This is a genomic window from Bifidobacterium margollesii, assembly GCF_002860355.1.
GTDB lineage: Bacteria > Actinomycetota > Actinomycetes > Actinomycetales > Bifidobacteriaceae > Galliscardovia > Galliscardovia margollesii.
Genome location: NZ_NMWU01000001.1, coordinates 1 through 42,771, shown reverse-complemented (window position 1 = coordinate 42,771; position 42,771 = coordinate 1). Strand labels below are relative to the sequence as shown.

The 42,771-nt window shown below is 60.3% G+C and carries 34 protein-coding genes and 1 pseudogene; 9 read left to right on the top strand and 26 right to left on the bottom strand.

The features are described from left to right. Window positions 1–518 (top strand): IS30 family transposase (locus tag Uis1B_RS00180; protein ID WP_133124772.1); only part of this gene is annotated, 518 nt, incomplete at its 5' end. A gap of 85 nt (window positions 519–603) precedes the next feature. Here the strand turns inward: Uis1B_RS00180 and Uis1B_RS00175 are convergent. The 7 genes from Uis1B_RS00175 to dnaB all read right to left on the bottom strand — a co-directional run bounded on the left by Uis1B_RS00175 (window position 604) and on the right by dnaB (window position 9,141). Continuing rightward, the gene (locus Uis1B_RS00175) at window positions 604–1,635 is read right to left on the bottom strand and encodes a LacI family DNA-binding transcriptional regulator (protein WP_101614400.1); all 1,032 of its coding nucleotides are present in this window, start codon (window positions 1,633–1,635) and stop codon (window positions 604–606) included. A gap of 260 nt (window positions 1,636–1,895) precedes the next feature. Continuing rightward, entirely contained in the window at window positions 1,896–2,618 is a 723-nt protein-coding gene (locus tag Uis1B_RS00170; protein ID WP_101614398.1) for an HAD family hydrolase, read from the bottom strand. A gap of 18 nt (window positions 2,619–2,636) precedes the next feature. After that, window positions 2,637–4,436, bottom strand: coding sequence for an ABC1 kinase family protein (locus Uis1B_RS00165; protein WP_101614411.1), 1,800 nt, complete (start codon window positions 4,434–4,436; stop codon window positions 2,637–2,639). A gap of 129 nt (window positions 4,437–4,565) precedes the next feature. Further along, a complete protein-coding gene (locus Uis1B_RS00160) occupies window positions 4,566–5,063 on the bottom strand; it encodes a phasin family protein (protein WP_101614396.1) in 498 nt (165 codons plus the stop codon). A 185-nt stretch (window positions 5,064–5,248) separates the two neighbouring features. Next, the gene (locus tag Uis1B_RS00155; RefSeq protein ID WP_243390179.1) at window positions 5,249–5,977 is read right to left on the bottom strand and encodes a type 1 glutamine amidotransferase; all 729 of its coding nucleotides are present in this window, start codon (window positions 5,975–5,977) and stop codon (window positions 5,249–5,251) included. A gap of 310 nt (window positions 5,978–6,287) precedes the next feature. Further along, window positions 6,288–7,748 (bottom strand): Mur ligase family protein, encoded by a 1,461-nt coding sequence (locus tag Uis1B_RS00150; protein ID WP_101614394.1) that lies wholly within the window; start codon window positions 7,746–7,748, stop codon window positions 6,288–6,290. Window position 7,749: 1 nt separating this feature from the next. Further along, entirely contained in the window at window positions 7,750–9,141 is a 1,392-nt protein-coding gene (gene dnaB, locus Uis1B_RS00145) for a replicative DNA helicase (RefSeq protein WP_101614392.1), read from the bottom strand. Window positions 9,142–9,411: 270 nt separating this feature from the next. Between dnaB and Uis1B_RS00140 the strand changes: the two genes are divergently transcribed. The 3 genes from Uis1B_RS00140 to Uis1B_RS00125 all read left to right on the top strand — a co-directional run bounded on the left by Uis1B_RS00140 (window position 9,412) and on the right by Uis1B_RS00125 (window position 13,637). Continuing rightward, the gene (locus tag Uis1B_RS00140) at window positions 9,412–10,710 is read left to right on the top strand and encodes an ATP-binding protein (protein ID WP_101614390.1); all 1,299 of its coding nucleotides are present in this window, start codon (window positions 9,412–9,414) and stop codon (window positions 10,708–10,710) included. Window positions 10,711–11,898: 1,188 nt separating this feature from the next. Beyond that, window positions 11,899–12,201 (top strand): hypothetical protein, encoded by a 303-nt coding sequence (locus Uis1B_RS00130; protein ID WP_101614388.1) that lies wholly within the window; start codon window positions 11,899–11,901, stop codon window positions 12,199–12,201. Beyond that, on the top strand, window positions 12,198–13,637 hold the full coding sequence (locus Uis1B_RS00125) for an MATE family efflux transporter (protein ID WP_101614386.1): 1,440 nt from the start codon (window positions 12,198–12,200) through the stop codon (window positions 13,635–13,637). Before Uis1B_RS00130 ends, Uis1B_RS00125 begins: the two co-directional genes overlap by 4 nt. Before the next feature lie 280 nt (window positions 13,638–13,917). On the opposite strand, the gene Uis1B_RS00120 is transcribed toward Uis1B_RS00125, so the two are convergent. From Uis1B_RS00120 to Uis1B_RS00100, 5 genes are all read right to left on the bottom strand, one after another. Next, window positions 13,918–15,765: a nucleotidyltransferase domain-containing protein gene (locus Uis1B_RS00120; protein WP_101614384.1), complete on the bottom strand. Its 1,848-nt coding sequence runs from the start codon at window positions 15,763–15,765 to the stop codon at window positions 13,918–13,920. A gap of 186 nt (window positions 15,766–15,951) precedes the next feature. After that, window positions 15,952–16,290 carry a P-II family nitrogen regulator gene (locus tag Uis1B_RS00115; RefSeq protein WP_101614382.1) on the bottom strand — a complete coding sequence of 113 codons (339 nt, stop codon included), beginning with the start codon at window positions 16,288–16,290 and terminating at the stop codon, window positions 15,952–15,954. A gap of 1 nt (window position 16,291) precedes the next feature. Further along, on the bottom strand, window positions 16,292–17,578 hold the full coding sequence (locus Uis1B_RS00110; protein WP_101614380.1) for an ammonium transporter: 1,287 nt from the start codon (window positions 17,576–17,578) through the stop codon (window positions 16,292–16,294). Window positions 17,579–17,968: 390 nt separating this feature from the next. Beyond that, window positions 17,969–19,252, bottom strand: coding sequence for a signal recognition particle-docking protein FtsY (ftsY, locus tag Uis1B_RS00105; RefSeq protein ID WP_101614378.1), 1,284 nt, complete (start codon window positions 19,250–19,252; stop codon window positions 17,969–17,971). A 76-nt stretch (window positions 19,253–19,328) separates the two neighbouring features. Then, window positions 19,329–19,772, bottom strand: a complete 444-nt coding sequence (locus tag Uis1B_RS00100; protein ID WP_133124771.1) for a hypothetical protein — start codon at window positions 19,770–19,772, stop codon at window positions 19,329–19,331. A gap of 117 nt (window positions 19,773–19,889) precedes the next feature. Here Uis1B_RS00100 and Uis1B_RS00095 point away from each other — a divergent pair. Then, window positions 19,890–20,501 (top strand): annotated as a pseudogene (locus Uis1B_RS00095) (TetR/AcrR family transcriptional regulator); the annotation flags it as partial. A gap of 65 nt (window positions 20,502–20,566) precedes the next feature. Here Uis1B_RS00095 and Uis1B_RS00090 read toward each other — a convergent pair. From Uis1B_RS00090 to alsE, 9 genes are all read right to left on the bottom strand, one after another. Then, a complete protein-coding gene (locus tag Uis1B_RS00090) occupies window positions 20,567–21,346 on the bottom strand; it encodes an alpha/beta hydrolase (protein WP_101614371.1) in 780 nt (259 codons plus the stop codon). A 259-nt stretch (window positions 21,347–21,605) separates the two neighbouring features. Then, window positions 21,606–22,658 (bottom strand): alpha/beta fold hydrolase, encoded by a 1,053-nt coding sequence (locus Uis1B_RS00085; RefSeq protein WP_101614369.1) that lies wholly within the window; start codon window positions 22,656–22,658, stop codon window positions 21,606–21,608. A 111-nt stretch (window positions 22,659–22,769) separates the two neighbouring features. Further along, on the bottom strand, window positions 22,770–24,983 hold the full coding sequence (locus Uis1B_RS00080) for a YhgE/Pip domain-containing protein (protein WP_101614367.1): 2,214 nt from the start codon (window positions 24,981–24,983) through the stop codon (window positions 22,770–22,772). Further along, on the bottom strand, window positions 24,980–27,694 hold the full coding sequence (locus Uis1B_RS00075; protein WP_101614365.1) for a YhgE/Pip domain-containing protein: 2,715 nt from the start codon (window positions 27,692–27,694) through the stop codon (window positions 24,980–24,982). Before Uis1B_RS00075 ends, Uis1B_RS00080 begins: the two co-directional genes overlap by 4 nt. Before the next feature lie 506 nt (window positions 27,695–28,200). Further along, window positions 28,201–29,526, bottom strand: coding sequence for an ATP-binding protein (locus tag Uis1B_RS00070; RefSeq protein WP_101614363.1), 1,326 nt, complete (start codon window positions 29,524–29,526; stop codon window positions 28,201–28,203). 161 nt (window positions 29,527–29,687) lie between these two features. Further along, entirely contained in the window at window positions 29,688–31,073 is a 1,386-nt protein-coding gene (locus Uis1B_RS00065; protein ID WP_101614361.1) for a sugar porter family MFS transporter, read from the bottom strand. A gap of 69 nt (window positions 31,074–31,142) precedes the next feature. Continuing rightward, entirely contained in the window at window positions 31,143–32,120 is a 978-nt protein-coding gene (locus tag Uis1B_RS00060; RefSeq protein ID WP_207763344.1) for a nucleoside hydrolase, read from the bottom strand. Window positions 32,121–32,211: 91 nt separating this feature from the next. Then, window positions 32,212–33,162 (bottom strand): allose kinase, encoded by a 951-nt coding sequence (gene alsK / locus Uis1B_RS00055; RefSeq protein WP_243390177.1) that lies wholly within the window; start codon window positions 33,160–33,162, stop codon window positions 32,212–32,214. Next, complete coding sequence (gene alsE, locus Uis1B_RS00050; RefSeq protein ID WP_165782642.1) at window positions 33,155–33,859, bottom strand: D-allulose 6-phosphate 3-epimerase; 705 nt, start codon at window positions 33,857–33,859, stop codon at window positions 33,155–33,157. Before alsE ends, alsK begins: the two co-directional genes overlap by 8 nt. Before the next feature lie 183 nt (window positions 33,860–34,042). Here alsE and Uis1B_RS00045 point away from each other — a divergent pair, with 183 nt between their 5' ends. Further along, on the top strand, window positions 34,043–35,266 hold the full coding sequence (locus Uis1B_RS00045) for an ROK family protein (RefSeq protein WP_101614355.1): 1,224 nt from the start codon (window positions 34,043–34,045) through the stop codon (window positions 35,264–35,266). Here Uis1B_RS00045 and Uis1B_RS00040 read toward each other — a convergent pair. Beyond that, window positions 35,263–36,258 carry a LacI family DNA-binding transcriptional regulator gene (locus Uis1B_RS00040; RefSeq protein ID WP_101614353.1) on the bottom strand — a complete coding sequence of 332 codons (996 nt, stop codon included), beginning with the start codon at window positions 36,256–36,258 and terminating at the stop codon, window positions 35,263–35,265. The genes Uis1B_RS00045 and Uis1B_RS00040 overlap by 4 nt on opposite strands. A gap of 174 nt (window positions 36,259–36,432) precedes the next feature. Between Uis1B_RS00040 and Uis1B_RS00035 the strand changes: the two genes are divergently transcribed. Beyond that, window positions 36,433–37,698: an MFS transporter gene (locus Uis1B_RS00035; RefSeq protein WP_101614352.1), complete on the top strand. Its 1,266-nt coding sequence runs from the start codon at window positions 36,433–36,435 to the stop codon at window positions 37,696–37,698. A 63-nt stretch (window positions 37,699–37,761) separates the two neighbouring features. Beyond that, entirely contained in the window at window positions 37,762–38,613 is an 852-nt protein-coding gene (locus Uis1B_RS00030) for an alpha/beta fold hydrolase (protein WP_101614350.1), read from the top strand. A 103-nt stretch (window positions 38,614–38,716) separates the two neighbouring features. On the opposite strand, the gene Uis1B_RS00025 is transcribed toward Uis1B_RS00030, so the two are convergent. The 4 genes from Uis1B_RS00025 to Uis1B_RS00010 form a co-directional block, all read right to left on the bottom strand. Next, a complete protein-coding gene (locus Uis1B_RS00025) occupies window positions 38,717–39,580 on the bottom strand; it encodes an L-ribulose-5-phosphate 3-epimerase (RefSeq protein ID WP_207763343.1) in 864 nt (287 codons plus the stop codon). Window positions 39,581–39,701: 121 nt separating this feature from the next. Further along, window positions 39,702–40,661 (bottom strand): sugar kinase, encoded by a 960-nt coding sequence (locus tag Uis1B_RS00020; RefSeq protein WP_101614348.1) that lies wholly within the window; start codon window positions 40,659–40,661, stop codon window positions 39,702–39,704. A gap of 30 nt (window positions 40,662–40,691) precedes the next feature. Beyond that, window positions 40,692–41,339, bottom strand: a complete 648-nt coding sequence (locus Uis1B_RS00015) for an orotidine 5'-phosphate decarboxylase / HUMPS family protein (RefSeq protein ID WP_101614346.1) — start codon at window positions 41,337–41,339, stop codon at window positions 40,692–40,694. Beyond that, window positions 41,336–42,268 carry a phosphotriesterase family protein gene (locus Uis1B_RS00010; protein WP_101614343.1) on the bottom strand — a complete coding sequence of 311 codons (933 nt, stop codon included), beginning with the start codon at window positions 42,266–42,268 and terminating at the stop codon, window positions 41,336–41,338. Before Uis1B_RS00010 ends, Uis1B_RS00015 begins: the two co-directional genes overlap by 4 nt. Before the next feature lie 223 nt (window positions 42,269–42,491). On the opposite strand from Uis1B_RS00010, the gene Uis1B_RS11785 reads away from it, so the two are divergent. After that, a partial coding sequence (locus Uis1B_RS11785; RefSeq protein WP_133124770.1) for a MarR family transcriptional regulator occupies window positions 42,492–42,771 on the top strand: 280 nt, incomplete at its 3' end.

Genomic DNA, 42,771 nt, shown 5'->3' with positions numbered 1-42,771 from the left:
GCCGCGGGTTCGGTCACTTCGAGTCCGACACCGTCGTCGGCGCGTCCCCGTCGAAACGGTGCATCGACACGCAGGCCGAACGCAAGAGCCGCAAGCTGTTCGCCCGGTTCATCCCCGACAAGAGCGCGCTGGCGACCGCGCGCGCCGAATACGACATCTACAGCCGGATCCCCGCGCCCGCGCGCATCGACCGCACGTGGGACAACGGCACGGAGTCCTCCTGCCACCTGCTCGTGGACGAGGCGCTGGGCATGCTCACCTACTATGCGGACCCGTACTCCTCGTGGCAGCGGGGCACGAACGAGAACCGCAACGGCAGGATCCGGCGCTACCTGCCCAAGGGGACCAGCTTCGACGACCTGTCGGATGCGGACCTGCAGGCCATCGTCGACGAGATCAACGACACCCCGTTGAAGGTCCTGGGCTGGGAAACGCCCAACGAGGTTTGGTACCGCGAGCTCGGCAAGGTAATGTCAAAGACAAGCCACCCAGAGACGAGTGTTGCACTTACAAATTGAATCCGGGTTGTTACCAGTGGTTTCCATAAACAACCGGCGTTTCCCGATGATTACCGTTGGTTTCCGCACGATCATGATCGTCCGGCTATTGCTGTTCCGGCACCGCCGTGGTGGATCGCATGATCAGATTCGTGCGCAGCATGGAATGCGGCTCCCCCAGCGGCTCGCCGCGCATCAACAGCAGCACCTTGTCCGCGGCCATGCGGGCCATCGCCACCGGATCCTGATGCAGCGTGGTCAGCTCGGCCATCGAAGACCGATCATTATCGTCGAAGCCGATCAGCGAGATATCCTCAGGAACCCGCAGTCCGATCCGGCGGAACTCGTACATCAGAGCGATGGCGAAATCGTCGGTTTCCACGCACAGCGCGGTCGGCCGTTCGACCTCGGAGATGATGCGCGTGGCCGTTTCGGAGACCGCGTCCTGAAAACTGCGGAACCGGCTGACGTCGCGCCCCTCGAACACGTTCAAGGCATCGTCGTCGTACCCCAGATCCCGGGCCGCGTCGCGGAACGCTCCGGAACGGAGTTTGGCGCTGAACAGGAAGTCGGGATTGTCGGGCATTTCCACGAATCCGATACGCCGATGCCCCAGTGAGTGCAGCAGGCGTACGGCCTGACGCATGGAATCCGCGTCGTCGATGCGCACGGTGCCGCTGTATCCGCCGATCGCACGGGCGTCGAGTCCCACCGATGGCATGGTGAGTTCCTCCAGCACGCCGACCTGATCGTCGTTGAGCATGATCGACACCACGATCACGCCGTCGGAGTTGCGGTTTCCGGGCAGACGGTCGAAGAACCGGGTGAGATCGTCACGGTTGCGCACCACCAGCGGAACCAGATCGTATCCGGCGTCGGACAGCACCTCGTAGGCCCCCTCCATCGCCGCCGCGTTGAACCAGGTGTTCAGGGAGTCGGTCACCACCATGGTGACGCGCATGGTTTTGCCGCTGGCCAGCGAAGAGGCGCTGCGGGATAGTGTGAAGTGCAGACGATTGGCCACTTCCTGCACCCGGGCACGGGTTTTCTCGCTCACCCGGCCGGTGCCTCGAAGCGCTCGTGACACCGTGGATTCGGAAACGCCGGCCGCAGCGGCCACATCCTTCAGACTCGCCACACCGCACCCCTTCCTCGATTCGCCGCGCCTGATTCGGCGGCTGTGGGCATCCTTGGTTGCGCAAGTTTGCGCAACCAGTCATCTTTTTACCTCAAATACCGGCCAGTATGCAAATAGCGCGAACAACTCAAGCGTTTGCACTGTCACCCATTCAGAGTGATCACCCATTCAGCAATGGCGAAAGGACGAAAGACGGTAGCCATGCGGCAGGCAGACAGCAGACAGACAGCAGACAGACAGCAGACAGACGGCGGACTGGCTCAGACGCCAAGACGACGACGCACGAAATCACCCAGCGTTTCGGGGGTCATGCCTTCGTAGTACTTGATGGACGCGAACTGCGGTCCGTTCTTCGGTTGCGAGCGCATGTATCCGGTGATCGCGATCGTGGTGGCGCCGGAAGCGACGGCGGACTGCAATCCGGTTTCGGAATCCTCCACGGCCACGCACTCCTTCATCGGTTCGGAATGCGGATCGATGCCCACCACCTTCGCCGCGGCCAGATACGGTGCCGGATGCGGTTTCTTCTCCTTCACGTCATCGCCGCACACAAAGCCGACGAATGCGCCTTCCGGTGCCTGCGCGAGCAGCGCTTCGGCCATTTTGCGCGGGGACGCGGTGACCAGCACGTTGGGGATGCCGGCGTCGGCGCACGCCTTGACCAGTTCCACGCCGCCCGGGATCCACGGCATCCGCTCGATCTCACGGGCCGCCACGAAGTCGATCAGCCCCTGGGTGAGCTCCTCCACGTTCATCTTCGTGCCGCGGTTGATCATCATCTGCGCCACCTTGGGAACCGGGGTGCCGGTGATCTTCCACCCCATTTCGTCGGACCATTCGCCTCCGTGCCGTTCGGCATACCAGATCTCGGCCTCATGCCAGATCGGTTCGGAATCGATCAGCGTCCCGTCCATATCCCAGAACACGGCCCGCGGAAGTTTCGGTTCCGCGCCGTTCACAGCATGATTGCGATCCTGAATCATGTATTTTCGCCTCCTACGTTATTTCCGTTTCGTTCGGCCTTTGCGAATGATGTCGATCACGATCCACACACCGAGGGCAAAGGCGGTGACGAATCCCATGAAGCCAATCACCGGCACGCCGAAGATCACCGGTTTCATGCCCGCGTAGTAGATGATCGACGATCCGACGAACAGTCCGGCGATGATCAGCGCCATGGTCAGCCGGTCGACCATGTAGCCGAGCTGGCGGATCGGCTCGTCCGCGCCCAGCATTTCCATGTTGACCTTGAGCTGACCGCGGGTGAGCATACGGGCGGCCGTACGCGCCTCGGCCAGCGCGCCCAGCGTGCCGTGCAGCGCCTTGTTGCCTTCGATGCCGAGCGTTTTGACTTCGGATTTCACGGTGGATCGCACGCCGCGGGAGGCGACGATGTGGTTCGTGATGATCTGGATCATGTCGGTGTCGGGCAGGAACTTGTCGATCACGCCTTCGAGGGTGACGAGTCCACGGCCGACGGTGGTTACGATGCCCGGCAGCTCCACGTTGTGCTTTTGGGCGAGCTGGATCAGCGCGTTGAGGAATTCGCCCATGTTGAGGTCGGAAAGGTTGATCGTGCCGAAGTCCTGTACGATCGCATCGAGATCGGCGAGCAGACCGGGATGGTCGACTGCGCTGACGTCCACCGGACCGGCGAACCGCAGGAACGCCTCGGCCAGCGCCGGGGAGTCCTGACGTCCCACGGCGAAGATGATGTCCTGCAGGATCGCCCGGTTGCGGGCCGAGAGCCGGCCGGTCATGCCGAGATCGAGCATCACGATCTTGCCTTCATGCACCATGATGTTGCCCGGATGCAGATCGGCGTGGAAGAAACCTTCGTCGAGGATCTGGCAGGCGTAGTTGTCCACCAGTTTGGTGCCGATCTCCTCCAGATCGTATCCGGCGGAGACCAGCTGCTCCGGATGGGAGATCGAAATGCCGTCCACGTAGTCCATCACCACCACATGCTGCGTGCACAGCCTGATGTAGGGCTTGGGACAGTCCATGTACTTGTAGTTTTTGGCGAATTCCCTGAAATCCTGTAGGTTGCGTGCTTCGACCATGAAGTCGGTTTCGGATTGGAAGGTTTCCCACAGCTCTTCGATCACGCCGTTGAGATCCACGATCTGCGCGGTTTTCACGAATCTGGTGGCGTATCCGCACACCGAGCGCATGATGTCGATGTCCTGGGCCATGACCTCGCGCACGCCGGGCCGCTGCACCTTCACGGCCACGTCCTCGCCGGTGACGAGTCGCGCGCGATGCACCTGCGCGAGCGAAGCGGAACCGAGGGGGGTACGATCGATCGAGGAGAAGATTTCGTCCACCGGACGCCCGTATTCATGGGCCAGCGTGTCAAGCACGGCCTCATATGGCAACGGATCGGCGTCGGCGCGGAGTTTGGCCAGCTCGTCGCAGAACTCCTGCGGCAGGATTTCGGATCGGAGGCTGAGGTTCTGCCCGACCTTCACGAACGTGGGACCCAACGCCTCGAACATCAATCGCATTTTGACGGGGGTCAGGCCCTTGAAGATGTCGAATTGCCGGGCGATGCCGAAGATTTCGCGCAGACGGTGGAACCGGCCCTTGCGGGTCAGATGGTACTTCTGGGCGAACGTGGGTTCGTTACTGCCGAACAGGCCGATGGTGCGTTCCACCGTGTCTCCGGAGAACGCTCCCGAAGCGGCGGACGCGGACGTGGCGAAATCCGCCGCGGAGGTGGCGCTGCCATGCAGATGGGATGGCTTGGCGCCGGGCTCATGCCGTCGACCGGCGTCCTCGGCCACGATCCGGTCAAGCATCTGCTCGTCGGTCAGGCCGTCCACGGCATCGGCATCCGTTTCCACGTCGGATTTCGTGGGGTTATCGGTCCTGTTCTGCACTATCGATCACTCGTATTCGGTCATGGTGTTCCGCTCGGCAGCGGAACGTTACTCGGCGTCCTTGGTTTCGGCCGCCGGAGCTTCGGAGGCCGGAGTCTCGGCTGCCGGGGCGCCGGTCGGGGCGTCGTCCGCCACTTCGGCGTCCACGGTCTCCTTGTCGGAGTCGGCCGCGGCGGCGCCGGCGTTCGCCTCATTGACGAATTCCTGCACCTTGGCCGCGTAGGCCGCACGCTCCTCGCTGCTCATGCCGGCGAGACGGGCCTTCAGCGCCGCCTCCTGCACGCCGGTGAACGCCTCGCGAGCCTTGTCGGCCGCGTCGGAGGCCACACCGGATGCCGTGGAGAACGCGCCCTTGGCCGCGCCCTGCGCCTTGCGGCTCAGCTCGGAGTTCAGCACCTTCCCCTGTTCCACGCTGATCTCGCCCTTCTTGACCAGCTCATCGACGATCTGCTGCCCCTTCTCCGCACCGGTGGCCACCGCACCCACGCCGGCGAGGAAAATCGTGCGCAGTCCATCTCCCAGATTGTTGAAGTTGAACTCAGCCATGATGACACCTTTCTTTCCCCCGGCGACTTCGATTGGCACCGGGATTCGTTCCGGAACACCGTTCCGCCATCGTCTTCAACTGTACCGCAGGGGAACGCAACGCCGATTGAACATCGCAGCCCATTGTGATGAACACCAGCGCAATCGACCAGGCAGCAACCTATCGCAATCGCTCCGGCAGCGAACTACCGCGGTCGGGCGGCGGCCACCCTTCGCGCTTCAACGGCGAACCGTTCCAGCCGGTCGAGCTCGCCCCTTGCCGAATCCGTCACCTGCGGCTCGAATGCGCCGTATCGGCGCTCGCACGCCTTGCGGATCAGGAAATCCGCGATCTTCGGGTTCTTCGGCAGCAGCGAACCGTGCATGTACGTGCCGATCACGTTGTTCACCCGCGCGCCTTCGGTATGGTCCTCGCCGTTGTTGCCGCGGCCGTCGTGTTCCACCCGTCCGAGTGGCGAAACGCCCTCGCGCAGGAAGGTCTGGCCGGAATGGTTCTCGTAGCCGATCACGTCGCCGAACTCGTCGGACCGCTCCACGAGATTGCCGATCATCCGCACGTCCTGCCCGACCGTGTACGCGCCGATCACGCCGATGCCGTCGAGTCGCGTGCCGTCAACGGTTTCGAAGTATTCGCCGAACAGCTGGTACATGCCGCAGATCATCAGCATCGGCACGCCTTCGTCGGCCAGCGAACGGATCAGATCGGCGCGCATGAAGAAGTCGTCGATGATCTTCTTCTGACCGGTGTCCTGCCCGCCGCCGCCGAGGATCAGATCGACCCGTTCCGGCCATTCGTCGCCCTGATTGTAGTAGTGCATCACCGACTCGTAGCCGTACAGGGCGAGCCGGCGGCGCACGGTGAGCACGTTGCCGGAATCGCCGTAGATGTTCATGTCCTTCGGGTACAGGCTCATCACGTCGATCGGCCGGGATCCGCCCGAAGCCGCCGTGCCAGCCGTAGCGCCGGTCGCCGTGCCGGCCGTCATGCCGGCCTCGGTCACCGTCTCTGCCGTGCCGGCCTCGGTCATCGTCTCCGCAGTGGTCATCGTGCCGGCCGTAGCGCCGACCGTGGCATTCGTTGCGTTCGTCATCGTGGACTCCTTATATTCCTCCACTGGTATTCCTGTTTTCCTTACGGTTCCCGGCCCTCTACGGTTCCCGGTCCTCTACTGTCCCGGCCCCTCTACGGTTCCGGTTTCCTTACGGTTCCGGCTCCCCTATCGGCTATTCCCTGCCGACGCCGGCATCCAACACCTTGGCGATGCGCCCGAGATGCGCCCGCACCTTGAGCATGGAGGTGTACGTGCAGTAGATGCGTTTCGGCCGGCCTGGATTCGCGCCGAGGAAGGCGTCGACGGCCGCGTCGATGTCGGTGTTCACCTTGCCGACCGGCACTTCGTCGTATCCGAGGCGCAGCGCCATGTCCCACGCGCGCACGCCGGAAACCATGCCGACGCCGGTGCCGCGCAGTCCGGTGAAGTCCACGTCCCACAGCCAGCTCATGTCGCGGCCGTCTGCGTATTCGTCGTTGATCACGATCATCGTGTCGTGACCGGCCGGGTCGAACGAGGTGAGGGAAAGTCGGAATCCCATCGGATTCTTGACGAGCAGCAGTTCGACGTCGGTGCCGTTCACGTCGATGGATTCGCCGCGGCCGAATGCGGGCGTGACTTCGGAGACCGCGGCGATCAGATCGTCATCGCTGGGCTTGAACAGTCGGGTGTTGACACGGCCCTTGACGTTCTCGGATTCCAGATCGGCCACCACCACGCGCACGACGGCGAGCGCGGCGGCGGCGTTGAACAGGTTGTAGACGCCTTCGAGCCGCACGTCGGTGGAGTAGGTGCGACCGTCCATCAGGAATTCGGCGTGATGATCGCCGACCTTGGTGAGCACGACGTCGGCAGGGAGCACGACGTCGGCAGGGAGCGCAACGCCGGCGGGCGGTACCTTACCGGCAGACAGAGCGGCATCGCGCTTATCGTCGTCGGGCATGTCCTTGGCGTGCATGTCGTCGTCGGAGGGGAAGAAGCCGCGCAGATCATCGGACAGGCCGAAGTAGCGCACCTCGGTGTCGGCCGGCGTCACGTCGGCGAGTCGGGCGATGCGCGGGTCCTCCCGGTTGAGGACCACGGTGCCGGTCGTCGTTTCGGCCACATGACTCAGCAGCCGGGCGGTGTTGTCGATTTCGCCGAAACGGTCGAGTTGGTCGCGCATCACGTTGAGCAGCAGGGCGTATCGGGGTTTGGCCTGCCTTACGAAGTGGACGGCGTACGCTTCGTCGAGTTCAAGCACGGCGATGTCGGCGTCGAGCCGACCGGCCAGGGACACCTCGGTGAGCAGCGCGGAGACCACGCCGCGGGTGAAGTTCGATCCGGTGGGGTTGGTAAACACCTTGAGGCCGAGATGCCGCAGCATCGACGCGACCATGCGGGTGGTGGTGGTCTTGCCGTTGGTGCCGGAGACCAGCACCACGCCGAGCGGCAGCTGGGCGAGCGTTCGGGCGAGGAAGGTGGGGTCGAGCTGTTCGATCACCTTGCCAGGGAACGCGCTGCCGCCGTGCTTGAGGAGTCGTGACGCGCCGCGCACGACCTTGCCGATCGCCGGGGTGGCGAAGGCGTTCCACGGTTTGCGGATTGCGGTGTCGGTGTTGCGACCGGTGTTGCGGGTCGTTTTCTCGGTCATCTCATACCCCCTGCTGGAAGTCCTGCGGCATGTCCTTGAACTTCGAGTTCGCGCCAAGGAACGCCAGGTTGAAGGTTTCGGTCGGGCCGTTACGGTGCTTGGCCATGATGATGTCCGCCTCGCCGGGACGATCCTCTTTGTCGTAGACGTCGGGCCTGTGCACCAGGAACACCACGTCTGCGTCCTGCTCGATCGAACCGGATTCTCGCAGATCGGAAAGCTGCGGCTTCTTGTCGTTGCGCATTTCGGGGCCTCGGTTCAGCTGGCTCAACGCCACCACCGGCACCTCAAGCTCCTTGGCGAGCAGCTTCAGGGCGCGGGAGAATTCGGAGACCTCCTGCTGCCTGGATTCCACGGCTTTGCCGGAGCTCATCAGCTGTAGGTAGTCGATCACCACGAGCTTGAGATCGTTGGTCTGCTTGAGTCGGCGGCATTTCGCGCGGATCTCCATCAGGCTCATGTTCGGCGAATCGTCGATGAACAGCGGAGCGTCCTGCAGTTTGCCCCAGAAGTTGTTCAGCGTGTTCCAGCGTTCCGGCGTGATCTCGTCGGCGCGACGAAGAGCGCCGAGCGGAATGTTGGTCTCGGCGGCGATGATGCGCTGCGCGAGCTCGTTCTTGCTCATCTCCAGCGAGAACACCACGGTGGTCATGTTCGCGTGCAGGGCCGCATGCCGGGCGAAGTCGATGCCCAGCGTGGACTTGCCCATGGCCGGTCGGCCGGCGACCACGATCATCTGGCCGGGCTGGAGGCCCTGGGTCACGTCGTCGATGTCACGGAATCCGGTGGGCACGCCTTTCTGGATCAGACCGTTCTGCAGCTGGTCGAGCTGGTTCAGCGTCTCCTCCACCACAGGGCCGATCGCCTCGTAGTCCTGACGCACCTTGCCCACGCTCATCTCGTAGACCTCGGCCTGAGCGAGGTTCACGATGTCTTCGGCCTGCGATCCTTCGGCGGAGTAGCCCATTTGCGCGATCTTGGTTCCCGCGGCGATCACGTTGCGCAGGATCGCCCGCTGGTGCACGATGTCGGCGTAGTACGTGGCGTTCGCGGCCGTGGGCACCGCGGCGACGAGACTGTGCAGATAGTCGGCGCCGCCCACCTTGTCGAGGTTGCCGTCCTTGAGCAGCTCGTTGGCCACGATCACCGCGTCCACCGGCTGCGAGGCACTGAACAGCGTGATGATGGCCTCGTAGATGGTCTGATGCTTCGGCTGGTAGAAGTCGGAGACGTCGATCATCTGCGAGACTTCGCCGATCGCGTCCTTGCTCATGAGCATGCCGCCAAGCACGGCCATTTCGGCGTCGTCGTCATGCGGCGGCACGCGGTCGAATATGGGGTCACGACCCACGTTGGGGCTACCGGTCTCACCGGCAAAAGACTGTTCGGGCATACCCTCGATGGTAATTCGACGTCAGCCGTTTCACCGATCAGCGGCGCATACCCACAAACGAATATCACACCAGCAGCCTCGGAATCACTGGCAGACGACGCGAAAAAACTGTGATTGCATAAAAGTCCCGGCAGTTTCATGCGTTGATGCATAAAAGTCCCGTGAAGAATATGTTGTGTATGCATAAAAGTCCCGGGAGTTTCATGCATACTCGCGTATGCTGACAGTTGGCGACAGTAAGGCGGCAACAGATGCAGAGAAAGGAGCACCGTGCTAAAGCGAAAAATCTCATCGGCGCTACTCGACTGGAAAAACAACCCCAACCATAAAAGTCTGCTGATCCAAGGTGCCCGTCAGGTCGGCAAGACCTTCATCGTCGATCAATTCGCCCACGATCACTATGATCACTACGTAAGCCTGAATTTCGAAGAGCAAACGAAATACCGCGACATCTTCAACGGCGACAACGACATAGACCACATCACTGCACGCATCATGCTGGCCAAACCCGGCAGTACATTCGTTCCCGGCAAAACCCTTCTGTTCCTCGATGAAATACAAAGTTGCCCCAACGCTCGCACCACACTGAAATTTCTGACGATGGACGGCCGTTACGACGTCATCGCCTCTGGCTCGCTACTGGGCATCAACTACGGCGAAGTGTCGTCGTTCCCCGTCGGATACGTTGAACGCCTAACCTTGCATTCCTTGGATTTCGAAGAATTCCTGTGGGGTCTCGGGGTGTCGGAAACCGTCATTCAATACGTAAAAAGCTTCTACGACAATCGCACGAAAGTCGACGAATCCATCCACGCCCAGATGATGGAATATCTGCGTCAGTACATCGTCATCGGAGGAATGCCCGCCGTGGTGCAGAAGTTTTTGGAAAGCCACGATTATCTTCAGGCGCTCGCGGTGCAACGCGACATTCTTGCCGATTACGAAGATGACATCGCAAAATACGCGAAGGATTCGGAAAAAGCGAAGGCCCGCGCCTGCTTCCTTTCCATTCCCAATCAGCTGGCCAGAGATTCCAAACGATTCACCTATTCGGTAGTTGAGAAGGGCTCCAACGCCCGGAAATACGGCGGAAGCCTGCAATGGTTGTACGACGCGGGGATCATCAACTTCTGTCATCGGCTGGAAATACCGGAACTGCCATTGGAAGGCAACGCCGACAACACCAAGTTCAAGGTGTACATGCGTGATACCGGACTACTTGTGGCCATGCTTGAGGACGGCTCGCAAAAGGACATCCTCGACGGCAATCTCGGCATCTACAAAGGCGCCATCTACGAAAATATCGTGGGAGACATCTTCGCCAAGAACGGCAAGCGACTGTACTATTTTGAAAGGAACTCCAAACTGGAGATGGACTTCTTCATCCGGTATCAGGGCATGGCCACGGCCGTGGAAGTTAAATCATCCGCCAACCGACAGGCAAAATCGATGCGCTCGATGATCGACAACTACGGCGTGCAGCACGGCATCAAGCTTTCTCCGGGGAACATGGGGATGGCTGGAGACAAAGTCGAAGTCATGCCTCTCTATATGGCTATGTTCCTGTAAACGCGAGTTGTGAGGCTTTGCTTCCGAAAAACACCGATCCGAGGCAACGAAAACGCTGAAATTCCGTAAAGCCAGACGGCGGTCCGCAACATCAAGCCTCACAACTCGATGTGTGATGGCCAGCATCTCCTCCGGCGTGAGATTCTGGCACGCATTCCCGCCTAATCAAGCCCTCTCCGCCATCTGAGGACGAGCATCATACCCACACCATTGCTCGCCGCACCCGCCGTACCCGCCGTTTTCGCATTCGCCGATAATGTCACATCGCAACCTCAGCGATCAACGGATTCCACAGCACGTATTCCACTGTGGACATTCCACAGTGTAAATTCCACAGTGCAAACTACGTATCGATGCGTGAACGGAGGGGGATGTTGCGTTTACCCTGACGTAACCTCGGTACACACCTATCCCCAGTCATGCGCATAGTTATCCACCGTCTGTGGATAAAAATTCGGAGTTATCCACATTTCAGGCGTGTTGCGGTGGATAATCCACTAAGTTATCCACACGCTGGGGATAACTTAGTGGAAAACTTGGGGACAACCACGATCTCGTACATCACCGAGTTGACGATATCACCATCGTCGGGTATATCAATATTCTTCCTCGAAATGAACATTTGACATGTTCGATTCAAGATTCACGGCTACAGACGCGGCACACCATGGCATCGCGCAGCAGAACCATGCCACAGCACATGCCAATGTGGATAACCCCACGTTCGACCACATTCCCCGCATCGATTGCATTCCTTCCCCGTACACCCGTAGCGTCGAACCACAACACCGACAGTCAACACCGTCAGTCGGTCGCGGCACTCACCGGGCGCCACGGGACCACGGAAAGGGGCATCCAGATGGACGAGCACTTCATACGGCTTGACGGCAAGTTTCCTTGGCAAGTATACTTGCGAATACGAGAGGATCCGTCCGGAATCCGTATATTCCACTCCGCGTACAAGCACCATGTATCCAGAGCCGACATTCTTCATGCATGGCATTTTGCACACGGTCCGGTGCATATCGATGATGAGCGAGAACCTCCCACATACATCTTCATCGGCCCCGGAACAACGGGCATGACTTGGTATGAGATAGGAGTGGTGATCAACGAAAACACCGCACAATCCATAATCATTCACGCCATGAAAGCACGGCCGAAATATCTGCGAAGGGCAGGATTGCAATGAAAACCAGCAATATATTCGATGACGATAAAGCCTTCGAACAGTGGGCTTACGAAGAAGCAGCACGCCTGGAGTCCATGGACGATCCGCCCGGCCCCGAAGACCCGACGACGAGTCCGAAGTACGATCCGCGCGTGAAGCTCTACCAGCTGCGGTTCGCGCTCTCCGAACTGGAGAAGGACATCGAGACCGCCGTGCAGGAATGCCGCGACAAGGGCCTTTCCTGGCATAAGATCGGCATGGCTCTCGGCATCACCGGGGAAGCCGCACGACAGCATTTCGGCAAGAAGAAATCCGCATGACCGACGAACACCACACCAACGAACACCACACCAACAATCCCTGCACCGACGAACACCAAAACGCCAACCGCAGCGACACCACCGCCAACCATTCCACCGCCAACCGCCACTCCACCGGACGTAGCTCCACCGCCAAGCAGATCGCCGCACTGGCCATCCCGACCTTCGGCCAGCTGATCGCCGAACCAACGTTCATCCTGATCGACACGGCGATCGTCGGACATATCGGCGACACCGCGCTGGCCGGCCTGTCGATCGGCTCGACGATCATCCTCACCGCCGTGGGCCTGTGCATCTTCCTCGCCTACTCCACCACCGCGCAGGTGTCGCATCTGCTGGGAGCCGGGAAACGCCGCGAAGGCCTGCAGGCCGGCATCGACGGCCTGTGGCTGGCACTGCTGATCGGCGTCATGCTGAGCGTCGTGCTGTTCATCGGCGCGGAACCGCTGTGCCGTATGCTCGGCGGCGAGGGTGCGGTGCTCGACCAAGCCGTGCGATACACCCGCGCGGTGGTGCTGGGCGCGCCCGGCATGCTGCTCGTCTACGCGGCCAACGGCATCTTCCGCGGATTGCAGAAAGTGCGCATCACGCTGGTCGCGGCGGTCAGCGGAGCCGCGCTCAACACCGTGCTGGAAGTGCTGTTCGTTCTCGTATTCGGCTGGGGCATCACCGGCTCCGGCACGGCGACGATGATCGCCCAATGGTTCATGGGCCTGTTCCTGGTCATCCCCGCAATACTGTGGTCGAGGGCCGACGGCGTAAGCCTCCGACCGCAGCCGGCCGGCATCGCAGCCGCGGGAGGCGACGGTCTGCCGCTGTTCATCCGCACGCTGGCGATCCGCGCGGCCATGGTGATGACGGTGGCGAGCGCGGCCCGCATGGGCACGCATGTGCTCGCCGGATTCCAGGCGGTGAACTCGTCGTGGAACTTCGCCACGAACGTGCTCGATTCGGTCGGCATCGCCGGGCAAACGCTGGTCGGCACGGCGTTGGGCGCGAACGACCATGAGCGTGCCCGCCGTCTCACCCGCGATACGGCACGGGCCGGAGTGACGGTGGGCGTGGTGCTGGGTCTTGCGTTCGCCGTGGTCGGCCTGTTCGCCGGACGGTTCTTCTCCCCCAGTCCCGTAATCCAGCTGCTCACCGCGGTGGGCATGGTGACGATGGGCCTGTTTTTCCCGCTGCAGGGGTGGATGATGGCGTTGGACGGCATTCTGATCGGCGCACGCGACTTCCGGTATCTGGCCGCCACCTGCACCGCATCCGCCGTGATCTACATCGCCGCCCTGATCGCCGTGGTCGCGCTGATCGTTCCCGCGGTGCCGAACGATCTTGCCCGTACCGCGATGCTGTGGCTGGCGTTCAACATCGTGCTGATGGGCGGCAGGGGGCTCGCCAATGGTCTGCGCGCCCGCACCGACGTGTGGATGCGGTGACCGGAACGACACACGCACGCACACGGCTCCCGCCGGCGGGAGCTGTCAGGCACCGCCTGACTGAGGGTGGCCAAACAACACACACCCGCCACACCGCACCGCACGCACGCATCCCGAGCGGGAGCTGTCAGGCACAGCCTGACTGAAGGCGGCCAAACAACACACACCCGCCAAACAGCACACACCCGCCAAACAACACACACCCGCCAAACAACACACACCCGCCAAACAACACACACCCGCCAAACAACACACACCCGCCACAACACCACCGCACGCATCACCGCCGCACGCACGCCTCCCGCGCCGCGCGATACATCGCGCCGACCAGCGCGGCCCGCCACTTGCTCCAGCCGTATTTCTTGGTGATCTGCTCGCCCGCAGTGGCCCCCAGCGAGGAGCCGTCGGCACGCGTGAGGTCGAACAGCATGTCGAGCATCAGCGGATCATCGCCCATCCGCCCGGCCAGTTCCGCCACGGCAGCCGGATCGTCGGGGCTTCTGGTCGAGGCGAAGTCCGAAAGGGTGAGGTGCTCGCGCACCAGCATGGTCGTCATGCGGATGATCTCATCGTCGAACAGCATGCGCTTCATGATCACCGGCACATGCCGGGCGCTTTCCGCCGCATGGTCGGTGATGCGCGGCCGCTTGCCGATGTCATGCAGAATGCCGGCCATCAGCAATGCCGTGTAATGCGCGTCGTCGTACCGTTCGCCGGTGGGCGAGGTCCTGCCGAGCCGCGTGACCACCTCCACCATGTGATGGTCGATGGTGTATCGGTGGGCCGCGGATGCGGACGGCCGGTTGCGGATGCCCAGCCATTCGGGGATCAGCCGCCCCGGCATATCGGCGAAGTCCAGTTCCTCCCACGTCCGCTCCAACGCCGGGCCGCTGGCCAGCAGCCGGACGAACCGATCGCGTGACTCGGGATACCATCGCGAATCGTGGATCGGGCAATGTTTGAGGTTCTCCAGCGTGCCCGGGGCGATCGGCAGATCGTTTTCGGCGGCGGCCACGGCGATCTTCAACACCAGTCGACTGTCCTTGGCCGGATCCGCGCCGGGAGCCAGCACCGCTTCCCCCTCATGTCGGGCCACACCGTCGGCGATGATGTCGAACCGAGGGGCCTCGCGCCGGCCCCGGCCGCGCGGCTGCATGATCTGGAAGAACGAGAACCGCGGCCTCTCATGCGTCAGCGAATGCGTGGCGCGAGACGCCGTGGAATCCAAGGCGAACGCGATCACCCGGCCGTATCGGGCCAGATACGTCTGCAGGTTCTCGATCGACTCGCCGTCACGCTGGTCAAGGTCGGGAATGGTCGGATCGCTTAATCCCATCATCTTCGCCACCGGAACCTGATATGCCGGCAGCAGCATGTTCGTATCCTTATGCGCGGCCAGGTGAATGCAGTCGCGCACGTCGAGCAGATGCTCCACCGCATCGTCGTACTGACCGTGCGGCCGGTCGGCCAGCCACGACATCGCCAGCGCGGAAACCAGCACCGTGTCGCGCAGACCGCCGCGGGCCTCCTTCACGTCCGGCTGGTTGAGATACGCGAGCTGACCGAACCGGTCGAACCGCTGATGGGCGGAATCGGTGAGCTCGGGCAGTCGTTTGCGAGCGGCCTTGCGCCACCGTTCAAGAATCGAGTCGGCGGTCTGCCGGATCAGATCGACGTCGCCGGCGACCGGCAGCACGTCAAGCCATCCCATGGCGGCCGGCAGATCATGATCGGTCACCGATTCGCACTGCTGCCGGGTGCGGACGGAATGGTCGAGGTCCAGGCCGGAATCCCACAGCGGATACCAGAGTTTGTCGGCCAGTTTGGCCACGGCCTCATCCTTCATGGCATGACCGTCGGTGATGATCACCAGATCCAGATCGGAGCAGGGGCCGATCTGACCACGTGCCAGCGAGCCGACGGCGGCGAGACCCACACCCTGCGCCGGCACCTCACTGCCACCGTCGTTCATCGAGGCGGTCGCCTCGGCCCACAGCTGCCGCAGCGATTCCAGCACGATTTCCATACGCTTGGCACGCTTGGCCTCCCCGTTCCGGTAGACGCCGTCGTCATCGGGGCGGGACACCGCCAGCAATCGGTCCTTAAGACCATCCACAGCAGAAGCCATCTCTTCGTTTCCTTAAGGCTTGATGATCGAGATTGATTGGCATTCGGAGCCTGCCGCCGGCAGAGGCCGAATGCGAAACACTGCAAACGCAGCGAATACGACGAATCCCCGCCGACGGGCTACCGTCGTTGCGGGGATTCGGGAGTTCATCGATCCGGTCGGATTCGCAGATCGGAACCAGACGGATCAGATCGCGGCGGAGCCGGTCTCACCGGTGCGGACTCGGGTGACCGAATCCAGCGGAGCGACCCAGATCTTGCCGTCGCCGATGGTGCCGGTACCCGCGGCCTTGGTGATCACGTTCACCAGAGTCTCGGCATCGGCGTCGTCGGACAGCACTTCGACGCGGATCTTCGGAATCAGGTCCACGGTGTATTCGGCGCCGCGGTAGACCTCGGTGTGTCCGCGCTGACGGCCGTAACCGTTGGCCTCGGAAACCGTCAGGCCGTGAACGCCGGCGGCCGCAAGGGCCTCCTTGACGTCGTCGAGCTTGTGGGGCTGAATGATTGCGGTAATGAGCTTCATCTCACTTGACCTCCTTCAGAATGGAGCTGGCGGTACCAGCGAAATCGTAGGCACGCTCGCCCTGATCGGCCAAGTCGATGCCGCCGACTTCCTGAGCCTCGGTGACGCGCCAGCCGATGGTCTTCTCCAGAGCGAAGGAGATGATCGCTGTGATCACGCCGGAGTACAGGATGGCGACGAGCGCGATGACGACCTGCACGACGAGCTGACGCCAGTCGCCGCCGGCCAGCAGACCGGTGCCCTGACCGAAGAAGCCGATGAGCACGGTGCCGGTGAAGCCGCCGACGCCGTGGACGCCGACCACATCAAGGGAGTCGTCGTAGCCGAGCTTGAACTTCAGGCCGCAGGCGAGGCAGGTGAGCACACCGGCGATGGCGCCGATGACCATGGCCCACAGCGGGGAGACCACATCGGCGGCCGGGGTGATGGCGACCAGACCGGCGACGATACCGGAAGCGGCACCCATGGCGGTGAAGTGACCGGAGCGGATCTTCTCGGTGAAGCCCCAGGCGAGCATGGCGGCACCGGTTGCGGCGGTGGTGCTCATCCAAGCGTAGCCTGCGGTGCCGTTGGCGGCGAAGGCGGAACCGGCGTTGAAGCCGAACCAGCCGAACCACAGCAGCCAGGCGCCGAGCATGACGTAGGGAACGTTGTGAGGACGGAACGGCTGGGTGCCGAAGCCCTTGCGCTTGCCGATGATCAGCACGGTGACGAGGGCAGCGGTTGCGGCGTTGATGTGAACGACCGTACCACCTGCGAAGTCGTGGGCCGCGGCGCCGATGGCGTTGGAGATCGCGCCGTCAGGAGACAGCAGACCACCGTTCCACACCATGTGGGCCATCGGGGCGTAGACGAACGTGATCCACAGGGCCACGAAGATCATCCAGGTGCTGTACTTCACGCGTTCGGCGAGCGAACCGGTGATCAGGGCCACGGTGATCATGGCGAAGGTGACCTGGAAGGCCACGTCGATGCTGTGCGGGTAGGCGGCGCCGTCGACCGGGGCGGAGCCGAACACGCCGTCGGTGGCCACCATCGTGTCCTTGAGCAGGAATCCGGTGGCCGGGTCGCCGAAGATGCCGCCGATGTCATTGCCGGCGTAGGCGATCGACCATCCCCACAGGGTCCAGACCACCGCGGTCACCGACAGAGCGGCGGCCGAAAGCATCAGCATGTTGAGCACTGCCTTTGCTCGAACCATGCCTCCATAGAAAAACGCGACGCCAGGCGTCATGAGGAAAACCAGAGATGCTGACGTCAACATCCATGCTGCATTGCCCGTATCCATGTCTACCTCCCTCTCTTCAAGTTCCCGGGCCCTCCGCCGCGGCTGCCACCACGGGGAGCACCAGGGTTCTTGTCCGTAAGAGCCGGACCGGCCGACTCTGATGATTGTGTCTTCGTTTCCAGGCTTCCATCGTGGGGAAGCCAACGACTGTATGAAACGACGCCCGGATTTCCCAAACGATTTCGTCGTGTTACGTCAAGGTAAACGGGCGGCGGAAACGTTACACGCTCCTAAAACAACGGCAGGCTTCCGGCCTGTTCAGCGTTCCTCATATTGGACTTCATGCCAGCGAAGCCGCGCGGACAGGCCAGAGTGTCCATGATATGGAAACGCCCGCCCCTGCGCCGAGACGCGGAAACGGGCGGATGGGCGGCGTCTCGATGCCGAAAATCAGTCGAGAATGCCGTCCACGAAGCTTTCGGGATCGAACGGAGCCAGATCGTCGGGGCCTTCGCCGAGGCCGATCAGCTTGACCGGCACGCCGAGCTCCTTCTGCACGGAGATCACGATGCCGCCCTTGGCTGAACCGTCGAGCTTGGTGAGCACGATGCCGGTGATGCCGATCACTTCGGCGAACACCTTGGCCTGGGTCATGCCGTTCTGACCGGTGGTGGCGTCGAGCACGAGCAGCACCTCCTCCACCGGCAGGGTTTTTTCGGTGACGCGGCGGATCTTGCCCAGCTCGTCCATCAGGTTGGATTTGTTCTGCAGTCGGCCGGCCGTGTCGATGATCAGCACGTCGGCGTTCTGCTCCTTGGCGGCCTTCGCGGCTTCGAAAGCCACGGAGGCCGGATCGGCTCCGTCCTTGTCGGACCGGACCACCGGCACGCCCACGCGGCTTCCCCACGTTTCCAGCTGATCGGCAGCGGCCGCACGGAACGTATCGGCCGCACCCATCACCACCTTCTTGTCTTCGGCGACGAACAGACGGGCCAGCTTGCCGGCGGTGGTGGTCTTGCCGGTACCGTTCACGCCGACCATGATGATCACGCTCGGCCCGGCGTTCTCCGGGCGCGGACGGGATGCGACGAGACTGCGATCCATGTCGCGGCCGACCAGATCGAGCAGCTTCTCACGCAGCAGCCCATGCACGGCCTCGGGGTTCCGCTCGCCGGTGATGCGAGCGTCCTTGCGCAGCTCCTCGACGAGCTGTTCGCTGGCCTCGGCACCCACATCGGCCAGCAGCAGGGTGTCCTCCACGTCCTCCCAGTCGGATTCGGAAAGATTGTCCTGCGCGAGGATGTTGAATAGGGCCTTGCCGAACGGGTTCGCGCTGTTGGCGAGTCTGGCCTTGAGACGGGTGAGTCGGGAGGCTGCGGATTCCGGTTTGGCCGGGCGCACCGGTTCCGCGGGCTTGGCCGGTTCCGCGGATTGGGTCGGCTCTGCGGTTTGGGTCGGCTCTGCTGGTTTGGCCGGCGACTCGGATTCGACCGGTTCGACCGATTCCGCGGACTTGACCGACTCCGCGGACTCGTCCGTCTGTCCGGTTTCCTCCGGCGCCGACGCCGGGGCGGACCGAGCGATATCGGATGGGGAGCCGCCGGCCGGCGTAACGGCCGATACGGTTTGGGATGCTTGCGATGCCTTGCGATTCTTGGAAACGATCACGGCGATGATAGCCGCGATCAGCACGACGGCGATCACGCCGATGACGATCAACGTTGTTTCACTCATACCCCAACCCTAACGACCCCTCAGGTCATCGGGGAGCCGATATCACCGGGAATCCTCCATTACCGGAGAACCGATGTCACCGATCCAGTTCGGAGGGATGGTCGCCGCCGTCCGCAGGCCCGAATCCCACCTCATTGCGGCCGACCGATCCGTTCTGGCCAGCCGACCCGTCATGCCTGACCTGCCCGTTCTGACCGGAGGTATCGGCAACGTCGGGAATATCGATGCCGCGCCCCAATCCCCGCACCTCCACCACGGAAGGATCGTTCACGTATACCGGCGTTTCGGACGTGGATTGACCGGCCGCATCCGGGGCCGATCGACGTCGGGACGACTGCGAGGGGGTAAAGGCGATGTTCGTGCTCACGGCCCGCGGCTTGCGACGCTGGGACTCGGGATCCTGATCCATGTTGTAGAAAAAATCCGTACGATGGGATTCGCGACGTGCATGTACCAGCACGTAGACGATAAGGGCCACCACGATGGCGACCCAGAGAATCAGGATAATGAGCATCGGCATGCCTCATATTCTCTCAGGGTGTGTCTACCGACAACACGCCTCATTCCATTTTGTTGCGCCATATTTACAAGCTGTTCTACGTAGGGCGCGCAACCCTCTGATCTACACTGATCAGGTATGAGCGGAACTTCGAGAATGACGGCGATGCAGCGCCGCGAACAGCTGATCGACGTGGCCCGCGCGCTGTTCGCGGCCAAGGGGTTCGCCGCGGTGAGCGTGGAGGAGATCGCGGCGAGCGCGAAGGTGAGCAAACCGATCGTCTACGAGCATTTCGGCGGCAAAGAGGGGTTGTACGCGGTGATCGTGGATCGTGAGATGCAATCGCTCACCGAGTCGCTCGTCACATCGTTGTCCAATCCCGACGATCATTCGCGTCAGATCGTGGAGAAGGCGGCGATGGCCCTGTTGACGTACATCGAGAACAATCCGGACGGATTCCAGGTGTTGGTTCGCGATTCGCCGAGCACCGATCCTTCCGGATCGTTCAGTTCCCTGCTCGGCGATATTTCGATCCGCGTGGAGGAACTGCTGGTCGACGCCTTCAAAAAACGCAGGATTCCGGCGAAGGGCGTGCCCTACTACGCGCAGATGCTGGTGGGGATGACGGTGTTCACCGGGCAGTACTGGTCCACCCACCGCAAGCTGAGCAAGGAGCAGCTTGCGGCGTACATCGTGAATATGGCGTGGAACGGCATTTCGAACCTCGACCCGAAGCCGGAGCTGAAATACGCGGAGCGGTGACGGTCGCCGCCTTTTGCGATCACATGATGCCCCGTACGGTCACACGGTGCCGATCACATGATGCCGGAGGTGATGTTGTTGTCGCTCAGCCACTGACGAATATCGTCGAACTCACTCAGGCTCACCGCATGATCAAGCTTCGGATATTCGCGGTATTTAAGGTACGTGTGCTCCTCCAACCAGGCGCTCATCGCCAGGTGCTCGTTTCTCGGCAGCACCTGATCCTTGTCTCCGAAACCGAAGAACACCGGCACCTGCAGCGCATCGAGATCGGCGTCCCCCGGTGTCGTTCCGGCGACGGAACCCTGAGCCAAAAATCCGGAAAGGCAGATCACCGCACGATATCGACGGGGGTTGAGCCGCAACAGATGCACGGCGAGCAGACCACCCTGCGAGAATCCGAGCGGCACGACGTCCCGGCTTTCGGGGATGTTCGCCGCCACCCAGTCGTCGATGGCAACGGCCGCAGCATAGGCGTCATGATCGCGATCCTCGCCGGCCGGCACGGCGTCATGGAACCATGTGGCGCGCACGCCGTCGTCCTCGGGATTCCGATACTGTGCGGGCAGAGGAAGCGGGGCGCGCAGTGCGACGTAATCGTTGTAGGGGGCAATGTAACTCATCAGATCGGCCATGTCCTGCTCGTTCGATCCCCATCCGTGGAGCAGCAGGAACATCGACTTGCCAGGATTGGCATGGCCTTCGCCGCGGGACCACAGCGCATGCTCGACCGTGAGCGGATCGCCAAAATGACCGGGCACCTCGGCGGACTGCCTGCCGACCGGCAGCTCCGGGAAGCGTCTGCGGACTTCTGTGTGCTGTTCGTTATCCATAAATCCACTATATGTGCACGGCATCGGTCCCGGATAGCCGGATCCTGTTTACTTGGTCACAATTGCGTGTACTCGGCCACGATCACCCGAATCCCCTCATCCGACCGGCTGCGCCGGCCACCTTCCCCCCGAGGGGAAGGCAGAAGGGGCGGCAGGTTCCAGTGTCCAGCCGAAATCACCCTAGGCCCCTCATCCGACCGGCTGCGCCGGCCACCTTCCCCCCGAGGGGAAGGCAGAATTCGCAGGGCATCCGAAGCGCCTATTCCTCGATGATGGGCGTGCGGAGGAATTCGAGGATCCGACCGATGTACTGCTCCATCACCGCGTTGCGCTCGGTGGTCATCTCGTGGTGCGACCCGGCCAGCCGCACGAGCGTCGCCGGGCATCCGCCCTCCTGCACCTGCCGGACGAACCGATCCTGCGGTCCGAGCAGCACATACCGGTCGCTTTCGGCCTGAAACACCAGAATCGGGGTTTCGATCCGTTCGCAGGCCTCGCGTTTCAGCAGTGCCCGACTCATGCGCAAACCCTGATTCACCCAGCCGAACGTGGCCGCATTGGTGTGGTATTCCACATGCTGCAACCGCAGCTCATGCACCCAGCGGGCGCGCTCCAGGCTCAGTCCCTCATGGAAATCGGCGTCGAACTCCTCGCTGAATCGCTGCTGCGTGGGAGCGATATGCCGACTGAGGCCGATCGCACACGCGGTTTCGGTCACCACGGGGGCGAACCACAGCGGCATGCCGGTTTTCGGGGCGATCATCGGCGCGGAAAGCACGGCCTTGTCGATCAGCGTCGGATGCTCCTGCAGCAGTGCCGCCGCCACGCCGCCGCCCATCGAATGCCCGTACAGATACAGTGGAGCATCCTTGGCATATCGTTTGCCGATCAGCGAACAGAACTTGGCCAGATCATCAACGTACCGGTGCCAGTCGTCGATCCACACCAGACTTTCGTCGTTCACGTCGTGCGGGGAGAATCCATGGCCGCGGTGTTCCAGAATGCAGACGCTGTATCCGTCGAGCAGCAGATACCAGGCCAGTTCCTCGAACCGCTCGGCGAATTCGGTGAAGCCGTGGGAAATCACCACCGCGCCGCGGAACTGACCGGTCGCACCGTGTTCGCGCAGCGTATCGAAGCGATCGGCGTCATAGCACACGTAGTGCAGCAGACCGGGGTGGCGCAGCTTCGTCAGCCGTTCGGCGCGAGACGGGGCGAGCCATCCTTCGTCACGGCATTCGGCCAGTGCGGGGCGCACCGTGGTCATCATCGTTTCGGCATACGTGGCTTCGTCGAGCAGCTTCACATCCATGCGATCGAGCCTACGCCACGCCGGGGTCAACCGCGTGGTCGACCGTGGGATCAGCCGTAGACCCAACCAGCCCGAGCAACCCGAGCAACCCGAGCAACCCGATCAGCCCGCTCACATCAGCTTGGTGCTTTCGAGGTTGCGGATGATCCAGTCGTTCAGCCGGATCACCGGCTTGCGCAACACCAGTCCGAGCAGCAGCGATGGCACGAGGAACAGCGCCAGAATCCCGAGTTCCACCCAGTATTCGTTGCCGTACGAGCCGGCGATGGCCGCATGCATGGCGGCGATGCCGTGCGGGAACAGCAGGAACGGGTACAGCGCCTTGAACGGTCCAGGCAGCACTTCCATCGGGAAGGTGCCTCCCGATCCGGCCACCTGCATCACCAGCAGCACCACGGCCATGGCCTTGCCGATGTCACCGAACGAAAGGGTGAGCGTATAGGTGATGTTCGAGAACACCACCGCAGCCACCAGGCACACCAGAATGAACTGCCATGCACTGCGCACCTGGATCTCCAGATAGTACAGATCGCCGAGACCCACCAGCAGTCCCTGGCACAGCGCGAGCAGCAGGAAGAACAGGTATCGGCCGAAATACTCCTCGTGCAACCGAAGGCCCGCATGGGCCGGCAGTGCACCCAGCTCGGCCTTGGCCCGGTCGGAAAGCTGCACCTTCATCATGGCCACCAGCACGATGGCCCCCACCCAGATCGACAGAATCGTGTAGAACGGGGCCATCGCCGAGCCATAGTTCTCGATGTGATACACCGATACGCGGTTGAGCGAGACCGGCGAGCTGAGCAGTGTGGCGAGCGAATCGGCGTCGGCGTTGGAGAACTGCCTGAGCTGGGCGAGCTCCTTCGGGGAGCCGCCGTTGTAGGCCGCGGTGAGTCGATTGCCCAGATCGTGCAAACGGTTCGCCGACGTGGTCATCTGCTTGGCGGAGTCGTTCAGCATCGTGCGGATGCGGGTGATCGAATCCGCCGATCCGCCGGCTACCCCGTCAAGCGAACGCATGGTGTTCTTCAGGCTTTCGGCCACGGTACGGGACTGTGCGCCCACGTCGGCGATGGAACCGGCCAGCGTGGTGAGTTTCGGTTTCAGACCGGATTCGTAGGTGTCACGAGCCTTGGTCACCGAGGATTTGGATTCGACGATCTGCCGTTTGAGATCGGACCGTTTGGCATTGACGTTCGCCGTGGTTCCAGTCAGGGTGTTCGCCGCGTCGCCGAGATCGCCGGCCAGTGTGCTTTGAGCGCGCTGCGCACGCTCGATCATGTCGATGCTGCGGCCGAGCGCGTCCTTCACCGCCGTGTCGTCGGTCTGCCGCTGCACCTGCTTGAGCGAATCGGCGAGCGAACCGTATGCGGCGGCGGAGTCCTTCACCTTGCCGGAAAGATCGCCCAATTGGGTGTTCGCCACGTTGGCCTGCCGGCCGATCGCATCGAAGGAGGAGTCGACCTCGCGGTTCACCGCGTCGTAGCTCCGCTCACTGTCGGCGAGCGCCGTGTTCAGCGTGTCCGCCGTGCCGGAGAGTGCGGCGTCGAGCGAATCGATGCCGGTTTTCGCCTGATCGAGGCTTTTCTTCGCGCCGTTCACGCCGTCGCCGGCGGTGGTGATCAGATTATCGGTGGAGCTGATCAGCTCGCCGGTCGATCCCAGCAGCGACGAGTATGCGGAGGTCTGATCCGCCGCGGTGTTCAGCTGGTCGGCCATCGATCCGATGTGTTTGGTGGCGTTGGCCACATACGACTGCATCTGATCGCTTTGCATGTATTGGAACAGGTTGCCCACCAGATCGAGTTCCACCTGCCCCACGGTTTTGGCGAAGGTGCTGTCGATCTGGGTGGTGATGGTGGTGGCGCCGGTGTCGGTGACGTGGGGGGCGATGGCGTTGGCCTTCTCGTTGGTGTAGTACAGCAGTTTCGCGTGCTTCACCTTGGGTGAGAACAGGGTCATCATGTCTGCGGAGAAGCTTTTCGGGATCACGATGGCCGCATAGTATTCGCCGGACCGCACGCCGTCGACGGCCCGATCCGACTTGACGAACTGCCAGTCAAGCTGATCGTTGGCACGCAGGGTGTTGGTCACGGTCTCCCCCACGTTGATCTTCACGGGGATCAGATCGGATTTGTAGCCTTCGTCGTCGCTGGCCACCGCCACCTTGAGTTCGGAGGTGTTGCTGTACGGATCCCAGCTGGCCGCGATGTTGAACCATGCGTACAGGGCCGGCACGACGACCAGGCCGATCACCACGATCACGCCGATCACGTTGCCGACGGCGTTGCGCACATCGCGGGCGAAGATGCGCCAGATGTTCCTCATCGGCGGTCACCGTCCTTCCCGGTATGTGAACTACCACCGTGCGAACCGCCGTCGTGCACACCGCTGCCGTGAGATCCACCCGTATGCGCACCGAAACGATGATGCCGGGTGAACCGTTCCACGATGGCGTCGCGGAAGTCCTCGGGCTTCATCACGCTCATGCCAAGCTGCCTGCCGGCGCTGTCGGCCATATACTCCACCACGATCAGATAGACGTCGATCAGGATGATCGATGTGATCCACGCGGTGAGCATGATGATCTTCGATTCGACGCTGAACATCAGCACCAGGAAGACCATCGGGATCACCACGATCGCCACCAGACCGGCGTTGATGAGCAGCGGATACCAGCGGAAGAACCGCTGCGCCTGATGGCGGATGCGCTGCCGGTATTCGGGCACGTCCATCAGCAGTTTGACCACGGAGACCAGCTTGAACCGTTCGTTGGTGAGGTTGTTCTTCTCGCACACCATCAGGTCGGTGGCACCCAGACGTCGGTCGAACAGCGCGTTGAGGTTGAGCAGATACTGCCGGGCCACGAGTCCGATGAACAGCGCCGCGATCAGGAACCACAGCAGGAACCGCAGATCGTTCCAATAGTGGCCGGAGTACATGCCGCCGATGGTTTCGCGCATCGCGTTGATGCCGTAGGTGAACGGCAGGAACGGGTAGAGCCGCTGGAAGAAGTCGGGCATCATCTCAATCGGATACATGCCGGACGATCCGGGGATCTGCATGATCACGAGGATCACCGCCACCGCCTTGCCGATGTGTTTGAACGCGGCGGCGAGCGCATAGATGATGTTCACGTAGACGAAGGAGATCCAGCAGCCGGCGAGCACGAACAGCAGGGGGTGGTCGCATTGGATGCCGATCACCAGATCGCCGACCGTGCAGATGATCGCCTGCATGAATCCGACGGTGATGAGCAGCAGCCACCGACCGAGATACCCTTGGATCGCGTTGAAATCATGCCCCCGCAGATCATCACGGTCGACTTCCAGTTTGAAGATGGCGATGAGCACGAATCCGCCGACCCATAGGGCCAGATTCGTGTAGAAGGGGGTGACTGCGGAACCGTAGTTGGCCACCGGGTACACGGTTTTCGTGGTGAGGTTCACCGGCGAGGCCATGAAGTCGCCCACGGCCTGGGCGTTCAGATCGACGTGTTCGGACAGTTCATTCCATATGCTGCCGGAGTCCAGCGCGGCCAGATCGGTGCGCGTGGTCTTCAGATTGCCCGATACGCTCCGCAGGGCGTTGGACGTCTGGCCGAGCGTGGTTTTGGTCTGGCCGAGCGTGGATTTCAGCTGCATCACCAGTCCGCGGCTTTGGCTGATGCTGGAATCGAGGCCGGCGAGCGTGCCGTCGAGGGTGCCGGTCATGGCCGAGAACGAGTCCATTCCGGCGAGCAGGGACGGCGTGATGGTCCGGTTCAGCCCGGTTCGCGTGGCGTTCAGTCCGGCGACGCCGCCGCTGGCTGCCGTATCGATCGCCTTGGCACCGCTGGTGGTGGCGTTGATGCCGTTGCCGGTGATCGAACTGGATTGTCTGCGGAAGGTGTCGAGGTTGGTTTGCGCCTGCTCGTTCGCATGGGTGAGCGTGTCGATCTGCGGCCGCACCTGCTCGGCGATCCGGTCTTTGACCGATTGGCTGATGTTCGCGCTGCCGTTCACCAGGTCAAGAGCGGATTGCAATGCGGAGATCGCCGCGGCGTTGTTGTCGATCACCTGCTGCTGGGCGTCGGCGGCCGAATCCACCCGGCTCTGCACGGTGTTGAGCCCGCCGATGATGCCGCCGGCCGCGGTGTTGGCGGAAACGGTGATGCCGCTGAGTTTGCCGGTGCCGTCGGCGAGCGCGGAGTCGAGCGTGCCGGTGAAGGCGAGCGATTCCTTGCGCGCTTCGCCGAGCGTATCGCCGGTGGCGGTCAGGGTTTTTCGGGTGGATGCGATCTGCTTGGAGAGCAGTTGGAGGGACCGGTCGGCGTCGTTCAATGTCGTGTCTGCGGCGTCGATGCTGCGACTCATCGCGTCGATGGCGTTGCGTGCCTTGTCGAGATCGCTCATCGCCTGGGTCACGCTGCCGATCAGCTGGTCCTGCGTCTTGTCGACTTTGGTCTGGGCCTCCCCGGTTTCCTCCTTGATCTTGCTGACCACGGTGGAGGAGACGGTGGAGACGAACGTCTGGTTGATCTGCTGGTCGATCGTGGTGGCGCCGGTGTCGGTGATCTTCGGCGCGATCGCATTGCGTTTTTCGTTGACGTAGTAGTCGATCTGCGGCCGTCTGGTTACGTTGGTGTTGCCGCCGTCCGCGCTGGTGTCGGCGGAGACCGAGGTGACCGTGCCGATGAGTTTGGCGCTGAAATCCTTCGGGATCACGATGGCGGCATAGTATTCGCCGCTGTTCACGCCGCGCATGGCGTCGCTTTCGTCGACGAACCGCCAGCCGAGTTCATGGTTCGTTTTAAGCTGACTGACCACCTGCCCACCGGCGTCGAGATGTCCGACGAGATCGTTGTCGGCGCCGGCATCCTGATTCACCACGGCCACCTGGATGCTGCCGGTGTTGGAGTACGGGTCCCAGTTGGCCACGATGTTGAACCATGCGTAGAGGGATGGAATAAGCGCCACGCCGAGCGTGATGACCACGGCCACAGGGTTTTTCAACAGACGCAGCACATCTCGCGCAAAGATACGCCACACCATCCGCATGTCGCCACCTCCCGGATGTAATCCCCGCAGTCAGTATAGTGATGCGGCCGGGAGGCGGACGCGGGTTCTCTCGGTTTTCACCGGAATCGGGCCATTCCTTCAACAGCCCGACGCCACGCTGTCGGGTAGTGGGAAGGTGGTCGGCGGATCCGGTTCACGCTTGCCTTCCCCTCAGAGGGGAAGGTGGCCGGCGATAGCCGGTTGGATGAGGGGATGAGACGATGCGTCGACGATGCGACGCCACGATGGACTACGATGCAAAACCCATAATTTGCACGCTAATCCTACGAAATCCGATACCGGCGATTGCAACATCCTTGCAATCATGCGGTTTTACGGGTTCTTCGATTCCTGCCGCGGTGGATTAGTGCGCATTACACGCAAAACCCGCCTTAGTCCATCACCGCCTTAGCCCACCATGTCGCTCACGCCCCTCGTCAGCCGGACAACGCTGACGTCTTTCCCACCTGGGAATCCCGGGATCTCCCATCCAAATGATTATGCGGTCAGAGCGACCTCGGGGTGATGCAGAAGGCGGCATACAGCGGAACACTGAACATACCCTGGTCGAAACCGAAATTCTTGGCGGAAATACGTATGGCATAGGGGGCATCCGCTTTTGCCATGAATTTACCGAGACTGGTGGCACGCACGTTGCTCCCGGATTTCACCTCGATGGGAACCACACGCCCCATGTCGGTTTGGGCAATGAATTCGATCTCGTACTGCCTCCCCTCACCGGAAGTCCAGTAATAGGTGGGCACATGGTTAGCGGACAGCGCCTGCATCACATAGTTTTCGGTTAAGGCACCACGAAATCTAGGGGAGAGCTGAATCCTCATCTCGTCGGATAGCCAAGCGCTGGCATTGAGCGCGTACCGGCTGAACAACAAACCGGTATCAGCCATGTACACCTTGAAAAACGAACCGCCGCCGCGCGCTTCCAGTGGCGCGCTAGTATCGTTGGTCTGTTCGTTGAGCGTGATCAACCCCGCAGACTCCAGCCATGCCAGAGGAAGCCGATACTGACGTTCCCGACCGCCTTTCCTCACATCCGCATATTTGAACTTGCGCGTGGTCTCGCGTGCCAGCTGCTTAGGAATGCTTTGCCATACGGCCTGCGTGGCGACCACGGTCTCCTCGGGAGCATACAGCGCAATATCAGCCGTATAGGTCCCGTCGATATCCACCTGAGCGGTTTTGACGGCATTGAGATCGGCCGCGGAGCAATATGTATTCACCACCGCCGGAAGTCCACCGGTAACCACATAGCGGCGGTACTGCTCCATTGCCATATCATGCAGACCGAACGCCTCCTTCGAGTCGAAATGGCCCCGAATCGCCTCGGCAAGCGGCTTATTACCCGTAGCCCACAGCCACTCCTCAAAATCCAGGGGGTGGAGGGTAACCTGATGCACATCGCTGGGGAACGGCAACGTGCGATTACGCAAAGTGACCCCGAGTTGGGAGCCGGATGCGATTACCCTATACCCGCTGGACGCGAAGAAGCGCAAGGAATTCAAGGCCTGCTCACATAGCTGAATTTCATCAAAAGCAATTAGCGTTGAACCTCGTCGAATCGACTTTCCTAGGTATGCGGACAAATCCGCGACGATGCCATCAATATTCGCGGTGTTGCCGAACAGCGCCGAAAGACGCGCAAGATCGGTTTGAAAATCGAAATACGCAAAATCCCCGTCACCAAATCTTCTGGCACCCAATTGTTTGATGCTGTAGGTCTTGCCTACCCGCCGCGCTCCACGAAGCAGCAATGGAGATGATGGCTCGTCATCCGCCCAGACATCCAGCACCTTATCGATTTTGCGTTTCATAATACCCTCAGGAAAACCTCGTGACACTTTTTTATGTAAAAAAGTGTATCTCCATGCCACTTTTTTACGCAAAAAAGTGGCATACCCTCCTCCCGCCACAACAAAGTGGCCACGGTCTGCGGACCATGGCCACTTTGTTGCAGAAAGCGAAACGACTTATGTCAGTTCAGTTCAAGCTCCAACTGTTCCAACGGCTTCTGCTTGGTTTCCGGCACGAGCGCATAGCTGAAGAAGAACGCCAGAACCGAGAACACCGCAAGGCCGCCGAAGGTGACAGTGGAACCGTACAGATCCACAAGGATCGGGAAGAGCTGCGCCACCAGGAAGGTGAACACCCACTGCGAGAGCGTCTGCGCCGACTGACCGAGGCCACGAATGCGCGTCGGGTACATTTCACCGGGCAGCACATAGGAGACGGTGCCGAAGCTCACGCCCCAGACGATCACGTAGGCCAGCAACAGCGCAATCAGCGCGGGCCCGTTCGGATGGTCCATGGTGAACAGCCACGCGATGGCACCCAGAAGCACGGCCATGGCCACAGAGCCGACCAGCAACAGCGTACGACGACCGGCTTTGTCGATGATCCACACTGACAGTAGCGTTCCGACCACGAGAGCGCCTCCGACAAGAACCGTACTTTGCACTGCGGCGCTGGCGCCGAATCCGGCGGTCTTGAAGATCTCGGGAGCGTAATAGAACACCGCAGTGATGCCGGTGAGCTGCATGAAGAAGCTCACACCCATCACAATCAGCAGACGCTTGCGCATCTTCGGAGCCCAGATTTCGGAGATCTTCGGCTTTTCCTCGGAAGAAGCCACCACATTGATACGCTTGAGTTCGGCCTCAATAGCCTCAGGATCGGAAACCATACGACCAATGGAGGTGCGGGCCTCGTCCACACGCCCCTGCTGCACGAGCCAGCGCGGGCTTTCAGGGATGAACTTCAAGCATGCGATCAGGATCACCGCGGGAATCACTCCGATGATGAAGATGGTTCGCCAACTGTACTGGATATTCCATTCTTCGGCATGGGTGCTGATGACCAGTGCGCTTACGGAGAAGATCACCAGATTGCCGATGCAGTTGAATAACTGATTGAACGACACCAGTCGCCCTCGAATGTTGGCCGGAGCTATCTCGCTGATGTACAGCGGAGCTACGGTGGTTTCCAGACCGATACCGAAGCCGACAAGCATACGCGCCGCAATCAGGATCTCCACGTTCGGGGCCACGGCCTCGCCGGCCGCACCGATAATGAACAGTGCAGCCACCACGACCAGAACTTTCTTGCGTCCGAAGAGGTCGGAGAGGCGGCCGGCAAATACCACACCGATGATGCAGCCGATCGTAATGCAAGATGTGACCCAGCCCATACTGGCGGCACTTAGCGAGAACTTCTGCGTCAGGTAGCCGATGGAACTGGAAATACTGCCGTTATCGAAGCCGAACAGGAATCCACCGATGGATGTGATGAATGCGATCAACGCAGCGGAGCCCGAAGTCTTCGCCGTCTTCGTCCCGCTTGGAGAGACATTGGTCCTACTCATGATTCATGGCCTTTCAGGAATTGACAAATGATATTGGAGGGATTTCGGAACGAATGGATGGAAAACGACCTACAGGGTTTCAATGACGCGCACAATCTCATCGACCGACGACGTGCCATCGACATCGGTCATCACTCGCATGTTCGGCTTGGCGCCCCGAATAGGTACCGTCTGACCGAGTGTGTATTCGCCCTTGGTCTCCACTCGCACGGCCATGTCCTCCCACGTTCCAACGGTCGGATCAGCCACTGCGAGCACAGCCAGTGGATCGTAGAGCACGCAGCCATGCCCCCAGTCGAACATGGGTTTCTCCATGTAGGTGGCACAGATCTGCGCGAACAGTTCGGCGCTGGGAGAGGCAGAGGCATCGATTTGTTCAATGGTCTCTTCCCGAAGGATTTGACCGGTCGCCGGATTAGTGACATCGAGACTGACCATTCGCATGGGAATGCCGGAATTAAACACCACATTGGCAGCGATCGGGTCGAAGTAGATGTTGCATTCCGCAACAGGAGTCACGTTGCCACGACCGAATTCAGCGTTGATGCCAAGTCCGCCTCCCATGAAGACGATTTCGGCTATGTCGTCTTTGATCTCCGGGCACATCAACAACGCGGCGGCCACATTAGTCTGCGGCCCGATGGCGACAATGGTGACCTCTCCCGGATTGGCCTTCACGGTATCGATGATGAGCTGCGGAGCCGATACGCTCAGTTCGCGTTCGGAAAGCTCCGGAAGATCCACTCGTCCCAAGCGACCTCGATCACCCCGATACGCTTCCTGCAGTTCGTCGGCGAGAGTCCCACTCAGTGGCAGCGGCAGTCCCTGCGCCACCGGAATGTCCGTGCGACTCGCGGTATCAAGCACCTTACGGGCACCGCGTGCCGTAATCCACGGCGGGCAATTGCCGAAAGTACTGGTCACGGCCAAAAGATCCAGTCTGGGATCGGCGAGCGCAAACAGTAGGGCGATCGGATCATCGGCATCCGTGCCGGGAATACCGACACCGGGATCGGTGTCGATGATGATTTTCGTTGCAGACATCATTGTCTCCTTTTCTTTTTCTCTGTAGTTGTTTGTGATAGTTCGTCTTCAATCGATTTCTGCGTACTTCCTATGAACCGTTCACAGGAAACAGCTAACTGACCAACACCTTCGAATCCTGTGTGTTCAGCGCTTCGAAGGCGCACAATGCCGATCCGAGTACTCCATCGTAGGGCCCCTGTTCCAGATAAGTGAGATGCAGATCCGCTTCGGGAACCGGCTTTCGGGCCATCCGACGGATCTTCTCCTCCAGTCGACGCTTTGGGAATCCGGACATCTGCGGCACACCGCCACCCACCAGAATCGCGGTGGGATCAAGCATGTTGATGGCCGTGGAGAAACCAATCGCCAGATATTCCAGCCATTCATCGATGAATGGCTCGTCTGTGTGATCGACGAATACGGCTTCGATCGGCTCATCAGGACCGTATCGTTCACGCAGACTCGCCACCAGAGCGTTGCCTGCGGTCTTGGTCTCGATGCAACCTTCGTTTCCGCAGCCGCAACGCAATCCGGTTCGCCCGGGGATATGGCCAAGCTCACCGGCCACGCCGTGTTTGCCGACTAGGATTCTACCGTCGAAGGCGAGGGAGAATCCCATGCCCGTACCCACGTAGCAACCAAGCCACACGCCTTTCGGAGGCAAATGCAATCGATGCGCATCATAATGCAGCAGCATATTGACGTCTCGGTCGATGAATACTGGCACGCCGAACCGATTCAGCCCAGCGACTACATCAATGTTCTGCAGTCCTTCGATAAAGGTCGTGCGAATCACCTTTCGTCGGGTTTCATCGACCATGGATGGGAAGCCGATCGCGATGGCTCGAAGATGATATCGACCGACCACGGATTGCGAAATAAACGACTGCAGCATATCGGCGAGACTGCGCATCGGGTCGCTGCCGCCCAGCGTCTGCTGGGTCCCAACGATGTAGGAGTCCAGAAGATCGCCGTGTTCATCAACCAGCCCCACCCGAAGATTGGTGCCGCCGACGTCGATGCCGATTACCACGGATTCCTGAAAGTCAAGCAGCTCAGTCACGGCACACCTTCTCACCGGCCGGCTCGCCTACCGCCCGTTCGTAATTGTCGAGCATCTTGCCCCAAGCGACATCAAGATCGTCGGAGAGGCTGAACAGCCCGGCATTACCCAGAATCAGTGTGTCTGCACCGGAAGCGTGGGCCTTGGCGAACGTACCTTCGAAGCAGTGTCCATCGATCTGAATCTCATAATCGAGACCATGCTCTTGCCGGTATTCCACCGCCTCTCGGATCTTGTCGAGCACTTCGTCGATGAACGGCTGACCAGCGAATCCGACGTCCACGGTCATGAACGTGAGCAGATCAACTCGTGGCAACACCATCTTCACGTCTTCGAAGGGCGTCATGGGATTCACCACCAGACCGGTACCACAACCGAGTTCACGAATCCGGTTCATCGTGCGGAAGGCATTGGCGTGCAATGTTTCGATGTGCGGAGAGATGACGTCCGCACCGGCTTCGGCCAGTGGTTCCAGCCATCGTCCGGGATCCTCGGCCATCAGATGCACTTCGTTGCGCACGGTGCTGTAGGGAGTAAGCGCTTTGATCCAATCCGGACTCAATGCCAGATTGGGGGCGAAATGCCCGTCCATGACGTCGAAGTGGTAGGAGTCCGCATATCGGTTCAGTACGGTGATCTGCCGTGCGGCGTTGGCGAAGTCCATGCACATCAACGAAACGGCGAATTTGGTGCCCATCATCATTCCTTTCCGTCGTTGGCAACTTTTCCCAGGTCCCTGATGCCTAGCACTTTAGGAACCCGAAAACCACGGCTCAATGTCATATTTATGTCTGTTTTCAGCATTAACGTGTCATAATTTGTCCCAATAAAACGCGTTATCGTGAAGAGTGACCGTTTTTGACCCGAAGGATTCATTTATATGAACAGCGTGTCCGCACTGCCGAAACTACGACTGATGGGGATCTCCCCGTCGGCATCTCGGAGCGCGGCCATTCAGTCCGATCTCTGTCTGCTCATCGCCTCTGGCAAGGCGCCTAGCAAAGCCGCATTAGGCCGTGAAACCGGTCTGCCTCGAACAACCATTTCCTCATACATCAGCATGCTGATGAACAAGGGGATTCTGGCCAGTTCTGGTGTCATTGCCGTAGACCGGGGCAGACCGGCGGAAAAGCTGATGATCAATCGACAGCTTGGGCTTCTGCTGATTGCCGATCTTGGCGCACGCCATGCGAATCTCGCCATAGCCGATCTCAATATGAACCTGTTGGATCATGAACGGCTTCCACTTGACGTTTCCGCCTTCGAACCGCGGGAATTCCTGACTACCGTATGTGACCGGCTATGGGAGATGGCTTCAGAATCCGCCCCCGAGCTCCCACTGAGGCATTGCGTGCTCTGCATTCCCGCGCGCATCGACAGCAGTACTCACGAACCGTTCCGACCTCCCATCATGCGCGGCTGGGATATGTTCAATGTCTCGCAGTTCATCACCGATCAACTTGGCTGCCCGGTCACCATCGAAAACGATGTGAATCTGCGTGCATTGGGAGAGGCCGCCGCACTTGAGGAGAATCATCTGCCTCTGATCGCAGTCAAGATTGCCACCGGAGTAGGCGGCGGCATCATCGATGAATCAGGCCGCGTCTTCCATGGTTTTGACGGTTCGGCCGGCGAAATCGGTCACACCTGCTTCGATCCGACATCCACCCGTCGTTGCGCCTGCGGCAAGTCCGGATGTCTGGAAGCCTCGGTGAGCGTACCGGCAATGTTGGAGACCTATCGTCAGCATTCCGGCGATACAGCTCCGCAGTCAGTGGAAGACCTTATTGATCTCCTGCGGGCAGGCGATGAGACAGCACAACAAGTGGTTTCCGAAGCCGGAGAGCGGATAGGGCAGGCGATCGCATTCCTATGCAACGTACTCAACCCGAGACGAGTCATCGTTACCGGATTGATCGTGGAGGAGAGCGACGAGATGCTTACCGAGATCCGCACCAGCGTCTACAAACTGGCTCGTCCGCTTTCCACTCGCAATCTTTCGGTCAAACGCGGCACCCTGCGGTCAATGGCGGGAGTCGCCGGAGGTATCGTGCTCGGAACCCAGCGGGCGCTGTCTCCCGAATTGCTGTTCGAATCCGACTAAGCGGATTCACGCCGGACGACCCAGAGTCTGATTCCGAGCTCCGGATTGACGTCCGCGGTCCGACCTTCATAGGCGGCGATGATCTGAGGCGTGTACACGTCGGCGAAATTGTTTTCGTAGTTTACACTGGTCAATGCCGGAGTGAGGTACTGCCCAAGGTATAGATCGTCGACACCGATCACGCGCAACCGATCCGGGACGCCGACGCCGACCGATTTCGCTGCATCAAGTAGGGCGGCCGCGTAATCATCATTGAATGTGCATACCGCCTCCACATTCAGATCACGAATGCGTTTCACAAATGTCTGCATTGCGGTGTCGCTCAGGTCTACTGAGTCATAAGCAGCCAGTCTCAATCCAGCCCTTTCGACCATTTCCCGAACGCCACTCAGCCGATCGGCTGAAATGTCGGAACCGAGACGATCCGATGTGCCCAGATAGGCGATGCGCGTCACCCCGTTTTCCAGCAGGTATTTCGCCTGCGTCGCCCCCACACTACGCTGGAATCGCCCCCATGGAGTGACGGAGTCGTTGCCCGAACGGGACATGTACACTTCGGCCACCGGGATGTTCAACCGGTCAAGCAGCCGCAGATCACTTGGAGATAAATCGAAGAACGGCACCACCACACCCGGGTTCAATTCGGAGAGTAATTGACGCAAAGGCGTGGTCGATCCAGCGGATCGCGAGAACACACAGGCGAAGCCCTTTTCATCCAGCATCCGGCTCAGCCCACCCCAGAGTTCGTCCGCGCGTCCGGAAGGCATCCAACCCGGAGTCAGGCACAATACGATACGGCTTTGACCACGCCTAAGCTGCCGAGCCACAGCGGAGGGCACGAATCCCAATTCATCGGCGGCATCTAGCACTCTGCGCCTCGTTTTTTCAGGGATGGAGTTATCCCGTCCGTTCATCACCAAACTGACGGTGGTACGGGAGACTCCGGCCAGATCGGCCACATCTTGGCTTTTGATCTTCTTACCGTTCGCCATGCATCCCTTTCCGTCAGAAGATTCGCCTTCATTGACAAAATCTCAAACCAGTATAGAATTACTGACTAACACGATTTACTAACTCGATTCAGTAGCTCAACCCAAAACGGAGCGAAGAACCACGACTTAATCAATCGTGCGCGCATTCGGTTTCACTGACCAAAGGAGATCATCATGACCGAAACCACATCAGCAAAGGGCGTCAACCAACGCCAGCCAAGTGTCATTCGCATCCTGACACTGCTGCTCCCCTCGATCATCGCTCTGTACGGCGTATATCAGGCCATCAACCAAGTGCTACTACCCGCACAAATCACGGCCATTGACCCGACCAACAAGGTGCACGACACCGCCATGGCCTCACTGGTCGAATCGGTGATCGGCACGATCATCCTACCCATCGGCGCAGCGATCTCCGACCGCACACGCACTCGCATCGGCCGACGCGCACCATGGCTGCTGTTCTCCGCCATCGGTACTGCCATCGCATGCGTGGTGATGGGACTCGTCAACACCATCCCTCTGGTTATTCTCATGGCGGGTGTCGTATGGTTCTTCGCCAATTGGTATCAGGGAGTGATCTACGCCGTCATTCCCGACCGCATCCCCGAGGAGCATCGCGGCGTGGCCTCGTCGGTCACTGGTCTGGGCCTGCCATTCGGCATCCTGATCTTCGTCAACATCGCCTCGCGCACCAGCCAACTCGGCGGATATGCCATCATCGGCGCATTCATCGTCATCATCACACTGCTGTTCTGCATTCTTGCGCCGGACGCCCCGTCGCTCGATATGCCCCGACCGCAAACGTCGAAGCGTCGAGATCTCTCCATCGACGGCATCGGACGGTTCTTCTCCGCCTTCCTGCATCACGACTTCACGATGGCGTTCCTTTCCCGGTTCTCCTTCTTCTTTGCATTCTTCGGCATCTCGAACTTCACGTACTTCATTCTCAGCGACTTCGTCGGCACCCAGAATGTACCTGGCGGAAACGTCGCGGCCGGCGTGGCCACGATGTCGACCATCTCCACGGTGTCGCAGATCGCCGCGATCATCATCTTCGGCAAGGTGGCCGATATGCTCAACCGCCGCAAACTAGTGGTGGCGCTGTCGTCCATCGTCTACATGATCGCCTTCATCATTCCGTTGGTGTCGCCCAGCTGGCCCGCCATTCTCGTGTTCGCCGGCGTCAGCGGCGCAGCCTCCGGCGTTTACTTCGCCGTCGACATCGCCGTGATGTCGCTGGTTCTGCCAAGCAAGCAAGATGAAGGCCGTGATCTCGGCATCCTCGCCATCGCTACGTCGGTTCCGGCCGCAGTCGCGCCTCTGTTCGCATCCACGCTGATCAACGCCACTGGCACGTATGCCTCGGTCTTCATCTTCGGTATCGTCACGGCCCTGCTCGGCGGAGTGTTCGCCTTCCTCATCAAGGCCATCAAATAACCATTCCCGCATTCCACGCAACAGCCCCAAAACCAAAACACAAAAAGAAAGAAAGGTAACATTATGCCATACGCACACAACGGCGAGGTCTCTCTCTACTACGAAGAATACGGTCCTACCGACGGCCCCGCCCTGCTCATGATCGAAGGATATACCGCCCAACTCGTCGGTTGGGAGATGGGATTCGTCCGCAAGCTCAACGAAAAAGGCATCCGCACGATTCTCATGGACAACCGCGACGTCGGTCTTTCCAGCCAGCTTGGCACACCCGAACAGACCGGCAAAATGTATTCGCTAGCAGACATGGCCTCAGATGTCGCTGCAGTGGCCACGGCAGCCGGAGCCGAACGCTTCCACATCATGGGCGAATCGATGGGAGGTATGATCACTCAGCAGGTGCTTACCGATCACGCAGACCGAGTGAAGTCCGCCGTCATCATGTTCACGGTCCCGGGTTATGAGGCACAGTGGATGGCCACGCCGGAATCCGCGAATTCGGGATCCTCCGAAGGCCTTGACTATGCCGAAACCCGCGATGAGGCCATTGAGATCTTCGTCTCCCGCGAGCGTGCCTGCCATATCGGATCGAATTATGTGTTCAACGAGGATTGGGCGAGAGAATTGGGCGGCATCACCTATGATCGCTGCTACCGTCCGGACGGATGGCGTCGGCAGAACTCCGCCATTGCGGATTTCCGCATCGATCCGAACAAACTGGCGTCATTCGGCAAACCGACGGCAGTGATTCACGGCCGCCGAGATCCGTTCTTCAGTTCCAAGGCGGGCGAGTATATCGCCGACCTGCTCAACGGCGAGCTGCATCTCTACCCCGGCATGGCGCACGAAGTGCCCGAACCCCTGTGGGACGAGTTCGCCGGTATCATTGCCCGTACCGTCGAAGCCGGAGAGCGATGACAGACAACGGATAGCGATCAACGGATCGGTCGTGCACACGGAGCCTACGTGCTCCTGACTCACAGCCGATCCGTTTCGCAAAACCCGGAGATAGCGAAACAGTTCAATCCCACAACCCATAAGTCTTCAACTTGGTTTCGATGAACTCCTTCGCCACACGGCATTCATGCTCGGCGTCGACGTCCTCGTTCCACATCTCGATCATCATGCGACCTGACCATCGCTGAGTCTTTAGCTCCATAAACGCAGCGCCGAAATCCGCAATCCCTTGCCCAAACGGAACCTTCCTTGGCCTCCCCGGAAGCACATCCTTGACGTGAATCGCGGCGATATGCCCCTCAACGGCACGCAGATCGTCACGCACATCACGAAGATTGAACGCGGAATTTCCCACATCCGGATACGCCTGCAACCAAGGGGAATGAATCTCATCCAGAATCCTTCGCAGTTCCCGCAGATCGGTGACATCCTCCCCATCCACGTTCTCAATGCCCAGCATCACCCCTTGCCGTGCCGCGTATCGCACTCCGTCGCGCAAGTTGTCGAGAAACCGTTCTCTACATCCATGATCGTGAGGTTCGTAAAACGTATAGTAACCGGCCAGCTGCACCAGAGATGAACCGACGGCCTTGGCAAAATCGATAGATCGAAAGAGGATCTCCCGACCTTTCGCCGCCTTGACCGGGTCCGGAGAGCCAAGCGCATACCGACGGTGCGCCGAAAGACAGACTCCACCGATCATCACACCGTTACGCACCGCCTCACTGCCGATAGCGCGTACATCATCTGGCTCCATGAACAATCGGGACAGTCGCTCATCTCTTTCGTCGATGGAGATGTCCATGAAATCAAATCCCAACCTATTCACCTGAGCGAATCGTTCGCCCCAATCTTGTGTAGGCGTCAGAGCCTTTTCATAGATTCCCAACGATATCGAACGCATATCCATCTCCTTAATCACCATCATCGTCTTCTCCTCCGCGACGAGAAGAACGGCAAAGACCAAATGAGGTCGGGCATCGAAAAGAAGCACCCGACCTCGATAACCAATCACAAAACAATCAGAGGATCACAGGAGTCTCACGGCATCACCTCTCCAGCGAGGAATGCGGGTTCTTCACCAGCGAATCCAGTTCATCGACGGTAATGGTCACCTGCTCGCCGTAATGGCTCAATGCCAGACCAGCGACGTTGACGCCGTATTTCAGGCATGCCTCAGCATTGCCGTTCAACCAGGAATGCAGCACGCCCGCAGCCAGTCCATCGCCGGCGCCCAAGCGGTCGAGGATCTCCACCGGCGCGGCATCCTCGTGCATGCGCTTGCCGTCAATAAGGCCTTCAGCACCCTTGGCACCGTTGGACATTACGATCCACGAGGCCTGCGAGATCTCCCGAAGAGCCTCCAATCCCTCGTCCTCATCGGCAACGGACTTAACCAGCAGATTCACATCGTCGCGCTTGCAAAACAGGATGTCTGCCTGTTCGATAAACGGCCGTACCACCTTGGCGGCTTCCTCAACCTCCCACAGGTTATGCCGGTAGTTCACGTCGAACGCCACTGGCACGCCAGCATCATGGGCCTTCTCGTTGGCCACCTCCAGAACTCTCCGCACGGTAGGCGACAGCGGCAGCGTCAGTCCGGAAAGCAACAGCAGCCGGGTATCGAGAAGCGCATCCCAGTCGACATCATCTACCGTCATGTTGCAGAACGCGGTATTGGCGCGGTCAAACATCACCTTGGTGGGCAGCGGCGGCTTGGAATACTCCACATAATAGGTGCCGATTCGCGCACCAGGAACACGCTTGACATGGCTCAGGTCAACACCAAATCCCTTGTATTGGAACTCGACTCGGCGGCCCAACGCTGAGTCGGGAAGAGCGGAGAACCATGAGGTGTTCCAGTTCAGGCTTCCGAGCGCGCACAGCACGTTCGCTTCGGTACCGGCGATCTGAATGCCGAAGGTCCTAGCCCGCTGAATCCTGTGCCCCAACGGCGAGGAGAGCCTGATACCTCCCTCTCCGATGGACGTTACATCGTATGACACCATTGTCTTTTTCCTTACTACTCGTTGTTGCTTTTATGACATGGAATCCAGCACGTCACGGATCTCCCTGGCAACGGCGAGGGGATCAGCAGCCTTGGTGATCGCGCTGCCGACTACGGCGACGTCGAACGGGCATCCGTCGAACAGTCGCAGGGTCTCACGGTTCAATCCTCCGGCGAGGGTTACTTTGACCGACGTTCCGTCAACCAGCGAATGCAGACGCTGCAGCTGTTCCCGCACGGCCTTGTTCTCCGCTTCATCGCAACGATTGCGATGAACGATGAGCACCTGCACTCCAGCGTTGACGAATTCACGAATGTCTTCGTCGGCCCAACCCTCGTAGAGTTCCACTTCCACGCCGCCACCGAACTCATCGGCCACATTGCATGCGGATAGGACCACGCCAAGACCGCTTTCACCGACCACCGACACCCTATCAGCACCGGCTTCGAAGCACATCCGGGCGAATTTGCCACCGGCTCGCGCGATGCGGATATCGGTCAGTAGATCCTTGTCCGGGAAAACGGCTCGCAACTCGCGTGCCGATTCCAGACCTTTCGCCAGGCACAGCACCGTGCCGTCTTCGATGATATCCACCACATCGGCAGCCGCTGCCGCCGCCTTCAGGGCGACAGCGGTATCGTCAATGTCAAGTGCCAGCTGCAGTAGCTTCCCGCTCATTCCGGGTCTCGCATCTCGTAGAACTTCTGCGGATTGGCATACATGAAGTCATGCACCACCTGCTCGTCAAGACCTTCGTCGATCAGACGCGGCAGGAAAACATCCTTGATGTAGTTGAAACCGGGACCGAAGCCGTACACCTTGTGGTGGGAGCGGCGCCCCATGTCGTTGCACATCATCAGTTTGGAGGCATAACCCTCATCGACAAGGTGCTTCAGCAGATCGACTCGCATCGAGTCCGGATAGTATTTGGCCTTGCCGGGGCCGTCATAGATCAGCGAGCAGCCGGTCTCCAGCATTTTGCGGTGGTACCACAGATCGGGATTGCGATCGACGTGGGCCACGGCAAATCGGGAGGTGTCGAAGTCCTCCTCCTGCACAATTTTGAGGATCTCCAGACCCATCGTGCCGATGGTGGTATGGGCGTGAACCGAAACACCGGTCTTCTTGGCCGCACGGCAGGCCGCCCGAATCACCTTCTCCTCACCGGGTGTGATATGCAGATACGCTGTGCCGACCTTGATCCATCCGGCCTTGATGTCGGTGCCGTCCATTCCGACGGTGATGTCCTTCACCATTTCATCGATCACACGCTCGATGTCCCAGTCGCCAAGATCATCGGGCATGCCATGTTCCTGACAGATATAGCCCGTGCAGGCCACCACGTTTACGCCGGTGGCCTCGGAGGCATACTTCATGCCGACCGCATCGCGACCCCAAGTCTTCGGAGTGGCCTCGACCAGAGTGCCACCACCATCTGCCTTGTATTCGCGAAGCATCGCTACGGCCTTGGAGTAGGAATTCAGTAGGTGATCCTCCTCCACCTTGGAACCATGCCCCTGCGGACAGGTAAGGATATGCTCGTGCGGCATGGTATACCCCATGTCTTTGACGTCAATGTTTCCCAGCACTGTTTGTACGCGTCCCATGTACTACTCCTTTGTGAATATGTGAATTCTACTCTGCACATTTGTGCTATAAGAAGAGTATCGCCGATATGGTTATATGTCAATTTATTGATGCACAGATGTGCAAGACAATCGGCAATCCGCCTAATTCCGCCCGACTCGCCGCAAGGCAATCACACCGCCTTGGAATCCAAGTATCAGGGGGGGGGGCGAGTATTGACCGCCCGACGAGAAGGAGGACACCATGCCCGTCACCATCGAGGGCAAACCCCGAACAGCACGGCCAAAACCCGCGAAAACCAACGCATTCATACCAAACAGACAACCCGCCACTGATATACTTGCTCGAATGAAGAGCGCACAACTGAATCGTCTGTATTCCGTGGCGAAAATGTACTACGAGGATCACCTCAATCAGAATGAGATCGCCCGTAGGCTCGGTGTATCGCGCACTTCCATCTCCCGAATGCTTACCGACGCGCAAAAGCACGGCATTCTCACCATCACCGTCAATCCTCCGCTAC

Excerpts from the sequence above, each read along its gene's own strand:
- Uis1B_RS00170 (WP_101614398.1), bottom strand. The coding sequence starts at position 2,618 with ATGATTCAGGATCGCAATCATGCTGTGAACGGCGCGGAACCGAAACTT.
- Uis1B_RS00165 (WP_101614411.1), bottom strand. The coding sequence starts at position 4,436 with ATGCTTGACCGGATCGTGGCCGAGGACGCCGGTCGACGGCATGAGCCC.
- Uis1B_RS00160 (WP_101614396.1), bottom strand. The coding sequence starts at position 5,063 with ATGGCTGAGTTCAACTTCAACAATCTGGGAGATGGACTGCGCACGATT.
- Uis1B_RS00155 (WP_243390179.1), bottom strand. The coding sequence starts at position 5,977 with ATGAGCCTGTACCCGAAGGACATGAACATCTACGGCGATTCCGGCAAC.
- Uis1B_RS00150 (WP_101614394.1), bottom strand. The coding sequence starts at position 7,748 with ATGACCGAGAAAACGACCCGCAACACCGGTCGCAACACCGACACCGCA.
- dnaB (WP_101614392.1), bottom strand. The coding sequence starts at position 9,141 with ATGCCCGAACAGTCTTTTGCCGGTGAGACCGGTAGCCCCAACGTGGGT.
- Uis1B_RS00130 (WP_101614388.1), top strand. The coding sequence starts at position 11,899 with ATGAAAACCAGCAATATATTCGATGACGATAAAGCCTTCGAACAGTGG.
- Uis1B_RS00125 (WP_101614386.1), top strand. The coding sequence starts at position 12,198 with ATGACCGACGAACACCACACCAACGAACACCACACCAACAATCCCTGC.
- Uis1B_RS00120 (WP_101614384.1), bottom strand. The coding sequence starts at position 15,765 with ATGGCTTCTGCTGTGGATGGTCTTAAGGACCGATTGCTGGCGGTGTCC.
- Uis1B_RS00115 (WP_101614382.1), bottom strand. The coding sequence starts at position 16,290 with ATGAAGCTCATTACCGCAATCATTCAGCCCCACAAGCTCGACGACGTC.
- Uis1B_RS00110 (WP_101614380.1), bottom strand. The coding sequence starts at position 17,578 with ATGGATACGGGCAATGCAGCATGGATGTTGACGTCAGCATCTCTGGTT.
- ftsY (WP_101614378.1), bottom strand. The coding sequence starts at position 19,252 with ATGAGTGAAACAACGTTGATCGTCATCGGCGTGATCGCCGTCGTGCTG.
- Uis1B_RS00100 (WP_133124771.1), bottom strand. The coding sequence starts at position 19,772 with ATGCCGATGCTCATTATCCTGATTCTCTGGGTCGCCATCGTGGTGGCC.
- Uis1B_RS00090 (WP_101614371.1), bottom strand. The coding sequence starts at position 21,346 with ATGGATAACGAACAGCACACAGAAGTCCGCAGACGCTTCCCGGAGCTG.
- Uis1B_RS00085 (WP_101614369.1), bottom strand. The coding sequence starts at position 22,658 with ATGGATGTGAAGCTGCTCGACGAAGCCACGTATGCCGAAACGATGATG.
- Uis1B_RS00080 (WP_101614367.1), bottom strand. The coding sequence starts at position 24,983 with ATGAGGAACATCTGGCGCATCTTCGCCCGCGATGTGCGCAACGCCGTC.
- Uis1B_RS00075 (WP_101614365.1), bottom strand. The coding sequence starts at position 27,694 with ATGCGGATGGTGTGGCGTATCTTTGCGCGAGATGTGCTGCGTCTGTTG.
- Uis1B_RS00070 (WP_101614363.1), bottom strand. The coding sequence starts at position 29,526 with ATGAAACGCAAAATCGATAAGGTGCTGGATGTCTGGGCGGATGACGAG.
- Uis1B_RS00065 (WP_101614361.1), bottom strand. The coding sequence starts at position 31,073 with ATGAGTAGGACCAATGTCTCTCCAAGCGGGACGAAGACGGCGAAGACT.
- Uis1B_RS00060 (WP_207763344.1), bottom strand. The coding sequence starts at position 32,120 with ATGATGTCTGCAACGAAAATCATCATCGACACCGATCCCGGTGTCGGT.
- alsE (WP_165782642.1), bottom strand. The coding sequence starts at position 33,859 with ATGGGCACCAAATTCGCCGTTTCGTTGATGTGCATGGACTTCGCCAAC.
- Uis1B_RS00045 (WP_101614355.1), top strand. The coding sequence starts at position 34,043 with ATGAACAGCGTGTCCGCACTGCCGAAACTACGACTGATGGGGATCTCC.
- Uis1B_RS00040 (WP_101614353.1), bottom strand. The coding sequence starts at position 36,258 with ATGGCGAACGGTAAGAAGATCAAAAGCCAAGATGTGGCCGATCTGGCC.
- Uis1B_RS00035 (WP_101614352.1), top strand. The coding sequence starts at position 36,433 with ATGACCGAAACCACATCAGCAAAGGGCGTCAACCAACGCCAGCCAAGT.
- Uis1B_RS00030 (WP_101614350.1), top strand. The coding sequence starts at position 37,762 with ATGCCATACGCACACAACGGCGAGGTCTCTCTCTACTACGAAGAATAC.
- Uis1B_RS00025 (WP_207763343.1), bottom strand. The coding sequence starts at position 39,580 with ATGATGGTGATTAAGGAGATGGATATGCGTTCGATATCGTTGGGAATC.
- Uis1B_RS00020 (WP_101614348.1), bottom strand. The coding sequence starts at position 40,661 with ATGGTGTCATACGATGTAACGTCCATCGGAGAGGGAGGTATCAGGCTC.
- Uis1B_RS00015 (WP_101614346.1), bottom strand. The coding sequence starts at position 41,339 with ATGAGCGGGAAGCTACTGCAGCTGGCACTTGACATTGACGATACCGCT.
- Uis1B_RS00010 (WP_101614343.1), bottom strand. The coding sequence starts at position 42,268 with ATGGGACGCGTACAAACAGTGCTGGGAAACATTGACGTCAAAGACATG.